Origin of the sequence: Bacillus sp. AFS041924 (genome assembly GCF_002577195.1) — a bacterium.
Classification (GTDB): Bacteria; Bacillota; Bacilli; order Bacillales; family Bacillaceae_G; genus Gottfriedia.
Genome location: NZ_NULG01000001.1, coordinates 1 through 55,171, shown reverse-complemented (window position 1 = coordinate 55,171; position 55,171 = coordinate 1). Strand labels below are relative to the sequence as shown.

Here is a 55,171-nt window from a genome sequence, read left to right as displayed (position 1 = left end):
GGGAAATGCGGGAAACTTGAGCCCGAGGAGGCTCAAGTCACGCCCCATGGAAAGCGAAGGAGGCCACTGAAAAAGTAAATTTTGATCAAAATTTACTTTTTAGAAAAAATCAATTCCCATAAAAAGCTTGATTTTTATAGCTAAAGTGGGAATGATGCTTTACTTTCCAATCTACTTTAGAGGTAAAAGTGGGGATGGGAATTTTTAGAAATCGAAATTTTTCATCATTCATGGTGTTTTTCAGTGGCCTCAAGCGAAGTACCTGGAATGGAAAATCAACATTCTTTTTTAACAGAGCCAAAAATTTAAAAATTTTATTAGATAGGACAAGCCCTTCTTTCATAATATATAAAGCTACGTATTTTCTATATATTGTTGGGGGGAAAAAGTTGTTTAAGCGCTGTATTATTTTTTTCTTAGTCATTCTTTTATTTTTGAGCACTTCTTTTGTTCAGTCATATGCAGAAACTAATTCAGATTCTCAATTTATCATTATTAACAAATCAATTAATAGATTAGCTTTTTATGAGAATGGTAAATTAGTAAAAGTGTTTAAAGTTGCCACCGGTAAGAGTCAGGAATTAACTCCTGAAGGGAAGTTTAAGATCGTCAATAAAATTGTGAATCGGCCTTACTATAAAGCGAATATCCCAGGTGGTGACCCTAGGAATCCTCTTGGTAATAGATGGTTAGGCTTGAATGCTAGAGGTACATGGGGTACAACCTATGCAATCCATGGGAATAATAATCCGAGTTCGATTGGAACTTATGCTAGTCACGGTTGTGTTCGTATGTATGATGAAGAAGTTGAATGGTTATTTGATCGTATTCAAAAAGGTGCCACTGTATTAATCACTTCATCAAATCAGTCGTTTCAAGATATCGCTGTCACTAATCATTTATTTGAAGAAGATTCAGGCAGTGTTGTAGTAACAAATCCAACTGATATTCCGACTAGTTTACAACTTGGAAGCGTCGGTTCAGAGGTTGAATGGCTGCAAGATACTTTAACAAAACTAGGTTACTCTACAAACGGAGTTGATGGCTATTTTGCTGAAGGTACAGATCAGGCTGTGAGGGCATTTCAACAAGATAACGGACTAGATATTGATGGTGTTGTTGGCGTAGGTACAAAGAAATTATTAATAGACAAACTTCAAGAAAGAACTCGGGAAATGCTCTCTGCTTATTTTTATACATTTACGCTTAAGAAAAATGTAAAAATAAATGGTGAGGATCGGTATGATAGTCATATAAATGGGGTTCAGAAATTAAATTATTAGTTCAAAAAAGCTGTTGAAAACTCAACAGCTTTTTTACATTATTACTTTGTTAAGTATAAGTACAATAATTTCATCGTATTTTCCATTGCACTATAATGAGTTCTTTCCATACCATGAGAAGCGTGTACACCTGGTCCTATTAGGGCTCCACGAATATCCTGTCCTCCGCGTAATGCGGCAACAGTATCAGAACCGTACATCGGATAAATATCTACTGCATAGCTAAGCTCATTTTCCTTCGCTAAATTTACTAAATCAGTTGTCATATTAAAATCATATGGACCACCTGAGTCTTTTGCACAAATAGAAACATCATATTCAGTACAGCTTAAGTCATCTCCAATACAACCCATATCAACTGAGATTAATTCAGTAATATCAGATGGTATATAAGAAGATCCATGTCCAACTTCTTCATACGTCGAAATAAAGAATTTAGTTGTATATGTAGGAACAATTTTTTCCCTTTTAAATAATTCAAGTAAACCAATTAAACAAGCTACACTTGCTTTATCATCAATAAATCTTGATTTGATAAATCCGCTTTCAGTAATTGTAGTTTTCGGGTCAAAGAAAATAAAATCTCCAGGGCTAATTCCAAGATTTAAAACATCCTCTTTTGATTTAACACATTCATCAATACGAACTTCCATGTTTTCTGGATCGCGTTTCTTTGTTTTACTATCTTCGAATACATGAATAGACGGACTTGTAGATAAAAATGTACCTGTAAAAATTTTTCCTTCACGAGTTCTAATTTGACAATATTCACTATCAAGAGTTGGTACAATTGGTCCACCAATAATTGTGAATTTCAAAGTACCTTTACTTGTAATAGATCGAACCATTGCCCCTAGTGTATCAACATGTGCAGATAACCCAACGACTTGTTCATTACTTTTACCAGGAATAGTGATCACGCCACAACCTTTATTCGTTGTTTCGAACTCATACCCTAAACTATTTGACCAAGACTGAATTAACTCCATAATTTCAAAACAAAAACCACTTGGACTATTAAATTCTAGTAATTGTTTAGCGGTTTGTAATACATATTCTTTGTCAATTTTAATATTCATAGATTTTCCCCTTCAATTTTGAAATTTTCATGAAATTCTCACCGTATTTATCATACATTTATTTGTGTTTGTTATCAATAATCCTGCCAAAAACATCGAGGATCCACTCTCTAATTAATTTTGTCCGTTCTTCGTCACGTTTGGAGTATTGCTATTTAATAGCTCTCATATAAATAGGGTATACCGTTTATAAAACGAGGTGGAAAGGTGTATTTTTTTAAGCCAATTACAGACGAGGTTCGTTCATTTCAGCTTAAATTCAATAAAAAAACTAAAACGATGAAATTCATTTTAGTATCTACTTTTTCATGTATCGCTGCTCTGTTTCAGGCTGCAGGTGGCTATTTACCAGGTATAGGTCTTTTTTTAAGTCCGCTTGCTACTGCACCTATTTTACTATGTTCCATGTTTTCCATTACAGATGGTGTAAAATCTTTTTTTCTAACAATCATATTGTTAATAATCCTACAACCAACTGAACTAATTGTATTTCCTTTTACAACTGGATTATTGGGACTTGCGATTGGTGCAGCTTTTTACTTTTTGAAGAAAAGATTATGTATTATTGTTACTGGTATGACTCTTTTAATATTAGGAATTATGATTCTATTGTTTATTTTTCACTTTCCAGTTTTAGGCCCAGCCTTTACTGATTCCTTGTCAATTTCTTCCATTGCAATTATTTTATTATCTTCGTTTTTTTATAGTTGGTTTTGGGTTGAAGTTGCTTTAATTATTTTTATTAGATTGGCACTTTTTATAAAGGTTCGTTCTTGAGTTAGGTTAGTCTTTTAGAAATAATACATCATTAGGGGAATAAATTTTGAAACTAGTAAAAATGGCACCCTTAATAGGAGCAACACATTATTGAAAAATTAAAAGACTCCTGGAGTTGATTTTTTATGCAATATGATTTTGATTGTTAGTGACCACTAAATAGTTGTCTGGTTCAGAATTAGATTGAAAAGTCATTCAAATAAAAGAAAAATTAAAAAGTTGGGATCATTTCATTAATTCCAACTTTTTATGTCTGTTATTTTTGGCTCTTTAGTATTGCCTGCTTCTCCATATATTTGCGCATCTTTTTCATGTTTTCTGGCGCATCCCATGGATCATCGACAATCATTTCAATAATACAGAGTCTTTGGGCACATTCACTTTCAGCTTTGCTTATAGCTTGTTCAAGTTCTCCAATGGTCCGAACAATAGAAGTAAACGCATTGCCCCCAAAGGCTTCTGCCAATTTTGTATAAGACCATCGAGGGATTTTGTTATATTTTTGATCTATTGTTTTGACATTTAAATATTTTTCGATTGTATAACCATCATTGTTTAATACGAAGATGATAGGTTTACATCCGTAATAAAGCATTGAACTAATTTCTTGAGCAGTTAGCTGGAGTGAGCCATCACCCGTGAACAGTAACACTCTACGTTCTTTTGCTGCGATACAGGCACCAAACGCCGATGGGGTTGCATATCCAATCGACCCCCAGCCTCCTTGTCCAATATAGGTAATATTACTCGGCAGTCTCACCTCCGCCATCCCATTGTAGAAAGTACCAATTTCAACAATCATAATATCGTCCTTTTTCAACATGCGTTGAAATAGTGGATAATACCCTGCCGCCCTAATTGGTTCATCACTATTATTTGGAGACTGATTGTAAGGGAATGACGCTTTTTCCATCAAACCGTTTCCCTTGAATCCCGCATGTTGAAGTTCACGAAGTATATCAGTAGCAAGAACGTTTGGATATACTGCCTCAGCAACTTTAACATAGTCTGGTTGAATATTGATCGTTACAAGAGAATTCAGTTTTGCGGTAAAATTAGCGGTATTTGTATCCGCCCATACCGTGCCGATTCCAATAATACAATCGGCATTTTCAACCGTATTTTGAACTTTAGGACATCCTAAAGAACCTAAGTACATTCCGATATAATTAGGATGGGTTTCATCAAATGCTCCTTTGCCGAACAGCATGGATGCAGCAGGTATATTCATAGCGTCTACTAACTTCAAAACCTCAGCCTGTAGCCCAAAGCGCATAGTTTTAGCATCTACAAGGATTATGGGTCGCTGTGCACCTTCTATCAGTTGTCTGGCATGATTCGTCGCAGCCTTAAGAGCTTTTTGATTGGACGTTTTTTGCTGTGGTACCGGCACTTCCCGATACATAATAGGCTTGGCCACTAAATCATCAGCCACAACAAGGTAAACAGGCTGTTTCTTTTCTTTTGCAATACGAATGGCAGTTGGAATTTCAATCATGGCATTTTCCGGTGTTAAAACCGCGGAGTATGCCGTTATCTGCTCATACATTTTACGAAAAACATTAAAATTCCCATTCATTAAAGTATGATGCATCAATTTGTGTTCTTTTTGATCTTTTTCTTTTGGCGATCCAACAATATGAATCACAGGAACATGCTCGCTATATGATCCCGCTATTGGATTGCATGCGTTTAGCTCCCCTACCCCAAAAGTTGTAATAAGTGCGGAAATCCCGTTAATTCTTGCATAGCCATCTGCAGCATAACCCGAGTTTAGTTCGTTCCGTCCTTCTATAAACTGGATTCCGTTAGTTTGCTCCAACGTATCAAGCAGTGAAAAATTATAGTCCCCTGCAACACCAAAAATTTCAGTTATCCCCTCTAACTTTAAGCAATCTAACAAATACTGACCAAGTGTTTTTTGAGCTTTTCCAGTATGAGTGACGGGACTTTCTATATTCATCTTCTTATCCATTACACACTCACTCCATATCCAAATAATGGGTTTACCAGATTCTATTACCCTTTATATTCGTACCCTATCATTGAATGGGCTATACGATGTTTGGATTAATACTCCATATTTTAGAAAAGCCACGTTTAAAGTAGATGTTGAGCTAAATGAATGTCGATAATGAAATGAGCGGATTCACCAATGAAACTACAGTTATGGAAGCAGATGGTAAACCAAGGTAGAAAAATGGAGTTAAATACTGAACTTTATACTGAATTGAATTAAATAGGGATAAAAATTGAGAGTAATTGAAAATTTATTTATTTATCGCAAATGAAGGAATGAACATGTGCAGCGGAGAATCTTCCTTTATGCATTTTTTTAGTGTAATGGTAAATAGGATGATTGACTTAGCTCAACTTGAATTACCCGTGCAACGGAATTGAAATGGATTCATCATAACTGAAGAAATCGAGGTGCTATTTATTTGTTCTTATTAAAGAAATACGGAAAGTGGCTGCTCAAAGCCAATAAAAGAAATGATCTATTCGAAACACTTACAATGTTGAGTGTACTACCAATTATGTTGCTATCACTCATCTATTTTAATCATCATCACTATTCAATATGGATTTTATTTGTCATATTGTTTTTAACAGTCAACTTAGCCAATGTAATTGATGATATTCTTATAAAAAAATTGAGCAAATGGAATCGTAAAATCCCTAAATGGGTAGATGTAACCATCTCGGTTATTTGGGCTATCTTGGTCGCTACTGTTTTTACTTTTAACTAATAGAAGATATGGCGATCGTTCAACTTGGAAACGTGTCGTAAGGATTCAGATGATGTACCATGGATGGAAGATTACTAAGCTTAATAACAAATTAGTTGGATAAGGATATGAATCTTGAACAGTAACATTATGAATAGAAGTTAAATAAAGAAATAAAAGGAGCGATTTTCATGGGAGTTGTAGTTCGAAAGTATAGAACTATTTTCTTTTTCCTGATAATATTTGTAAATTTAATTTACCTAACTTTAGACAATAAAAAAATAGAAACAATTACATCTATAGTAACTTTAGCGATTGCCATAATTCTATATACTTTAAAAATGAGATATGATCATAAGAAAAATAAAATCAAATAGTTAAATAAATTATATTTAGGTTTTTTATCTAATCGTAATACCTTTTCGAATAAAAAAAAAAGTCAATTGTACTTTATTCACTCCACTTAAAAAATAAACAACCACAGGACATCTGTGGTTGTTAGTATAGTAAATAAAATGTTCGTCAAAATCAATCAAAATTTATAAGGTTCATGGAACTATTTCGAAAATAGTACCTTGATTTAAATCAGTTACTTTCATTGAACCATAAACTCCTAAATATATTTTTGATTGATTTACATTCGTACCTAAACCTACATAATAGGCCGGTTGTGACCCAAAGTCATAATTGGTTTGAATGACACTGAAATCACTTTGTATTCCATCCGCTTTTACTTTCGTATAAGCTAAAACACCTTTAATCTGTTCATGTGATCCTTTTTGTACCAAATCGGTAAAAACAACACTACCAGTTAGACCAGGTATTTCATTTCCCATATAAGGTTGGACCCCAGTAAGTGCAGTTCCTTCAAATTTATTTGGTCTTGAATCTTTATGAAAGTAACTAGTTAATGGTTGAAGACGAGTAGCTGAAAGTGTTACTGATTCATTATAAAAAGCAATTGCTTTCTCATCCATATTTGTATTTTCGGAGCAACGTTTTATAGTTGAAGTAGGAAAATCCCCTTCCCAGCCTCTCCAGCCAAAGTTAATAAATCCATCTATTTCATCAGAATTAATCGTACCTTGAACTAGCTGAGTAACTGGTACTAGATTATATTGATCAAATGAAAAAACCGACTCGACCAAGTCTTGACCGACATTTCCAACATATTTTATTGTTTGATTAGTAAATCTTTGATATGAAATGCCTGTTATATTCCGAACCCCTTTAGCCATTACCATGAGTGTATCTTGAATAGTTGTTGGAAGCTCATTAAAACGCGAAACCACAGGGGGATTACTAATGTTTGTATTTTTTCCTACATCAATTTCAATTATTTTACCTGCGATTTCTAGATTATCCTGACTTAAGTCAAACGGATCATAACCCGATCCACCATCCCCAGTTGTTAAGACTAGATTACCTGTTTCAGGAGAAAAGTTTAATGTATTCAATCCATTATGATTCGAAAAAGGTCTCCTTAAGTTAAGTAATGTGCGTCGTTTTTGTGGCTGACCGTTAGATTGTAAACTCCATTCTTCAGCCGTATCAATATGATCAAATTTCCCTTCCCTATTTAGCCATTTTAAATTTAACGTTTTTGGATCACATGGATTAGGTTTAAAAGAATCTGACAGTGCACCTGGTCCTTGTGATCCAGCTATTGAATAATGGAGATAAAATAACCCATTATGATAAAAATTAGGATGGAACGCAAGCCCAAGCAAACCACGCTCATCATAACCACCTTGACCACCTAGTTTTAATACTAAATGGCGAATATCTAAAAAGGTTCTGATTTCTCCATTCCCTACGTAAAAGATTTCCCCCAACTGGGTTGCAATAAATAATCTCTCAATTGAATCACCTGGAAGAATTGTTGTTTTCATTACAGTTGGCAAATTAATCTTACTAACAATAGGTCGTAAACCAACCTTAACTTCAATCATCTAATTTCCACCTTCTTTTAACTGATATCTTGTTTAAAAATATGATTAGAACAGTTTTACTAGTACCAAAATTCAACTTTAAGAGTACGCCACACTATTAACGAATCTACTAGGTATATAGTTTCTTTGTGCCATTATTGTTAAAATATGGTCATGTTCATTGTGAATTAGAAAGGAATGAGTCATTTTGATAGCTGCAATCCTTATTTTCGTATTAGCCGGTTTGGCAGAAATAGGTGGTGGATACCTTATTTGGTTATGGCTAAGAGAAGGTCAATCAGCTTATTTGGGATTAATAGGGGGCATTATTTTAGCACTTTATGGCGTCATTGCAACATTTCAAATTTTCCCTACATTTGGTAGGGGTTATGCTGCATATGGTGGCGTATTTATCGTTCTTTCAATTTTATGGGGCTGGGGAATTGATAAAAAATCACCTGATTTATACGATTGGATTGGTGCAGCAATTTGTTTAGTCGGCGTGTCAGTCATATTATGGGCACCTCGGAATTAAATTGAGGCAGGAAAGTAAAATTTGAAATTGAAATACTTATTTAAGAAAATACAGCCATTATTGATAATAGTTTAGGGAGTGGTTCATTTTGTCATTAAAAGCAGGCGATATTATTACATTTTTAGCGAACCTTTACAGTAGAAGATGTTGAATTGTTTATGAAGGTTTCTTTTGATGCAGGTGCTCACCATATCAACCCTGATGAACAAGGAAGGCTCGTCATTCAGGGGTTGCTGACTGCGACTTTACCTACCAAAATTGGTGGGGATTACAATGTACTTGCACGTACGATGAATTTCGAATTCCTAAGGCCTGTTTATACGGGGGACACGATAATTTGTAAAGTAACGATTGAAAAATTCGAAAAGCAAGAGAATAGAACATCAATTTTAGCCTCATTCTTATGTACGAATCAGAATGAGAAACGAGTATTAAGAGGTAGTTTTGCAGGGGTAATATTATAAGTTTTGTTATTCTTATGAACTAAGAACCTTTTGACAAATATAAGTTTGAATGTGAAAAAGATCGAAAAGAATTTATATTTTACAATTATAATAGAGTAAAAAAAATGAAAGGATTCTCGACTCCCATGAGAAAAGCGAATATCAGCTTAGCTCCATAGATAGTGAGCATCCTATAGTAGAAATCAACATTCTTCATTTTAAGAAAAAAAACTATTAATTTTGATATAAAGACTGTAATGCTAGATGTTCTGAATCATTTTTTACATAAATATCATATTGAGTATTCTCATCAAACTGCCTACTTCTAAGATTGATTGGTAGTTTAGTTTTATACTCAATTCCATTCTTCTTTAATTTACCAATAATGATAAAATAGTTTTGATAACCAAACGCAGTATAAATTAACTTCCATTTTCGATTTAAATATAATTGAATGAAACTATAAAGTACTATAATGGTAATTACATAGATTGCTACATATAACATATTAGTCCCTCCAATTTAACTTTTTATTAACATATTTAATTGCTACTAGTTTTTATGTATAGATTTTAGGAATTTATTAATTTTATTGAAAACTAAAACACTCCAGTAAATTTTAATACTGGAGTGTTTTAGTTTTTAAAAGAAACCTAGTTTACTTGGAGAATAACTAACTAGCATATTCTTCGTATTTTGATAGTGATCCAACATCATTTTATGCGTTTCACGGCCAACGCCTGAATTTTTATAACCACCAAAAGCAGCATGTGCAGGATATGCATGATAGCAGTTTACCCAAACTCGCCCTGCTTCGATGTTTCGCCCAAATCGATAAGCAGTATCCATATCACGAGTCCAAACACCCGCTCCTAATCCATATAATGTATCATTCGCAATTTCCAATGCTTCTTCTTTTGTTTTAAAAGTTGTAACAGAAACAACAGGACCAAAAATTTCTTCTTGGAATACTCGCATTTTATTGTTCCCTTTAAAAATTGTAGGGTTTACATAAAATCCATCTTTTAATTCTCCATCAAGAACATTACGACTACCACCTACTAAAACTTCTGCACCTTCATTCTTTCCAATTTCAAAATAAGATAAAATCTTATTTAATTGCTCATGTGAAGCCTGAGAGCCGATCATTGTTTGAGGATCTAATGGATTTCCTTGTTTAATCGCTTTAACACGATTAACGGCTCTGTCCATAAATTCCTCATAAATTGATTCATGTATTAACGCTCTAGATGGACAAGTACATACTTCTCCTTGATTTAAGGCAAACATTGTAAAGCCTTCAAGTGCTTTATCAAAAAATTCTTCATTCTCAACTACATCTTCAAAGAATATATTTGGCGATTTACCACCTAACTCTAATGTAACAGGGATTAAATTTTTTGAAGCATATTCCATAATTAGGCGGCCAGTTGAAGTTTCACCAGTAAAGGCAATTTTTGCAATACGATTACTTGAAGCTAATGGCTTACCTGCTTCTAGTCCAAATCCATTTACAACGTTAACAACTCCAGCTGGCAATAAATCTTGAATTAATTCCATTAACACTAACACTGAAGTTGGCGTTTGTTCAGCCGGTTTTAAAACTACACAATTTCCCGCAGCCAAGGCAGGTGCAAGCTTCCATACAGCCATTAAAATTGGGAAGTTCCAAGGGATAATTTGACCAACAACACCTAATGGCTCCTTATAATGATAAGCAACTGTATCACCATCAAGTTCTCCGAGTGATCCTTCTTGTGACCTGATACAGCCTGCAAAATAACGGAAATGGTCGATTGCTAATGGAATATCAGCGGCTAACGTTTCGCGAACAGGTTTTCCATTTTCCCAAGTTTCACAAACAGCAAGATATTCTTTATTCGCTTCCATACGATCTGCAATCTTATGTAATAAATTTGATCTCTCGGTTACTGACATTCTTCCCCATTTATCTTTTGCACGATGTGCCGCGTCAAGAGCTAAATCGATATCTTCAGAAGTCGATCTTGCTACCTCGCAAAAGACTTGTCCAGTTACTGGCGAAACATTTCCAAAGTACTGTTCCCTTACCGGTCTTACCCATTCCCCACCAATAAAATTGTCATAGCGATTTTTAAACGTAATTAATGAACCAGATTTTCCAGGTGTTGCAAATACCATAATGATTCCCCCTTAATAGCTTGTCTATCTAAACTTATGAATTGGTAACGATAACTATGACTATTAATACATCTTTTATTTAATAGAAATATTTTGATTCAAAACTAATATTTAGGTAGAATGAGAGAAGTGTTAAAAATCTGTTAGAAAATGAGGGGTAACTGTGCGTAAAAACTTCGTAGATATTTTATATCTCCTTGTTGGATCTGCAATATTTGCAGTCGGTGTTAACTTCTTTGCGATACCGAATAAGTTAGCTGAAGGTGGCTTTACCGGTATTACAATGATTACTTATTATCTTTTTAACTGGTCACCTGATGTCGTATATTTTGTTTTAAATGCTTCATTGTTAATAGTTGGCTATAAATATTTAAAGAAGCAACTAATTTTGTATACAGTTATTTCAATCGTAGCTATTTCATTTTTCTTACGCATTACGGACGGTTATGGAGTACCTACAAGTGAGACATTATTAGGTACTATTTTTGCTGGTGTTTTAATTGGATTAGGATTAGGAATAGTCTTTCGAGCGGGTGGTACAACAGGCGGCTCAACTGTTCTTGCTCAAATGGTCCATCAATCCTTTGGCTGGAGTATTAGTAAATCATTACTAGCCTTTGATTTGATTGTCGTTTTAGGTGGCTATTTTGTAATCGGGTTTGAGAAAACCTTGTATACTATTATTTCCATTTATATTGGCATTAAAGTGTTGGATTATATAATGGAAGGATTAAATCCGAAAAAAGCAATTACGATTATTTCTGACCAAGCAAATGAAATTGCACAAATTGTATCAAATGAAATGAATCGAGGAGTAACAATCTACCCAGCAAAAGGTCATTTCTCTGGCTTAAGAAAAGAGTCATTATACATTATTGTTAGCAATAAAGAATTGTTTGAACTGAAAAAAATAATTCACACAATCGACCCAAAAGCTTTTGTCGTTATTCATGATGTAAATGATGTACTAAAAGCAGGATAATAAAAGCATGTAAAGTAAAAAAACAAATCACATTTAGTCATTTAACTAAAGTGATTTGTTTTTTACTTTACTTAATTTACACCTTTTGTTTTCCGTTTTTTTCTGATTTTAAAATTTCATTTATATGATCCAGCTCTTTTTGTAACATGACAATCTTTGTTATTTGAGCTTTCTTTTCTTCATCGATTTCGATTTCTTCCGCACTCAATGAAGCAATTTCTAGTTGTAATTTAATTCGTTCATTTAATAAGGATTGTTGATCGTTTGTAATGTTTTGTCTACCATTCCACTCCGCAAAAGAACCTTTGAATTCATAAAGGTTTCCATGCTCAATATGAATTACTCGATTTGAAACTTTTTTTAGTAAATATGGATCATGCGAAACGACAACAACAGCTCCAGGATAAGCGGCTAATGCTTCCTCAATTCGTTCTCTCGTGTGAATGTCTAAATAGTTTGTCGGCTCGTCAAGAACAAGAAGATTTGAGTCGGAAAAATATAACTTTACAAAAGCAACTCTACATTTTTCACCCATACTTAGCTGAGCAATATTTTTGTATACATCCTCTCTTCTAAAAAGGAAACATGCTAATATTGTCCTTGCTTCTGTCTCAGTCATATTTGGAAGAGATAAAATTTCATTTAAAATGGTAGAATCCTCATTTAAGGCTTCAAGCTCTTGCATAAAATAACCTATTTTTAATTGTGGGTTATGTCGTACGGATCCATTATTCGGAATCAATAATCCCGTTAATAAATTTAGAAATGTAGATTTTCCAGAACCATTTTTACCGATCACAGCTAATCGATCTTCTCGGTTTAAAATAAAATCAAGTTGGTTAAATACTGAGTTTTCATCATATGAGAAATCAACTTTATCAAAAGAAATCATTTGTTTAGCTGAAAACGATTCATTTTCAAAGCTTGCCGAAATTAACTTAGCTTCCTTAGGTTTTTCTACTTTTCTTTTCTCTAATCGTTCTAAATCCTTTTCCTTTGATTTAAATCTTAATGCATTTTTTGCAGCTTTCTTCTTTGCGAATGGATCACGTTCACTGGCTGCATTATGCGAGCTTGTAAACCATTGTTTATATTGATTGATCGTTTCGATTAACTTTTTCTTTTCCGCTTCTTGTTTCTCATATTGAGCTTGCTGGGTTTTTCGTTCATGTTCTTTTTGTAATTTGTACTCTGAATAACCACCATTATACTTAAATGTGCCAACTTCCGTTAATTCAACAGTAACAGTCGCAACATCATCAATGAATTGTCGTTCATGTGATATAAAAAGCACACTACCTTTAAAGTTTTTTAACCAATCAGTTAGCCATTGGATCGACTCTGTATCTAAATGATTTGTTGGTTCATCCAAAATTAATAGCTTTGGCTGTTTCATCATCACTTTTGCTAATTTGACTTTTGTTTTTTGTCCACCACTTAAATGACTGAACGAGATATTCCATAACTCTTGCGGTAATTGAAATTTCTTTAACACTTGATCTATTTTATTTTCCCAATCATACCCATCTAATTCTAAATACTTACTTAAATACTCATTATATTTAGCCAGATTTTCTTCCCTAGATAAATCAATTGAAAGCTTTTCTAAATTCTTCTTTAAAAAATAACGTTCTTGATCAAATGATTCGATTACTTCCCTTGTTGAAAATAATTCTTGGTCTTCTTCATCAGTTAGAAGCCAACCAATATCATCTTTTGAATATTGAATTTGCAATAAGCCTTTATTCAACGGAATATTTCCTAAAATTGCATTAATGAATGTTGATTTCCCAACTCCATTTTCACCAATTAAAGCAACTCGTTCGCCTTCTTTTAGTTCAAGATTTCCATTTTTAAAAATTGTCATTCCGTTTAATTCTATTTCAATGTTCGATGCTTTTATAATAAACATATACTTCACTCCATCCGATTTTAAAATATTCCCTGTTTAAATTCAAAAATCAATCGAATCTAATAACAGAGCAAATAAAAACACACAAGCAGTATCTGCCTGTGTGTAAATTGGATGTAATTTAATAAGCCTTGTATATACTAAAAATTATATACAAAAGTTTCATGTTACGAAGTTACGATTAAATAATCCATTTTTTTAAATTGAATGGATTTACTTAATATTCTTCATGGGCTCAAAAAATAGACATACTTATCCAAATTCTCTGATTTCAGGCAGAGTACTTTTTTGCTATAAAATTCTTTAGCTTAAAAAGTTATCGGATATTGTACATAGTGTCTAAATTTGATGCCTCCTTAAAAATATTAATTTAATCTTAGCTTACTTTTAGTATGATTTCAATCATTACTTTTATTCTTTCCAAATTAATGCCAATTCTTTACTTAATTTTTTTCTTAATTGGCGACTTTCTAAACGCTTAAATGCTAATTGCTGCAATTTAATTTCTTCTTCAGTTTCTGGTATTGCCTCTACTACTTTATGAGGCTTTCCATCTTTTAGTGCAACAAAAGTTACAAAACATGTTGCTGCTACCCTTTTTTCACCTGAAAGCAAATCTTCTGCTGTTGCTCGAACAAATACTTCCATTGAGCTTGAACCTGTTAAGATTACGAACGATTCATAATATATGCAGTCACTTTCACGAACTGGACAAAGAAACTCGACTGAATCCATCGATGCGGTTACACATTCCATTCTCGAATGCTTTGTTGCTGAAATAGAGGCAATTAAGTCCATCGCAGCAAGCATCTTTCCACCGAATAATGTACCATGGTTATTTAAATCAGTTGGAAATATTCTACTACTATCAAATACTCTGGATTCTTTTACATATCTACCATTCATCGATTTCACCCTGTCATTAAATAATTGAATAAAATTTTTCTCTAACTTTTTTCGCAGATTTTACCATATTTGATAAGGCATCTATTACCTCAGTTTCATTTCGTGTCTTTAAACCACAGTCTGGATTAACCCAAAATCTATTTGTATCACATACTTTTAAAGAGCTTAAAATATTTTCTTCCATTTCCTCAATTGAAGGCACCCTCGGACTGTGAATATCATACACACCTAATCCGATTCCAAAAGGATAAGGACTCTCAGATAAAAATGTAGAAAATCCTTGATGGCTTCTCGCATGTTCAATTGAAATAACATCAGCATCTAACTCAATAATTGCTTCCATAATATCGCTAAAATTGCTATAACACATATGTGTATGAATTTGCGTTTCATTTCGAACACTAGAAGTAGTTAAACGAAATGCTCTTGTAACCCAATTTAAATATTGATCCCAATCTCTTCTTTTCAGAGGTAACCCTTCTCTTATTGCAGGCTCATCAACTTGAATGATTGATATTCCAGCCGATTCAAGTGCTTTTACTTCTTTACGTAAAGCTAATGCTATTTCATTCGCAACTTCTTCTTTTGTAAGATCCTCTCGAACAAATGACCAATTTAATATCGTAACCGGGCCTGTTAACATACCTTTAACAGGTTTAGATGTTAAGCTTTGGGCATACTCAGTTTCGTTCACAGTAATTGGCTTTGTAAATTCAACCCTACGATAAATAATTGGCGGTTTAACACATCGAGAGCCATAAGATTGAACCCAGGCTTTTTTCGTAAAAGCAAATCCCTCTAATTTCTCACCAAAATATTCAACCATATCAGTTCGTTCATATTCACCGTGAACTAGTACATCCATATCAATGTTTTCTTGGATCTCAATCCATTGCTTAATTTTTAATTTAATCTGATCCATATATTCTGAATCGTCTATATTTCCTTTTCTCCATTGCTGTCTTATTTGTTTAATTTCCTTCGTTTGAGGAAAGCTTCCTATCGTCGTAGTAGGTAAAATTGGTAAGTTCAGCACTTTATTTTGCAATGGATATCGTAATTGAAACGGTACTTGTCTACTAAAATCGTCTTCATTTACGGATTCTAGCTCACTAATTGAATGATTTTTTTCGCTAAGCTGTTTTAAATTTACTAAACAATTATTTACATATTCAACTTCATTTTCAAATAAGTTCTCTTTATTTATTAATAAATTTTTTAGTAACACTAACTCTTCTAATTTCTCATCTGCAAACGATAAAGCCTCGAATAATGTTTCATTTAATGAATCTTCTTCAATTTTTGTAACCGGTACATGAAGTAAACTACTTGACGGTTGAATCCACCAATCTTTTGGTTTAATTAATGCTTTAAGTGAATTTAATAAATTAATTGATTCAGTTAAATCATTTCTCCAAATATTACGTCCATTAATAATACCTACACCTAATACTTTTTCATTTGGAAATCCATACTTATTAATTGACTGTAAATTTCCAACTTTACCGTGTACAAAATCAAGACCAATTCCTTCCACTGGGAAAGTTATTAGTTCTTTATATTGTTCAACTGACTCAAAGTAAGTTTGAAGCATAATTGATAAAGAAGGCACAGCTTTCGTAATTTCTTCATAAACCTCTTTTATAAAACTAATCTCTTCACTTGTTTCTTCAAGTACGAAACAAGGCTCATCTATTTGTACCCACTCAACACCTTCATTCTCAAGTTGTTTTAGCAATTGAATATAAACAGGTAAAAGCTTACTAATAATGTTTCGTTTTTCTTCTTTTTGATAACCTTTTGCTAACTGTACAAATGTATAGATTCCTAGAATGACAGGTTTAGTTTTTATACCTAGTTCAGTGAACGCCTCTTTATATGCTTCTAATGGTTTGTTGAATAATAATCTTGATGGCTTGTCCTTATTATATTCAGGAACGATATAGTGATAGTTTGTATTAAACCATTTTGTCATTTCACAAGCTACTACGTTCTTACTACCTCTAGCAAGTGCAAAATATGTTTCTAAACTTGGTCTTTCGTTACTATCTCCAAATCTACTAGGAATCCAACCAAACATCGTAGCAAAATCTAATACATGATCATAATACGTAAAATCATTTACAGGTATTAACTCTACTCCTAAATCATGCTGCTTTTGAATTGATCGTAATCTCAGTGATTTCATTTCTTTTTCAAATTCTTCTTGATTAATTTTCTTTTGCCAAAAGCTCTCTAAAGTTTTTTTCCATTCTCGATTTTCACCAATTCTCGGATATCCCAAATTACTTATGTGTACCAATTTATCCCTCTCCTTTTTTTAGTAAAATAAAAAAGCATTTTCATCTCATAAGAGACAAAAATGCCTTTAAGTTGGAAAACATAAATAATTAGAATACTTTAACTTAAGCTTTCTTTCCATAAGGCACCTCCCTATCTCTCGTAGGTCAAACAGCGTCGTTAGAATAGGCAGGTCTCCTGACTTAAGAATCTATGTAAATAAACGCCTTCCCTATATTTAATAAGTGGCATCTATTTATTTACTCCTCTATTACAGTGGCGGGACCGTGTTGGAATATTACACCAAACTTCCCTTTTAAGTAAATGAATTCAAATTATGAAATCTCATTTACACCTATTCCCTACTATTTAGTTTTCATCATTTTGTCACAAAATGCGAAAATAGTCAAAATATTTTTTTATTTATTTTGGTATGTAAATTTAATTAGTAATTTTGAGTTGAAAATATCATACAAATTTTTCTTCATTTTAACGTTGTTTCATCACTCTAAGCTAAAGATTTAACGATCGATTTGAGGTTAATCCACCGAATACTTGTAGAATTTTTTATCGACCTGTAACACTGGAAAACTTTCAGGCAAATCTGTAATTGCTACACTTTTAAATCCATTTTTTTCATAAAATCTATGGGCAGCTAAAAATTGCGGTGTTGTTCCGAGATAAACTGTTTTTATTGACTTTTCTTTTGCCCATTTAAGCGCATTTTTTAATAAAAGACTTGCCGTATTATATTTTGCACCACGGAATTCTTTATCTACAAACATCTTTCTTAATGCAAGTTCTTTATTCCCAATGTCTAAAAAACTAATTGTACCAACTACTTTATCCCCATAAAGAGCCACCCAAAAGTTTCCTTTACCACTCTGATAAAATTCCTCTATTTTAAACAAATCGGGTTGGTCATCTTTCGTTATCTGAATATTATATTCTTGTTGCTGAATTCCAAGAATTAATTGGACAACTTGTGATTGGTAATTATTCGAGTATTCTTTTACAAAAGGACTATTGTTCATAGGTTTACACCGCCTTAATAAATAGCTTCACTTTATTGAACTAAACTTTTTCTAATAAAACGAACCCAAGCTTTAATTATATAAGGAAAATAATTAAGTGGTTAATAATTTTACACCTTGCGCCTCCCCTATAAGAACTTATTGAATATGAATGTAATAAATTCCTCTATTTGAAGAAAAAAAGTCGATATCCGTTTTGGGCATCGACTTTAAAATTGGTCTAAATATACGGCTTTCTAAAAAATTCTTTATTTAATCGCTTTACTTACTTTTAGCTTTTTCCCTTTAATAGTCGCATTCTCCATCGCTTGTAAAACTAGTGATCCTTTTCCATTTAGAATATCAACATAAGACATCTGATCCTTGATAGTTATAATACCGATATCTTCTACTGTGACTCCAGGGATTTTTGCGATTGTTCCAACAAAATCAACAGCACGAATTTTCTTCTTTTTTCCGCCGCTAAAATGAAGCTTCATAATATCTTGATTGATTCGGGCAGTTTTATTATTTCTTACAATTCGCCTGCTATTTAGTTTTTCTTCAAAAGTAGCTCTACCATTAACCACGTCCTGATGTTTAGGAGCTTCTATAGTAGATAGTTCAAAACCAATGTATTTTTCAATTGCTTTAATATACTTTCCTTCAAAACTAGTCGAAAACGTAATTGCTTTTCCTTTATTTCCAGCACGGCCCGTTCTCCCTGTTCTATGGACATAGCTCTCTTTTTCCACAGGGACGTCATAGTTGATAACTAGCGTCACATTATCAATATCAATACCTCTGGCAGCTACATCGGTTGCAACCAGATAACGGAAGTTCCCCATTTTAAAACCTTCCATTACAGCAAATCGGTCCTCTTGCTCCAGTCCCCCATGGAGTCTCTCACAAGAATAATTAGCCTTTTCCAGTTCATTATACACAGCATCAACATGTTCCTTCGTTCGGCAGAAAATTAGGCAGCTGTCTGGATTTTCTACAACCGTGACGTCTTTAAGGAGTGAAATCTTTTCTTCTTCAATAACTTCAATTAAAAAATGTTCAATGCTTTCGGCCGTTACTCCGGTTGATTCAATCTCAATATGAATAGGATTTTTCATATATTCATGGCAAAGATTTTCAACATCTTTCGGTAAAGTAGCAGAAAAAACCATCGTTACTCGATTTAAAGGTAGCTGGTTAATAATTGATTCTACATCATCGATAAAACCTCTATTAAGCATCTCATCAGCTTCATCTATGATAAGATACTTTATTTGATCTTTAACTAGTGTTTCTCGTTCAAGATGGTCCATGACCCGTCCAGGTGTACCAACGACTACATGAGTTTTTTGTTCCAATTCTAGCTTTTGTTTAGTGAAAGGTTCTTTTCCATAAACGGCAACCGCTTTAATACGTTTAAATCTCCCAATATTCGTAATATCTTCACGTATTTGTGCAGCGAGCTCCCTAGTTGGAGTAAGAATTAAGGCTTGTGGTCTTTTTTCCTCCCACTCTATCATTTCGCAAACTGGAATACTAAATGAGGCAGTCTTCCCGCTTCCAGTTTGAGATTTTACAATCAGATCTTGATTTTCCATTGCTAATGGAATGACTTTACTCTGAACCTCAGTTGGCGTTTCATATTTTAATACAGCTAGTGCTCTTTTTATTTCCTCACTTACTTGATAGTCCGCAAAATTTTTTTTATTCATTTCTTAACCTCGTTTTTTTCTATTTATGTATAGATTTCTCTCCATGAAAAAACATATGCATTATTTGAATATGATTCATTTTACTTGAAAGCACAAGAAAAATCCGCTCTTTTTAAATTTTTTAAAAGTAACTGATAGAATTGGACTGCTTTAGCCTTACAAAAATCCAGGATTCAAATTTGTTAATGTGATTTAAATCTTTCTTACAAAAAGTTATACGTAATATTAATCTGCTCTATTTTGCCTAATCCCTAACAATTATTTTTTAAATAAAGTACTTACAAATTTGTTCTTATGTAACTAAAAGGTGCCTATAGAACATACAAGTTACTATCGCACTTAAAAGTACGTTCTTCTTTTCTTTATAAATTTATTCCATAATAGCAAATGTAGCCAATAGATTCCTTATGGGACATAAATTACTACAAACATTATTTAAATTAACCTCATGTTTTACATGAAGTTTATATATAGGAGGATTTACATGAAAGAGAATAACTTATTTCCAGGAAAACTAGGTTTTGGAACAGCTCCATTAGGAAATATGTTCCGTAACATACCAGATGAAGAAGCTATCGCAACTGTTGTAGCAGCTTGGGATAATGGCATTCGTTACTTTGATACAGCGCCTTTATACGGTGCAGGATTGGCTGAAATGCGCCTTGGAGAAGTATTATCAAGATACAATCGTGATGACTATGTTTTAAGTACAAAGGTTGGTCGTTTAATTCTTGATGAACTAGAAGACGTAACTGAACGTGACTTAGGTGAAAAAGGTGGAGTATTCGAATTTGGACGTAAGAATAAGCTAGTGAACGATTATAGTGCTGACGCTACTTTACGTTCAATCGAACAAAGTTTAAATCGTTTAAAAACTGATCGCTTAGACATTGTTTATGTTCATGATATTGCACAAGATTTTTATGGTGACGATTGGATTGCGCAGTTTGAAATTGCTCGCACTGGTGCTTTCCGTGTACTTTCACAATTACGAGACGAAGGTGTTATTAAATCTTGGGGCCTTGGTGTAAATAAAGTAGAACCGATCGAAATCGCATTAGAATTAGGTGAATACAAACCTGATGTTAGTTTATTAGCTGGTCGTTATACACTACTTGATCATGATCGTGCACTTCAACGATTAATGCCTGAGGCTGCTAAACAAAATGTTGATATTATTGTTGGTGGTCCATATAGCTCAGGTATTCTAGCTGGTGGAACTCACTTCGAATATCAAAAAGCATCACCTGATATTATCGCGAAAGTAGAGAAAATCAAAGGAATTGCAAGTCGACATGGTATTAGTGTGAAAGCAGCAGCTCTACAATTTTCACTAGCAAATCCATCAGTTGCATCAGTAATTCCGGGTGCAAGTAAACCGGAGCGAATTGCTGAAGACCAAGCCGCATTAAATGAAGTAATTCCAGCCGCATTTTGGCATGAAATGAGAGAACAAAAACTAGTAGCAGAAAATGCACCACTACCAATTGACATTAAATAATCATTTTAAAAAGGAGCGAAATAAATTGGTAAGCACAATAGTTACAATGGAAATTCCTGCAAGTCCTGAAAATGTATGGCAATTAATTGGCGGATTCAATTCGCTACCAGATTGGTTACCATATATCCCAAATAGTGAATTAAGTGAAGGTGGACGTGTTCGTAGTTTGGCAAATCCGGATGGAGATGTAATTATTGAACGCCTTGAAGCATTCAATCCTAATGATCGTTTTTATACGTACTCAATTATGCAAGCACCATTCCCAGTAACAAACTATCAATCAACTATACGCGTTCAAGAACATTCTGACAGTAATAAATCAATAGTTGTGTGGACTGGAAGTTTTACTCCTGTTGATGTAACTGATCAAGAAGTAATCAATCTATTCCATGGGATCTATCAAGATGGATTGGAAGCATTAAGAGATGCATTTTAAGCTTTTAACAGTTTAATATTTAAAAATGTCAAAGGGAATTCCGTTCCCTTTGATTTTTTTTGTCTTAAATTTGTTATCTTTGTTTATTGAAAATTAATAGCAATTTATAATACGCCACTGAAGTCGTAGTGATATAGTTCCTGACATTTTTGTCCAATTGATGTTTCTTTCTATGTGGTATACAACTTCTCATTAAAATGATGTTAGATGATGACAACTGGGATAAATAGAAAACCTTGTGTAATGGACATAATTCCAGTTCTAACAATTAGAGATTAAAAAAAATGAGGAAAAAAATAGTTCGAAATGAAAATACCTAAATAGTTTTAAGTTAACTTTCTAAAGAATAGAATGAATTTAAGATTTACTTATCCTAATTAAACACCTCTATAATATCTAAAATTCCAATGAGTTTTATCTTTTAGCTTTAAAAAACCACTTATAGAAGGAGATCTATTAGATGAGTCATTTCTTATTAAGTAGACTAGGTAATTGGAAAATACAAATTCATTGCTATGCTGGTATTAGAACCGTAGGGAATGAGAGAGAAGTACTTTTACTTGATGAAGAACATGAAAAAATTGCTCATTTTTCAATTGATACAAAGGGTGCCTTTTTAATACTCCAAATCCCTTGGGGTGGCTACGTAAAAATTAAAGAGGGTTACCAAACAATTGTTGTACATATTCCGTATGAAGAAGTTGCAGAGGAATAGAAAAATATAATTAAAAAGAGTGTGCAACTTGGATAACGGGTTCTCCTTTGGGAGAGAAAACTAGTAATAAAATCGTTAAATGACAGACCAATTAGCAACTTATTGGTCTGTATTTTTTATTGTAAAAAATAGCGATTTTATTTAAAAGAGTAATAGACATTGATTGTAGACTAGGCTTTTTAAATAAATGATATAATCTATCTTAGATAAATAATGGGTGGTGTTTGGGTTGATTAGCAACCTACTTGAAGGAGTAAAAATAGCTTATTTAAACCCTGAAGACGAAGAATATATCGCTTTGTATCCAAAAGGAGCCCATTTTGACCTAAAATAAAAAAGCATTGAGACATCTCAATGCTTTTTTCCTGTTATTTACTGTGTTAATTGTAATGCTAAAGATATTCAGCAATTAAAACTTACTTTCCCTCCGAAAAGAGAACCCGTTACAATTTGGCACACTCTTTAATTTATTTACGTAATGTTAAAAACTCTAATTGTCTTAATCGTACGGTGAAGAATGTAATCGGATCAAAGTAAGTACTTGGATTTAATTTCATATCTTCTAAAGTTTGATTATAGTTTGAAATTGCTAATCTTGTTTCATCAACAAATTCATGGATTTGCTCAAATGGAGCATGTAAGAACATCGATAAATCTCTTGGTAAAGTTTTTTCAAACATTTCAAATTGTAGGAAAAACTTCGTTGATAATTCTGATGTAACATCATCATAATTTACATTATCAACATATTTTTGATATTGAGCAACAAGCTTAGATTTATTTTGCGGTAATAGGCCTAATAAGATTCCTGAGCTCTTTAAAATAAATTGAGATGGGGATGAATTTAATAAAATATTCATGTCATCTAACTGTGTCATACTAGTCATTCGATCAGCATCACGGCGCCAGTCATCTAATACTTTAAAGTCACACTCAAGATTTAAATATTCATTTCCAATATACTCATTTAATGAATCACTCATTTCAGCTAAGTACCTCTGTGTACCTTCTAGTGAAGCACCTGATTCTTTAATCCAATTTTGAAGAGCTGCATTAAGTTTTGGTAAAGTATTCTCTCTTACATATTCACCAATTCGAAGATTCATTTCCTCATTTAGCGTTTCAAGAATAGTCCCGAAATCACTATCTTCTTTTATTAATTCTTTACATTCCTTCAATAAACCTGGAATACTAAGTTTCAAATCATATTTTAATTCGTCTTTTAATTCACGATACGTGCTTTTAATTGTATTTAAATGTTCCATCTCTTTATCTTTTAAAGAGTGTAATAGTCCATTTAATTTGTCATCAAGAACTTCATTCCATTCAACATTAGAACGCAGCTCATCTTCTCTCTCAACTCGTTTTTCTAATAGGAAATTTATTAATTTGCGAATTGCTAATAATAATTTCTCCGTTTGTTTAGAATTTGCTTGCGTTGAAAGTACGTTATTTTCAATAAACACTTCTAACTCTTTAAACTGATCTTGATTACTATAAATAGAAGAATAAGGTAAGACATACGCATTAGGGAAGTCTAAGCGAATTTTCGCTTGGATTTCACCACGAACTCGATCAATTTCTTCTTTGCTATAAATAGAATCCATTTTATTTAAAATAAAGTGAATTGGAAGAGTCGGTAATTCCTTTTGAATTTTAACTAATAATGAGCGCTCGTTTTCTGTATATGGAGCAGTAGCATTTAATACATAAACAAGTCGATCTGCTAGTTTTACAGATTGCAATAATGCCTTTGTATTAATTGGATTCCCATCAATCCCTGGTGTGTCAATGATTGAAAGGCGATGTTTTTGTAGAAATGAATTTGGTAATTGATAGTATACTAATTCATCACCTTTTAACAGATTATTTTCAACTGTTGTTAAATCATAAAAATCCGCAAATTCAGCAAGCTGAGTATTTCCTTCTTTTGAAAATACGATAATATTTGAGTCATTATTTTGTTCAAATAATACAGGCATTGTCGTAGATGAACCCATCACTTTCTCACCTAAAAGAGAGTTAACGAATGAAGATTTACCGTTACCAGATGTACCTGCAACTAACATTGTTGTATTTTCAAATTGAGTTAATTTGTTTGTCCACCATTCAAATCGATCTCCAACTTCTATCTCATTTAACGAAGACCATTGTAGGATGTTTTCAAATAATTCTTTACCGATATCAATGCAATCATGCGTTTTCATTAATCGATCGAATGCCATTTCTGCATCAGTAACAATTTGATAATCAATACGACCTGGGAATAAACGGTCCCATGCTAGAGTTGCTGTCGTTGCTAAAACCGCTCCTTTTATATCAGTAATTCGGAGCCAATTAGTTAAGAAGCTTGGCATCATTTCTTCAAGTTGAGCTACAAAATATTCACCTTCAACTAATTCTTCATAAGTCATTGAATAAATTGATGGCAAACGATTCCACTTAACACCAGTCTCAACATTGATTTGGAATAACATATCATTGAAGGTTTGTAGCCAATTTACATAAACTGATTGCTCACGGTAACTGTTCCAAAGTGCTTCTACCATTAATTCAAAGTGCTCAAGGTTTACTCTAGCCACTGATAGTAACGGTTGCACAAAATAACTTGGTGCCATTTCTCTTGTTACACCATTTATAATGTACTCTTTTAATACGATAAACCATTTTAAGTCTTCTGTACGAATTGACTCATCTGAAGCCAATGCTACAGCACTAATCCAATCATGATTCTTTTCATAAAAATTACGTGCGATTTTTGTTACATTAGGGTAATCTGGGTTATATTTTACTGCTTCTTTAATAATACGATCTGCTTCTTCGTATTTTGAAACATCGATATAAAGAGAGAATAATTTTAAGTAAATCTCAGACGTTAGCGTTCTACTATCTGTTTTAACTTCTTTATAAAGCTTCTCTGCTGTTTCATATGCACCAATCTCATAATAAGAATCCGCAATATTTTTCTTTGCCCAATCACTTAACTGATTCCCAACCTTTTCCCATTTGAAAACTGCAGATTCAAAATCTTTATTTTCAAAATAAACTTCACCTTGTGCAAATCGAATCGATGAAAGATCCATATCTTCATGGTCTTTTGATAAGTCAGCTAAAACTGCGATTGGATGGTTATTATTTTCATTTTCATTTAAATACGATTTATAAAATTCTTTTTTAATAAATTGTTGTTTCACTGTCATGTTATCACCTACTATGTATAATAAAAAACAAATTTAAGTCTAAAAATATGCCAAAAAGGAATGTGTTAATTTATGCAGCATTATTATTCTACCAAATTAGAGTAACTGAAATTATGACAATTAGATGTCATTTTCATAAGAATTTTGTTATATTTGTTACGTTCCATACAAAAGATAGGAAAAATAATATTTATTTGGAGGCTATATGCTTACTTACGAAGAAAAACTTGCGATTATCGAATCTTTTCCAGAATTAACCAAGAAATCCGTCTCACTTGGTCGTACAAATTTCCAATATGAGGAAAGTTTAAAGGAAAAAAAGAATGTTGTCTACCATTTACATCCTAATGGAAATGGCTTTGTATATGCTGAAGGAATCAAAGGGTATAAAACAAACGACAAAGGAATGGTAAATATAAGAGACTTTTCAGAAGATGAACTTCGCACAATCCTAACAAAGTCAATTGATAGTCTATCTGTCGAGCCAATTTTTGAAGAAGATGAAGAAGAAGTAGAAGAAATTTGGGTTAATGCTAATGGTCAAATCCTTAAACTAGTTTCAGAAATGGATATGTGGAATGTTTACGCAGGAGAAAACCTCGATGGTACATTCAATAGTTACGGTGAAGCTTGTGAATATTTAGATGAAGAAGGATTTCATGTTCAAGACTAAAATTGCAGGATAAGATTAAGAGCTTGGAAATTCCAAGCTCTTTTTTTGATTAATGTAATTCCGTTTTTGATTTACTACCTTTTTTTGAACGATAAACGTTACCTCTAGTGTTATCTCCACTAATAGGTTCTTGTCCATGAAGTTCTGGTGCGTTTTGATTTTTACTACCTTTGCTACCGTTTTTGCTTGTCATTATGCTTCCTCCTAATTCCTTTTATCATGAATAGATTCCCATTTTAAATAAGAGATTATTCAAGGAATTTTAGCACATAATAATTAAAAAGGAGGGGTTATTCATGGCAAAAGGACATACAAATAAAGGTCCACAGAAAAGTTCTGTCGATCAATTTGGGCACTCAGAGGAATCTGCTTATTCAAAAAGCAAAAAAATGGAAGAGTTTCATAAGAAAAATACAGAAAAAGAAAGTTAATCATTTTTTATATCTTTTATTTCTTTTAAATGGACTTGCATATTTTCCTTCAACAAGTCATTATAAAAGTAAGATGAAATTGGAGGAAAACTAAAATTTATGAGCGAAAATAATGATATTAAAAATGAACCAAAAAAAGTAAGTCTTCAAGAATTAATGAAACAAAAATTAGCAAGTAAAAAACAGCAAAATACAAACCAAAATAATGGATTAAACGCTGTAAAAGATATGACGAAAAAGAATCAAATTTCAAAAAAGCCAAACAACCAACGCAAACGTATGGGTGTTTAATTTTCGAACAAAAAACGACTGAAATTCAGTCGTTTTTTATTTTGAATAGTTAAATGTCTTCCAAAAGATTTTGATTGCTATTATTTTCTCCAAAAGTTAAGACTTCCTCAACTGGCTGATAAGATTCACCATAAAAATGTTTGTCCCTGTATGTATGAATCATATTATATGTTTTCTTCATGGCTTTATAAATCATTTCTTCACTTTCATTACTAGGGGACCAATACAAAATCTCCATCGGGTTTACTTCTTGAGTTGCAAGTGAGCGTCTATTATATCCAATCGACTTCGCATGCTCAAAACCTTCTCTTTTATAAAATCGAAGCCTTTTTTCAGTATCTGTATCATCATAATTAACTGGTTCCACTTCTAAAATAATCGGTTTCCCTTTCTTTTTTAGCTTTTCCAGTAGTTTATAACCAAGACCTTGTCCTCGAGCATCTTTTGAAACAAATAAGTAATCAATAAAAACGAAATCATCCAGTTCTGCATACATTAAAACATGATGTGGCCCTTCATCTTTATGATAAATTTCAGACCGCTCTTTCAATAAAGTTTCCATATGCTCCTTAGATTTCATTTCTTCAACTGGAAAATACTGATTCAGCTTTTCATACCAATGCATTGAAATTCTCCTTTTCTTACATGCTGTTTTAATGTAATGCCCTTTTAGACAATTTTCAAATTCTTCCTTCCTTGGAAGTATTTGAAGTTATTGTTTTTTTCATGCAAGAAAAGTTTTAAGATGTTCACCATGGCTGTATCATTTTTAGTTAATAAGTTATTTTCCATTTTCAAATTATTTACACCTGTTAAAATTTAAAACAATTTTGCAAAATCTAACTTTAGTTGAACGCTAACTTAAAATAATTAACTACTTACCCTTCATCTATTTTAGGTCTAGCACTTTAAGATTGGTTTATTTTTTATAGCCCAATCTTCTGCTAACATCCCATAAACATAATGATCTACATAATGATCATATATCCATTCAGCTTTCCTTATACAACCTTCTTTGATAAAACCCAACCTCTCAGGTATAGCACGGCTTTTAGTATTTTCTACGGCTGCACGAATTTCTACTCGATTTAACTTTAAATCTGTTAATGCATGATGAACAAATGCATGACATGCTTTTGTCATTATGCCAGACCCTTCAAATCCTTTTCCTAACCAGTAGCCAATACTAGTTGATTTGTTTATCCAATTAATACTATGAAAACCAATAACCCCAACAAGTTTAGAATTTGACCAAATTCCAGCTTGAAACCCATTATTTTCAGCAAATTGATTCATTGTTGATTTTATAAACTTCTCTGTATCTTCAAGTTTTTGATTGTATGCAATTAATGGTAACCATTCTTTTAAATGCTCCATTGAATTGATTGTTAATTCATATAACTCTTCTGCATCTTGTAAAGTTAGAATCTTTAAATGTAAGTTTTTTTCAATTTCATAACTAAACATAACTTACTCCCCCTTTATATTGAAAGAAAATAATAAATATATGTGCTTCTCACTCACTATTAATTTCAAATGCTTAATGATGAAAAGACGTAAGATAGTTTTCTCGATAATAAAAAGACAGCCTCAAACTGTCTTAGAGTGTTGAATTTTAAATGTTGATATGTATGAGACATTTCATTTTTAAATTAACGATGTGATGGCCACGATCCTTGCATTTTTCTAATTTGAATAATTTGACCCGTATGATAAGCTTCATGGAGTAATACATCCATTAGTTTCGCATCGAAAGAATCTCTATTTAGTTCTACTTCCGTAGCATTACTCAATAGCTTTCTTAAGCTTAAATGTGCATTTTCCAAACGTTCAACTACTTTTCCCCATTCGTTTTCATCATTAAACTGCTCAGTAAAATTAAAAGTTTCATCACCATCTAGATTATTTGACCATTTATTTCCTTCCATATTTACTACAAGCCTCTCCATGTAATAAAGGATGTGATTTACATTTTCCCAAATCGATTTAGTTGCTTCTCCTGTTGGTTTCCAGTTAGCTTGTTCGACTGTAATTCCCTCAATTGCATTTTTTAATGGAGCAAACCAACTTTCCTTCTCATACGTTTTATCTAATACGTTTAAAATCAAATCTTTTTGATTCAAAGTCTACCCCTCCTTAAACTTGAATACTCTAAGAAAATTACTCCTGTAGAATCTCCTCATGACGATTAACCATACTTTAAACAATTAGTACTAAATTTGATCTAAATTAAGATTTTTGATTCAAATTGTGATAACCACTGTTAATCTATTCAACGTTGAGACGCTCTTTCCTTTTCTTTTTACCATCCGCAAATGTGATTTTGAAGCATTCTTTTAGAAACGTTAACAATTCTATGTTAAATACGAAAAAGAGTCACAACCAGGACTCTTTTAGTAGCTTTAACTATTCGTTACAAAGTGAAGTACAAAAAAAACTATAAAAACGGCAGAAAGCACACTAATTTTTTGAATCTTTGTACGTTTATCAAACCATTCCCATCTTTGATTCTCATTTTTAACAGCCCCAAAATGAAACATCAAATAATCAATCGTACTCATTATTAAAGCCCCTAAGATTACCCAAAGTATATTCGACATACAATTGCTCCTTTAACTTATAGGATTAGTTTGTAAAATTTTCCAATTTCTACTTAATTATACAATATCGATTGTTATTTGTAATTTGGGGGAATTTCAACATTTTTAATAAAACACTTTGGCAGGCAAAATAATGACTCAGTCAATATTGAAAAATGAATTGAAGTAATCATGTAGGGTTTATGTAGGGTAAAAATGCATGATCTTGTTATTTTCTTACTCATAACAGGGGGGCATGAGTTAATTCTTAGGCTATTTCTGATTTTTTCTTACTCATAACGGGGGCATGAGTTAATAATTATGCTAATTCTTGATGTTTTCTTACTCATAACAGGTTCATGAGTTAGTAATTATGCTAATTCTTGTTATTTCCTTACTCATAACCGGCTCATGAGTTAATAATTATGCTAATTCTCGATGTTTTCTTACTCATAACCGCCTCATGAGTTTATAATTATGCTAATTCTCGATGTTTTCTTACTCATAACGGGGGCATGAGTTACTAATTAAGCTAATTCTTGTTTTTTTCTTACTCATAACAGGGGAAAATACTATCTTACTCATAAACTTTTTTCAAAATTCTGACGATAAATTATATCAATTTATCGTCAGAGCAATATCATTTTACAGTAGATACATAATCTTCATATCCTCTTCCAATATCTTTTACACCATGAGAATCTGAACCATACATCAATTGGATATTTAATGTATTTGCAATTTCAACTACATGTTTTGGTGGATAGGTTTCACCACAATACTCTTTAAATAGGCCTGCTGTATTATAATCTAAAATATAATTTTTTTCTTTTACTAGCTTTAATACTTCAATTTGTTTATTTATTATTTTTTCGGTATCTTCACAATTTAAAAATTGCATAAACTTATTACATAAAGTCATATGTCCGATTCGTGTTGGTTTAAACGGACCCATATCATCTAAAATTGATTGTTTCACAGTATCGTAATAGGCAAGCTGAAATGCTTCTGTACTTCCATAGTAGTTTACTAATCCATAAAGAGTATCTTCAGCTTTATAATCTATACAATGCCACCCACCAATTCCTTCCAAATAATGAACTGACAATAGTCCCGTATCACAATATTTACCGTATTCCTTTAAAAATTGTTTAAACCATTTTGAATCACTTGGTAAATAATCGTATTCAAATCCAATTTTTATTCGAATTCGGTCTTTGTATCGATCCCTTACTTTATACATTTGCTTAATATAATCGTCCACATCATTTTCAGACATTGAAAGTGAGGCAACTGCTTCATCTGGCTTTAAGGCATTTTGAAATGATGACGGTACTGGTGTATGCTCTGTAATATGGTATTCATCGAAACCAAGTTCAATAGCTTTCTCAATCATTAATTGTACGTCATCACCACTACCATGCGGACAATATTGTGTATGAGTGTGTCCATCTATCTTCAAGAATTTACTTTCTCCTTCCGATTGATTAAGCTATTGTTTATTTCTTCAAGCTTAATGCCCTTTTCTACCATTAAGACAATTGTGTGATAAACAAGATCACTAATTTCATAAATTAATTCTTCTGTTCCTTCATTTTTAGCTCCAATGATTACTTCGCTTGATTCTTCACCTATTTTTTTCAATATCTTATCAATTCCTTGATTGAATAAATATGTAGTATAAGAACCATCAATCGGATTATTTTTTCGATCAAGAATTGTTTCATAAAGATTTGGTAAATAGCTTGCAGTTTTCTTGCTAACAACACTTGTTTCAGCCATTAAAGGTAATTTTTCAGAAAAACAACTATAGCTTCCTGTATGGCAAGCAACACCTACTTGCTCAACTTGCAGTAAAATTGAATCTTGGTCACAATCGTATGAAATTGATTTTACATATTGAAGATTTCCCGATGTTTCTCCTTTTTTCCAAATTGATTTGCGACTTCTGCTATAAAATGTTGCAAATCCTGTTTCTATTGTGAGATTAATTGATTCATAATTCATATATGCTAGCATTAAGACTTCTTTCGTATTAACATCTTGAACAATTGCTGGTACTAATCCTTGTTCAATATATCGAATCTTTTCTTTATCAAAAAACATGTTTTCTCCTCCTATAGTCGCACTGGGATATTTTTTTCATTTAAATAGTCTTTTAGTTCACTAATTTTGATTTCTCCAAAATGGAATACTGAAGCGGCTAAAACGCCATCGACATTTGCATATTCAATAGCATCATAAAAGTGTTCTAGTTTACCAGCTCCACCAGATGCGATCACGGGAACATTCACTGCATTTGTAACCTTTTGAAGCAATCCGATATCAAACCCTCTTTTCATACCATCTTCATCAATACTATTTAAAACAAGCTCACCCGCTCCGAGTTCCACGCCCTTCTTTGCCCATTCAATCGCGTCCCACTCTGTTTCTTTACGCCCACCATTTATAAACACTTTATATTGGCCATTTGTATTTAACTTTGCATCAATTGAAAGTACAACACATTGTGATCCAAAACGTTCAGAAGCTTCTTTAATTAAATTCGGATTTACGATTGCGGCTGAATTGATGGATACTTTATCGGCTCCATTTCTTAAAAGTTTTGTAAAATCATCTATGGAACGTACTCCACCACCAACACTAAAAGGAATGCGCAATTCTTTCGCAACTTCGGACACGAATTGCATTGATATATCTCTTTCTTCATTTGAAGCTGTAATATCATAAAATACTAGCTCATCAGCCCCATTATCACTATAATATTTTCCTAGCTTCGTAGGTGAATCAACATCTTGAATACTAGAAAATTGTTTTCCTTTTACGACACGACCATTACGAACGTCTAAGCACGGTATAATTCTTCTTGCAAGCATTTAAGTGCCTCCTCTACAGTAAATTTGCCTTCATACAATGCTTTACCTGAGATCGCACCATATAAATTTAACCAGCGAAGTGATAGTAGATCATTGATAGAACTCACCCCACCTGAAGCGATAATATTTAAATTTGTTTCTTCAGCTAATCTTTTATACGCTTCAATATTAGGTCCACTTAACATGCCATCCTTTGCTATGTCAGTGTATACGACTGTTTTCACCCCTAATAGTTCTAACTGTTTACAAAATTCAAAGCTATCTTGATTAGTTGATTCTTCCCAACCATTTATAGCGACATAACTGTTTTTAGCATCTACACCTACGATGATTCGATCTCCGTATGTTAGAATAGCTTGTTCTAAAAGTTGTCTATCATTAATCGCAGCTGTTCCTAAAATTACTCGTTCAACTCCTAATTCTAACCAGAACGAAATTGATTCAAGTGACCTTATACCACCACCTAACTGAATGTTTAATTTCGTATTTTGAACAATTTCACTTATGATTGGAGCATTCTTCCGTTCGCCTGTTCTTGCACCATCTAAATCAACAATATGCAATACTTTTGCGCCTGCTTTTTCAAAATCTAACGCCATCTCAAGGGGTGAGCTCTTATAAACTACTTTCTTATTAAAATTGCCTTGCTCTAGACGAACACAATTACCATCCTTCAAATCAATTGCTGGATATAGATTCATATAAACACATCTCCTTAAAAGCTTTTAATAAATTTAGACCTGTTTCCGCACTTTTTTCAGGGTGAAATTGCATTCCGTAAATATTATCAGATTTTATAATTGCTGGAATCTTAACCCCATATTCGGAATAAGCTAAAAGTTCATTATTTGTTGAGCTCACATAAAATGAGTGTACAAAATAGACATATTCACCTTCATTTACATACTTTAAAAATGAGTCCTGTTTAGTAAAATTTAGTTTATTCCAGCCCATATGTGGAACTTTTACAATATCGGGAATTTGTTTTACCTGTCCTTGAATTAAGCCAAGACCATTTGTACCAGAGTTTTCTTCACTAAATTCATAAAGTAATTGCATCCCTAAGCAAATCCCTAAAATCGGTGTACCACTTTTTGCTTTAGACTTTATCATATCTACTAAACTAAGTGATTTTAATTCGTTCATTGCCGCTTCAAATGCTCCAACACCTGGTAGAATAATAGACTTAGCTTGCTTTATAACCTCAATGTCATTACTAATCACTACTGGAAAATCAATTTCTTCACATGCTCTTTTTAATGAATTTAAATTACCTACGCCATAATCAATAATAATATTCACTTTATAACATTCCTTTCGTGGAAGGTAACTTTGTCGAAGTTACTTCTACCGCTTGTTTAACCGCTCTGCCGAACGCTTTAAATAAAGCTTCAATTTTATGATGATCATTTTCTCCATATAAAACTTCCATATGACAATTCATTCTAGCTTCAGAGCTAAGTGACTTAAAAAATTCTTTAAAATTTTGTGTATCAATCGTTCCAATTCGCTCTCTTATTGTACGATCATTATAAACAAGATACGGTCTTCCACTAAAATCAACTACAACTCTTGCTAGTGTCTCATCCATTGGAATATAGTAAGAACCGTAGCGATTAATCCCAATTTTTTCGCCCAGTGCATTTAATAATGCTTTACCTAGTGCAATGCCAACATCTTCAGTTGTGTGATGATCATCAACTTCAAGATCACCTTCACAAAATACCTCTAAATTTATGCCGCTATGGAATGAAAATAAGGTTAACATATGATCTAAAAACCCAATGCCAGTCTGAATATTACTTTCTCCATCGCCATCTAAATTTAATGTCAAACTAATATTTGTTTCATTTGTTTGTCTTGTTATCACTGCAGTTCTCATTCTGACTCCCCCTCAAATCGAATACTAATTGCTTTTCCATGTCCGAATAATCCTTCTTCTTCTGCAATAACTTCAATATGTTTCCTTGCCTCACTTAAGGCTACTTTATTGTAATAAACGACTGATGTTTTCTTTTGAAAATCATTTACATTTAAAGGAGATGTAAATCTTGCAGTTCCGCAAGTTGGCAATGTATGGTTCGTGCCAGCAAAATAATCCCCTACAGGCTCAGGTGTATAATCTCCTAAGAAAATAGCACCAGCATTTTTAATTTTATGAACGATCGACTCCGGATTTTTTAGCATTACTTCCAAATGTTCAGGTGCTAACTTATTAACTAGCTCAATTCCTTCATCAATTGTTTTTACGACAATAATTGCTCCATAATTTTCAAATGAACTTTTAATAATTTCTTTTCTTGGTTGTTCTTCTAATAAATTAGGTATTTCTTGCTGTATTTTTAGTGCAAACTCTTCTGAATTCGTGATAACAATACTAGATGCCATTTCATCATGCTCAGCCTGTGCCATTAAATCGGCAGCAATAAATCTTGGATTAGCTGTTTCATCTGCTAAAATGACTACTTCAGTTGGACCTGCGATCATATCAATTCCAACGATTCCTGAAACACTTTTCTTAGCAAGAGCCACATAAATATTTCCGGGACCAACTATTTTATCTACTTTTTCAATTGTTTCGGTTCCATAAGCTAAAGCGCCAATTGCTTGTGCTCCACCAATTTTTAATACTTTTGTCACACCAGCTAATTTCGCTGCTATTAAAATTGACGGTTTAATTTTCCCCTCTTTATTCGGTGGAGTTACGATCACAATTTCATTCACTCCCGCTATTTTTGCAGGAATGACATTCATTAAAACGGTTGATGGGTAAGCTGCTTTACCAGCCGGTATATATACACCAACTTTTTCAATCGGATGAATTAATTGCTGGACATATGAATTTTTATCATTTATTTTATAGCCATCTTGAAGTTGCTTTTCGTGGTATCTTTCAATGTTTTTCTTTGCTTCAGTTAATGCATTTACTAATTTTTCATCAGTTTGATCTAGCGCTTCATTAAATTCATCTTCACTTACTTCAAAGCAATTTAGTTTGACTTCATCATAAATTAAAGAGTACCTCCGTACAGCATCATCACCATTTTCTTTTACATTTAATAAGATTTTTTCAACGCTTTTTGTGATTTCAGCAGTAGATAAATTTGTTCGATTTATTATCTTTTCAAGTTGATTGCTTTTTTGATTAATCGATAATATTTCCAGCATATATGTTCTTTCCCTTCTTAATTTTTTCTAAAAACTCTGTAATTCGAAAATAGTTAAATCGATAACTAACACGATTTGAAATAACTCTGGCACTAATCGGAATCATTTCTTCTAAGATGACTAATCCATTTGCCTTTAACGTGCTTCCCGTTTCAACTAAGTCAACAATAATATCGGACATTCCTACAATTGGTGCCAATTCAACTGAGCCATTCAAACAAATAAGTTCAATATTTTGCCTATTTTGAAAATACTTCGAAGTAATATTTGGATATTTCGTCGCGATTCTTAATGTTTCTTCTCCTCGATCAATTAATGTGCCTGGAAACCCAGCTGCTGCAAAGATACATTTCCCAAGTTCTAAATCCATTAACTCATATACATCTTTCTCTTGTTCTAACAGAATGTCTTTTCCAACAAAACCAAGATCGCATACGCCACGTTCAACATATGTAGCAACGTCTACGGGCTTAACTACTAAATATTTAATTTTATGTAAATCATCTTCAAAAATCAGTTTTCTTGTTTTAGAATCAATTACTTTTCTATAACCTGCTTGACTTAATATTTTAATAACTTCATCCTCTAGTCTTCCTTTTGCAACTGCAACTGTTAGCCAATTCATTATTCATCCCTCATTTGACATGTAATCCATGCATTTGTATCAATTGAAAACCCGATTGCATCAATTTCATTTTCCGAATCTTCAGACATAAGAAGATAGCGTCCTCCACTCAGAACCTCTTTATTTAACTGATCATAATACCCTTTAAAAACGATTCCGTTATAATAATCAAATTCATTGACGATTGATAAGTCGATAAGAACATTCGGACTAATTTCTTGATATTTAATTACATTTTCTACTGCACTCTGCATTTCATCATTTAACACTAAGCTTCTAAGTAAAGAATGAAGTTTTTCCCCTTTACCTTGTAAACTAAATAATTGTTCAAAAACATTTCTAGCTTGTAATGGTAGATTAATTGCCTGAATGAATCGTTCTAATTCATCTATGTTTTTTAAGTAGATTAACTTTTTCAAATTTGTTTTTTGCGCCTCAGTTAAATTACATTCTTTAAATAACCCTTCTATAAATCCTGTATGACCAATTTCTAAAATAAATGGAACTTTACTTAGTAAATCAATTGCCATAATAAGTACTTCTATTTCTGTTGCTTCACAAATTTGCCCTAAATTTTCAATACCAAATTGATTAATTTCTTCAATTTCTAATCCATTATTTCGATAGATTGTTGATTGATAAAATACTTTACATTTTTCATCCTTTAGCGCAATCGGATAAATTTCTTTCATCAATGCACTCGTTAAGTCTGGCCTTAACAATAAAATTTGCTGTAACCTTGTTAAAACTACAACTAAATCTTCTCTTGCTAACCTTGGGTTTCGACTAGAGAATGAATCATACTCTTCAAATAGCTGTGGATGAAAAGGAATATATCCCCGCTCTAATGCATAATCTTCCATTTTTCTTTTATATCGATAATTAATGAGTGACTGCTTTAATTTCACATCCAATCGAACTTTCCCCCTTCTAGAAAAACAAAAAGGCCATACAGGTTAAATGCCTGTATGGCCTTCTGGCACGACACAAGCACCTTCTTCGATACACGAATAGGGCTTGCATCTACGGTCAATTTTTGTCCATAGATTCAAACCCTGGGTGGATGATGATGTTGTAGCCCATTATTCGTGCGTGCAAAAAACATGTTCATGTCTCCTTTTTCGTTTTATTTTTATTCATCTTAATGAATTTGCAATAAGTTGTCAATGCCTTTTGAAAAATTAAAATTTTGTAAGGGTTTACATTGCAAAAATTTAATTTATTTAATCTATTAAACTAAACTAACTTTTTTCATACTTATTTCAAAATAAAGAATGAACGTACATTTATACCCTTGAACATCATAGTAAATTCAATTATCTTCTAATTAGATAGATGTTAAATTAGAAAATTGTGTCATCTGAATCTATTATTTTTCTGTTCTACTAATTAGATATAAATCAAATTAGCTAAAAAAAAATTTACAGTAAAACGCAATTTAATACTTACCAAGAAAGCATTTCATTTTGTTATATTACAACATCTGGTTTGCAATATTATTGACATATTGTTTAATTATTTTAGAAGTACCAAAATTTGCAACAAAGGTAAGTTCATAATAAATACCACTTTTTTCAAAAATAAGTGTATTTTCGATTAGATTGCCAACCCCTTGAGATTTACCAAGTTCATATGAAACTCCTAAAGTTGTATTCCCAGTATATGTACCACTAATTCCTTCTTTTAATTGAACAATTTCTTCAGGTTTATTAGACTCAACATCAGGATCAAGTTCTACAAGCTCCTCAGATTCATCAACACCAGGATCAAGTAGTTCTCCACCTTCATCAATCTCAACAGTAGATTCAGGTTCATGTTTATAATTATAAATTGACACATAAATTACAAAAAGCTTGGAATTGTCAATATTAGAAAAACTATAACGTACGCCCAAATTCCTACCATTATGATTATAATCATCAATTTCTATTGATTCACTAGGTTCAACTTTAAAAGGCAATTTTTTAGGAATCTTCAATTTAAAAGGAAGCGCATTTAAACCTTCTTCTAGCGAAGAGGCTTCATAAGTGATTGGAATCATCTTTCTTTGTTCTTTTGTAAGATTTGGTTGCTCAATCTTTTTTAATTTAGAAGTATCTAATGAATGATTCTTACGATTTTCACAACCAAAAGATATTAGGATTAAAGCCAAACTAAACAATAATACTTTTTTCATTTTCATGCTCCAGTAGAAAGTAAGTTATTTATTTTAAATTTTTGTATTATTTATTATATCATTTAATGTTCTATGGAGTTTAAACTGTATTAAAATATTACTCTTTTTTATTTTGAAATACTTCTTATACATTGTTAAAAGAGAAGCTACTGTATTAATAAATTTCTAAAGTTAATGCAACGAAACGCAGTGCGTTAGTTCAATCAGAATGTTAGCTTCAAATAATCCTGTAATTCCTTCTCAACTTCTTCTAATGATTCATCTAGTATACTTCCAATAATCTTGCTTCCAGGGAGGTTCTTGGTAATGGGCATACCTAAAAGTGTACGTTCACATTCCCATATTTTAATAATATGTAAATCAATTAGTTCCCCATTTTCTTCAATCATTACAATATTAACAGAGGAACTGTATCCAGGTTTAAAAGGGTCATTGCCATCAATAGCGAACTCACCCTCAAAATTTAAATTTTTCTTAGCTACTAGCGGTTTAAATTCTTTTAACAATTTTTCTAAATGTACTTTAACTTCTAACCCAGCTAAACTAGAACTCACTAAAATTAATGACTCCACCTCATTCCGATAAAAACTTCTTAACGTTAAAGATGGCTCTTCTATTTTATCGCATTAATTTTTTCTATAAAATAACAATTAGTTTAATAGAGTGATTCAACAATGCTCCCTTTAGTAGAGAATGAAAAACGATTCTTCTATATTGAAGAATCGTGCCATTAAGTTTCTATCCATTTTCAAATTATCACACTATCCCATGAGATTATATCAAGAAAAAGGGCGTATAAAATGATCAAGGTGTAAACAGCTTCCAGTGCCCTTCGGATAAAACTTCTACCGCTCCTTCAATTACTTTGATTGCGGTTTGATCGTCAATCGCATACGCAGGTCCCTGCATTTCGGCTGCCCATCTCTCTGCGGCAGCCATGGTATTTCCCGGTAGCATCTCGTGACCCAGGTGCGGAAAGATTGAGAAATCAACCAGTCCCAGTGTTTCGTCGCCACCCTCTGGAGGAGTCCAGCCAACGAAGTATTCCCCTATTTTAGGTGCCATCACCATACTTCCAGCACTCATTCCAACATAGACTGAGTTCAGTGACGGTAAAAGGTCTGCCAGACCGGATTGACGCATCCAGTGACACAAGTAAAGGGCGTCGCCGCCTGACACCAACAGTACATCTGTCTCCTGAACCAGTGGTATCCAGCGGTTTTCGTCGATGCTAGGCAAAGCTGTGAGCTCCAACACGCCGACTGACTTCCAACCGAGGCTGACCATGGGATTCTCTTCTTTCCCAGTGATGAACTGCCAGGCTTTGACGCCAGGGCCAACCCAAGGATGTCCATACATCGCAGTGGGGATGCACAGAGCATTGGATTCAGCTATTTGCTTGCCCAGCATGTCAACCAGCGCGTCGTGTATACTTTTGTTATTGATGCCTCCAGATGTAAGCAGAAATTTCATAAATTCACTCCTTGTCCTTGTTTGGTACTGTCAAATTTGTTCATACTTTTATAATAGCTTCATAGCTTTATGAATGATTAGAATACTTCAATTGAATCACTGTTATCCGATGTTCAGCTTATTTGTCTTTTAGAATAACAGGTAAAGCTCACTCTGTCTTATACTTTTCAATTCTACAAAACTTATATAAATCCTTGCTCATCTATTCTACCATTTACTTTAATAAAAAATACTGCAATTAAGGATTTTTTGATCTTCAACTAATGGATGGGTAGTTGCATAAGATCAATTAGTTAATATTAATTATCGATAAAAGTTCTTCTTGCGCAATTAGATAATCTTCACCTGATTCTTCATCCAATACATAGAAACGAATACTTCCATCATCATCTATAAGAGCAAGTGAAAGATCAATTACCAAACATTTGCAGTATAGATTTTCAGAATCATTTAGTTCATAACCTGACTTAAATTCAAAAATATACCTTTGATCTTCTTCAATAAACTATTCTTTATTTTCAATTGTTAGTTTCAATGTCATCTTACTCATTATTATGTTCTCCTCTGCTTTTAAGAAGATATTGGAACTTCATTGCTATACTTGAACTAACACATGAATTAGTTTTCTACATTTTATATTCATAGCTTTAATATCTTTTCCAATCTTACTCTTTTAATAAAATCATCTAACGCCTCTTCTTCATTACCATAATGGGCAATTGATGTTTCTACAATACTAGCTCTCTCATCAGTTGCACAAACAACCCACTTAGTATCCTCTTTATAAATTAGAACCACATTTGAACCGATATCTTTTTCATGAAACCAGTTATAATATTTTAATCCTTCTTCTAATAGGATTCGTTTTGCCTCATCTCTTGTCATATTAAAATTATCCTCCTTATTTTATTTGTTTTTAATAACTTCAATCCTTCTAAATAGTTCTACTGTTAAAGGAAGTTGTATTTGTTTATCCCTTTTTACCCGTACCCTTATAGTTTAAAAATTATATTCATATTTTAACATTCCTTATTGAACTAATCCGCCATATACTTTAATAAAAAAAAGAGCTGCAAGCAACTCGTGATCTATCTTCAACTAATTGGCTTTAGTTTAATAAGATTAATCTACAAATAGTTCTTTTTTCTCTTCTTTACTTAAACCACTAAAGAATTTCTTATGTACTCTCAATTCCTTTTCTTTTTTTGGAAAAATCCTTTCAAACCAAGTTGTTCCCATAGGAGTGTGTTCTGGTTGAGCATTAATCTTTTCTAAAAACCATTCATATTCTTTCAATTCATCATCATTAATTAGCGATTTATCTTTTTTTCTACTTGTATATTCTAGTTCTGCCAGCTCTCTAGCAGTAATAGCATTAGGAATTTTTTTTACTACTCCGATTTCAGATGGCATTCGCTTCTCGTTTATAGAAACAAAGTAATGAAAACCACTCGGCAATGTAAAAAGCCCTTTTTTTGTATCTTTTTTATTTGAAATATATAGCCAATCTCCTTTACTCGTAAAACAATTAAGTTCTTCATCATTAATTCCAATTAGCATTTTTTCATATTTTTTCATAATTCACCTCTATAAATGTTAGACTCATTATACCAAATTATTAGAAACGCTTATTCCACTAAACTACCATTTCGTATTATATGGTTAGCCAGAATTTTCTGGTTGACCTATTTTTTATAGGTAATATGATTACAGTAGCCAGGGTAAAACGTAACTGCCAGTGGGACCATGATCCAGTCGACTAAACTGTTCTCCCTCTACTTATAGAAACATGTTTAGTGACATAAAAAAATCGACTAAACAGCCGATCTTTTTATTCAACTTAAGCATGCTTTGGTTGAATAAGACTTACTAAAGTTTAACCCTATTAAAATGTTCAACTGTCGGAAATGGATCATAAAAATGATGTAATTGCTTTTTCCATTCTTGATACTCGTTAGATTGTCTAAATCCAACTGTATGGTCTTCTAATGTTTCCCATTGAACTAGTAGTAAATATTTCCCCTTTACTTCCATACAACGCTGTAATTCATGAGATATGTAGCCTTTCATTGAAGAAATTATTTCTGAAGCCCCACGAAATGCTTCTTCATAGTCCTCTTCCATACCTTCCTTAACTTGTAGCATAACGGCTTCCAAAATCATATAAAATCCCCTTTTCATAAGTTAATCTATATTACTTTTTTAAGCGCCCTTTTATTAATCTATACTTCCAATTTAAGCTCCGATTCAGGATTCGGAAAATTAATTATACCTTTTAATTCCTTATAGCATTTAAGTAGTTGTACGTAGAATTCATATATTTGACCTGTAGAAAACCACAGTTCGGCATCTTTCACATAATAATTCCCACTTTTTAGTTCAATCTTTACTTTAACATCATAGCCACCTAAAAAACTTGTTTCATTTGGATAGCCTATAACTTCATTTAGTTCAATTCGAATAAATCCTTGTTTACCTCCAAGAAGAAATTGATTCATTTTCTCATCTCTTTTCATAGATAACTTTAAATCAAACATAGCAGAATACGGGATATATTAACAGATTCTTATTGTACTAATCTGCCATTCGTTGAACATGCACTCTACATTTTCTATTTTAATGATTTTCAACAACATTAAACCACTAAAATTCATTAATTTTTTAATAATAAACGATAAATTATTATTGAATAAATTTAATTTTTTAATTATTATGATAATAAAGAAAACAAAAAGGGAGTTCTCAAATGAACACTAAAAATGATTCTGTCATCAATGGATATTTAAAAATAACTAAAATTCTTTATCGCCTTACTAAATATGCTACTTTTTTCTGCTACATTGGTACCGCGTTAGTTGCATTTTTTGTTACTTCAGTTTTTTTCAGTGATTTGAGTGAAAAGACAATTCTGACTTACACTCAGCTAGGGATTCATAAAAGCAATTATTCTGCATTTAATTACAAACTAATTATTTTCTCGATCTCTATTCAAGGTGTTTTTATTGGACTAACCAACTCATTACTTTTAAGCAATCTTAATCAAATTCTAAAAAATGTTATGGAACAAAAACCATTTATTTATAATAATGCTATTAGGATAAGAATAATGGGATGGCTTTTTGTAGTTCAAGCATTAATTGGATACATATATAATTTTATTGAAGATTTAGTTTTTTTAAAGAACCGGGTTAGTTTTGAATTATTTTATTCAGAAGTTCCTGTATTATTATTTGGGATCTGTCTTTTAATTTTATCAGGGGTTTTTAGATATGGATGCTATTTGCAAGAAGAATACGATTCAATATTATAAGCGAGGGTATGTATGAGTATTATTTTGCGATTAGATCGTGTACTAGCCGATCGTAAGATGCAACTTAATGAGTTAGCTGAAGCGGTTGATATAAGTATTGTAAATCTATCAAATATAAAAACAGGGAAAATTAAAGCAATACGTTTTTCTACATTAGAAGCAATTTGCAAGGTTTTGAAATGTCAACCTGGTGATATTATGGAATATGTAGAGTAATCAATAGACATAGGAAATAACTCCTATGTCTATTTACATTCTATTACGAAAAAGATGATTTCTTAAGCATCTATCCTGCCATTTACTTCAAAAAAAGCCGCATACTAGCAGCTTGTGATCCTCAACTATTGCATGCGTTTAGTTAGATAAGGAATTATTAGTCTTATCAAAAAATTAATTTGTAAAAGAAGATATAAATTTAAAGAAATTCGGTCTTTTTTCTTTACATTGAGGTAGTTACAAAGTATCGAAATTTTTGCTAATTTTAATAGAATTACTTAATTTCATTGTTAGTTTCTCAAAATCTTTTATTAATAAATTACTTATGAAAATATCAATTTCTTCCCCAGAATGCGTTGCTAAAATGAATTTATCACTAATTATAAAAGCTCTTTCAATATCTTCTACTTTTATTTCCTTTCTAGAACTAAATATACCTTGATGATGGATAGAGAGTATATTATTCTCATACCTCAAATAATCAATTGAATTAAGTTTAATAAAAAATAAGGCTTTTGGAATAAACAACAAAATAAAGATTATGATCGGTATTAATGGTATTAATAATAAAAAATACGTATGACTGAATACATCCCAAAATGAATATACGAAAATTAGTATGAGTAAAAAAAATATAAAAATACTTAGTAAAATACTATATCCAAACATCTTCGCTTTGGGAAGTTCTTTGTATTTCAGTTTCAAAACTCTACCCTCTTTCTCAGATTTTAAATCCTCTATTAATTGTATAATTCACTAGATTCATAACAAACTCATTGTTCAATTTAACTGCCAATTACTTAAATAAGAAAGATACTACCGAAAGAACTGAATTTTAATATTTCAGTCTAATTTACCTTTGCATAGATGCAAGTATCAGTTAGTTTTTTACCGTCAGCTGAAAGATCTTCATTACGTAAGATCCCTTCAAGCTCAAAGCCGAGTTTTTCAGGGATCGAACGACTTTTAGTGTTATTAGATTCACATCGTACTTCAATCCTTCTAAATTTAAGTAGATGAAAACCAAGGTTTGTTAACTCACTAACTGCTTCTGTCATATATCCATTGCCACTATATTGCGAGTTAATCCAGTATCCGATTTCACATTTAGAAATCTTCCAATTAATTGCGTGAAGACTAGCAGTCCCAATAAAATCATTAGTATCCTTAAGATAGATAAGATAGCGAAAGCTTTCTCTTTTCAAAAAATCTATATGGGCATTTCTCAGTAGAATTTCCGTTTCTTCAACAGTAGGAATTGACTGGAATAAAGACAACCATTGCTTTAACTCACTAATTGAATCTTTAATAGCTTGGTGTACTACATTCCCTTCACCAGCTTGAAGTGGTGCTCGAAGAAATAGTCTGTCAGTTTCTATTTGTAACGGAACATCTAATAAAATAGGATTCATTTAATTTCCCCTCTCGAATAATTAACCGTAATTCCACGTTTCTACTTCTATAATTTTTCCTTAATTGACATGATGATTGGAAGGTCAGGTGGACTAATTTCTGATGGAAGACTATTAAAATCAAAAAAGCGTAAATCTTGCACTTCGCTTTCTTCTTTCTTTAATACGCCTTTGTATTCCGTACATATATAAGTCGAAATGACATTATATACTTCGTCTCCATGAGGATACTTATAGTAGAATTCTTTTCCAGAAAAAATATTAAAAAACTCAAGTTTTAATGCGATTAAGCCTGTTTCTTCCTTCAATTCTCTTTTAGCCACTTCTTCTAAATTTTCTCCTAACTCTAGTGAACCACCGGGTAACCCCCATGTATTATTGTCTTTTCTTAATTGTAATAATACTCTCTTTTGTGAATCTAGTAGTATAACAGCTGCACCAGCCATAATGAGAGGTCGGCTACCTACAACTTTTCTTAAATCCATAATATATCCCATTAATTTCTCCTTAAAAACGATGATACTATTTAATTCTATTGATTTAGTCGGTTTCCTTCTAATTCTACTAAAACGCCATTTTAACTATTAAAATGACAAAAAATCGTCACTTTTACAAATGACGATTTTCTTAGTAATTAGATGGTTGAAGTATTTTTCGTTAATGCTGGCTTCAAATGTAAAATTAGACCTTCATTTTCAGCAGCCGTTCCGATTGTAATTCGAATTCCATTAGGGAATGAACGGATAATATATCCTTTTGATTCTAGCTCTTTAAAGATTTCTTGGCTATTTTCGATTGGTACAAAAATAAAGTTCGCTTGTGATGGATAGTATTCTATTCCATAACTATTGAAAAGCTCTTCATATTGCTCCATGCCTTTTTTATTTTGTTCAACACAGTTATTTATAAAGACTTGATCTTCAAGTGCAGCCATTGCCGCTACTTGAGATAACATTGAAGTATTAAAAGGTAGTCTAGCAATATTTAATTCTTGTATTAATTTGCTATTTGCAATTCCGTATCCAATTCGGAATGATGCTAAGCCGTATGCTTTTGAAAATGTTCTTAAAACAATTAGATTTTCAAATTTATTTAGTAAAGAGAGCGTATCAGGGAAATCTGATGCTGATACATATTCAACGTATGCTTCGTCAACGACTACAAAAGTAGTGCTTGGTACTTTTTCTAAAAACTCTACTAATTTACGACTACCAATATATGTACCTGTTGGGTTATTTGGATTACAAATCCAAACAATTTTAGTATTCGCATCTACTTCCAAAAGCATAGCATCTAAATCATGTACACCGTTAACTAAAGGAACAGCTCTTACTTCAGCTCCTTCTATAACTGCATGATGAGCATATTGTGAAAAAGTTTGAGAAGCTTGTACAATATTATGTTTATTCGTTAGCAATGAACGACTAATCATTTGAATAACTTCGTCGGCGCCACTTCCGAATATTAATTGATCCGGCTGTATATTTAAGAAATTTGCAAGTTTCTTACTAATTTCTTCTGTCGCTCCATCTGGATAAATCGCAAATTTACTTACTACGTTACGTAGCTCTTCAAAAACTTTAGGAGAACAACCGAATGGATTTTCATTTGATGCAAGTTTTACTACTTTGTCTAGACCATATTCACGCATGACTACTTCACTTGGTTTTCCTGGTGTATATGCCTGAAGCGTCAAAATTTGTGGTTTCACGTACATGCTAATTTCTCCTTTTATTCATATTTTTGTATAATGTTGTCAGTTTATCATATTAGTAAGCTGTTAATCTAGTATTATTTTTAAGAATATTTCAAATTGTCTAGTCCTAAATCCTCTTCTGTATGACGATTGAAAGGTACAATCACTACTAAACTTTTGATTGTCAAATTCAAATAAAAAGTAGAATCAAAAGACTCTACTTTTCAATCCAACTACCCATATAAGCTGGATCTTCATATTGATGTGCTTCTTTTACTACATAAAGTGGTCTAAATGTATCGATCATAACTGCTAATTCTAATGTTTCTTTCTTCCCAATGCTACCCTCAGTTTTACCTGGATGTGGTCCATGAGGAATACCTGATGGGTGTAAAGTAATAGACTCTTGTTCGATTCCTTTTCTACTCATGAAGTTTCCTTCAACATAGTAAAGGACTTCATCACTGTTTACATTACTGTGAACATATGGAGCTGGAATCGCTTCTGGGTGATAATCATACATTCTTGGAACAAATGAGCAAACTACAAAATTATGTCCTTCGAATGTTTGATGTACTGGTGGTGGCTGATGAATTCTTCCTGTAATCGGTTCGAAATCTTCAATATTAAATGCCCATGGATATAAATATCCATCCCATCCTACTACATCAAATGGATGATGTGTTAAAACATGTTTGTAAAGGTTTCCTCTTGCTCTAGTTAGAACAGTAAATTCACCTTTTTCATCGTATGTCTCTAGTGTTTCTGGACCTCTAAAATCGCGTTCACAAAACGGACTATGCTCAAGCATTTGTCCATATTCATTTCGATAACGTCTTGGAGTTGTTAATTGGCTATTCGATTCTACGATCAATAGCTTTGTATCGTCATTTGGAACTACTTTGTAGATCGTTCCAATAGGGATCATGATGTAATCCCCTTTACGGTAAGTAATTGTTCCAAACATTGTTTGGATTTGACCAGAACCGTAATGGACGAAGAACATTTCATCTCCTTCACCGTTTCGATAAAAATGACGACTTTCTTCTGTAACATTTGCAACTGCGATTAACAGATCCGAATTACCTAAAACGTATACTCTTCCCTCTAAAGCATCACCAGTACGCTCTACATTTTTTGTACGAATATGACGGTGTTGTAATGATGTCTGTTCTTCAAATTCAATTTGTAGTGATTTATAAAATGACGTTTCACTAACTGACGTAGGCATATGGTTATGATATAAAATTGATTGAGTACCTGAAAATCCTTTTGTACCCATTACTTGTTCTCTATATAATGACCCATCTTCTTTTCGAAATTGAGTATGTCTTTTTTTTGGTATCTTTCCTAAACTACGATAATACACGAGCTCCCCCTCACTTTCTGACAGTATTTTTTAATGTACCTAAGCCTGTAATGTTTAACTCAACTACGTCTCCATCTTCTAACCAGCGATGTTTTTCTTCACCAAGCTCTAAGATACATCCTGTTCCAACAGTTCCAGAGCCAATTACATCACCAGGATATAAAGTTACATTTTTTGAAGCATGTGAAATTAATTCTGGCATAGAATAATAAATTGAAGAAAAATTGCCACTAGATATGACTTTTCCATTAACTGCAGCTGTCATCTTTAAATCATAGCCTTTATCTGTTCTATATTGTTCAATTTCATCTTTTGTAACAATCCAAGGTCCTAAAGATGTTGCAAAATCCTTACCTTTTGAAGGACCTAAGCCTACCTTTACTTCATGTGCTTGAATATCTCTTGCACTCCAATCGTTCAGAATTGTATATCCAAGAATATAGTCATCTGCTTCTTCAACTGGAATATTCTTACCTTCTTTACCGATAATACAAGCAATTTCTAATTCGAAATCCATTTTTTTACAATTAGCAGGAATGCTTACAAAATCTTCAGGTCCAATAACCGCTCGATGATTTGTAAAGTAAAAAACTGGTACTTCATACCACTCAGGAATCATCTCGAGTCCTCTTCTGCCACGAGCGGTTTTTACATGCTCTTCAAAGGCATAAAAATCTCGGATACTTTGTGGTTTTGGTAATGGTGCTCGCAATTGAACAGAAGAAAGCGCAATACCTTCTCCTGTTAATTCTGCAATTTCATTTTTATATAATTCATAGTTTTCTAGAATCGTTAGTAAATCACCTGGAATTCGGCCATTACTAGCTTTATTTAGATCAATTACTTGGTCCTCAACTAATAAACCTGCACGCTCAATACCATCATATTGGAATGTTATAAATTTCATGCCTTCACCTTTTTCTTTCAATTGCAAAAGTATCAGAAATAGCACGTGTGTAAGAATGTCCAGCAAGGCGGCCAACAGGATTTAACTTTTCAGTATTGATTTTGCCATCTGCATATAATTCATCATTTATATGTACATTAACAACTTTACCAATTACTAAACTTCCAGCGCCTTTGTTCTCACCAAAATGTAATAGCTCATGAAGCTCACACTCTAGTCCTACTAAACTTTCTTTTACTCGAGGAACTTGTACAGTTGTCCCCTCAACTTTTGTAAGGCCAACTTGTTCAAATTCATCTACTCCATATGGAAAATCTGCAGCAGCATTATTTACTTGTTCGCAAATTTCTTCACTTACAATATTAATAATAAAGCGTTTCGTTAGTTCAATATTTTTTAATGTGTCTTTTTTCTCGCCGTCCGTACCTCGAATCATAGGTGCAAAGCACACTAACATCGGGTCAGCACAAATCGCTGTAAAGAAACTAAAAGGTGCAACATTCGCTACACCTTCTGAGTTAACAGTTGAAACAAATGCAATCGGACGAGGCAACACTGAACCAATTAACAGCTTATAAGCATCTTGCCATGGTAAAGTATCGGGTCTAATTTCCATTGTTACAACTCCTTATAGATTTCCTCGAAGTTCTTGCTCGCGCTCGATTGATTCGAATAAAGCTTTAAAGTTACCATCACCGAATCCTCTAGCACCTTTACGTTGAATAATTTCAATAAATAAAGTTGGACGGTCAACGATTGGACGAGTAAAGATTTGTAATAAATATCCTTCATCATCACGGTCAACTAAAATCTTTAATTCTCTTAATTTCTCAATATCTTCATCAATTTTTCCAACGCGCTCTGTTAACATATCATAATACGTATCTGGTGTTTTTAAGAATTCCACACCTAGAGCTCTAAGTTTAGTAACTGTATCAACGATATCTTCAGTTAATAAAGCAATATGCTGTACGCCTGGTCCATTGTTATAGTCTAAGTACTCTTGGATTTGTGATTTCCTTTTCCCTTCAGCTGGTTCATTAATTGGGAATTTAATTCTGCTTCCGTTTGTCATAACTTTTGACATTAATGCAGAATACTCAGTGCTAATATCGTCATCATCAAAGTGGATCATTGATTGGAAGCCCATTACATTTTCATAATAAGAAACCCATTCTTCCATTCTTTCAACGTTACCAACTACATGATCTAATGCGATTAATCCTGTTTCATTTACTGGAATTGTGAAAGCACGATCTTTATATCCTGGTAAGAAAGGACCATTGTAGTCGCCTTTTTCGATTAATGTGTGAATTGTATCACCATAAGTTCCGATGACAGCTTTTTTAATTGTACCGTATTCATCACTAACTTCAGTTGGAGGTAAGATTTTAATCGCTCCACGGCTTACAGCACCTTGATATGCAGTTTCAATATCATCAACGATTAAAGCGATATCTTTAACACCATCGCCATGTTTTTTAACAAAATCAGCAATTTTAGAATCTTCTTTTAAAGTTCCCGTAATAACTAGACGAATCGTACCATTTTTTAATACGTAAGAAACTTTATCACGTACTTTTGTTTCTAAACCAGAGTATGCTACAGGTGTAAATCCAAAAGTGTTTGCGAAGAAGTAAGCTGTTTGTTTCGCGTTACCTACATATAATTCTAAATGATGTACATCTTGTACTGGAAAAACATCATAACTAGTATTTTTTTGTTTTAATTCATCTTGTTTCATTTTAATTTCCCCCTATAAATGACGATTTTTGTAAAGAAAAGAAAAAAACTATGTAAGAGCGTTAAGTAAACGCTTACAAAACAAATAAACCGCATAAAAAAAATTCTTAACAAGGATGATAATTCGCCAAGAATATCATTATAGAAATATATGAGTCCCTAACGAACACACAACCTTTACTACTATATTAATGTAATCATCGCCTTATGAATCGATTTTACATTTCTATAGTAGTCTCTAAATACATTATTTCTACATTTCTTTTTAAATTCCTTCAACAAATTTTTAATTAAATAAATTTTTTGTCGTTTCTAAATTTTTTAATAATAATTTTAATTTGTTTTGTTTTTCATTAGATGTTTTCCGCCCCATGCACATAAAAGATCTAAAATCGGTTTCATTGATTTTCCATATTCATTTAATTCATATTCTACTTTTGGTGGAATTTGATCATAGGCAATACGATTAATCAGTCCATCTGTCTCTAATTCTCTTAATTGTTGAGTTAACATTTTCTGTGTTATTTTAGGCATTAATTTTCTTAGCTCATTCGTTCTTTTTTTACCAGTTTCTAAGTGACAAAGTATGATACATTTCCACTTTCCACCTATTACCTCAATTGCTGCTTCAATTGGCATATTATATTCTTTCATATATCCTCCATAAATACTAATTACTTTATTTATAATATTAGTTATTTTACTCAACTTTTATAAAACTCCAAAATCACGATAAAATTTAGATATTAGCACTATTGTCCTATCAATGATTTTGCAGTGCATCATAAATTGTTCATAAAATATAGCATACATATAATTTATCGTTCAAATTTTTAGCAGTTTTAAAGAATTCAAATCTAGAACTTACCGCTCAATTTTCGTTTCGTTTTATAGGCACTTTTTAGTACGTACTTTATTTTATGATCGTTATCATTCATACTTACAGTGATAATTTTGTTTAAAAAGGAGTGTGAACAAACTGTTTATCATTCATGGTAGTTCAAGAGAAAATGGTAATACAGAGCAGTTAACAAATCTAATTTCAAAAGATATTGTTAAGACGGAAGTGCAATTACGTCATAAAAATATTAAAGCGATTAACGACCAAAGACACGAGCCGACTGGTTTCCAACCAATTGATGATGATTATGAAGAAATTATGAAAGAAATGTTAGAACATGATACGATTATTTTTTCAACACCTTTATATTGGTATGGCATGAGTGGATACATGAAAAACTTTATTGATCGTTGGTCTCAAAGCCTTCGTAATAAAGACCTTCAATTCGCTGAAAAGATTAAAAACAAAAAAATGTACGTAATCATTGTTGGTGGAGATCAACCAAAAATTAAGGCTCTTCCATTAATTTTACAATTTAAACATATATTCGAATTTGTTGGCGCAACATTTGAAGGTTATATTATCGGCGAGGGAAATTCACCAGGAGCCATCTTAGAAGATAAATTAGCAATTCGACAAGCTGAGTTACTAAATAAATCATTAAAAAATAATATGTAATCATCGAAGGAGCAAGGCATTGATTTCATTTTTACAACATAACCCAACGAAATTATGGTTTGGGAAAAATCAAATTGAACAACTAGCAAATGAAGTACAAGATTATAATCGTATACTTGTCGTTTATGGTGGAGGAAGTATCAAAAGAAATGGTGTTTACGTTGATGTAATAAACCAACTAAGTAGTAAAACGGTTTTTGAACTTTCAGGCGTTGAACCAAACCCGAGACTTACAACAGTCGAAAAAGGTATTCAAATCTGTAGAGATGAAAAAATTGATTTTATTTTAGCTGTCGGTGGCGGAAGTGTAATAGATTGTGTTAAAGCGATTGCAATTGGCGTTCCATTTGCGGGAAATGTTTGGGATATCATTACAAGAAAATCCCAACCAACTAGTGCAACTCCTTTTGGTACTGTTTTGACTTTAGCCGCAACTGGTTCAGAAATGAACTGTACTTCCGTTATTTCTAATATGGAAGTGAATGAAAAAAGAGGATGGAGTAACCCTTTAGTTTATCCTAAATTTTCAATATTAGATCCTACTTATACATTTTCAGTCCCATTAGATCAAACAATTTATGGAATTGTTGATATCATGTCGCATGCATTAGAGCAATATTTTCATCGTGTTAGCAATACACCAATGATCGATCGTTTTATCGAAGGATTATTAATTACAGTAATCGAAGCCGGTGGAAAACTTGTAAAAGATTTAGAAAACTATGATTTACGTGAAACGATTATGTACGCTGGAACAACAGCTTTTAATGATACTTTATTAAACGGTACGGATGGTGGAGATTGGGCTTCACATCAAATCGAGCATGCAGTTTCTGCCATTTACGATATTCCACATGGTGGTGGCTTAGCAATCCTATTCCCTAATTGGTTACATCATTGCTTAGACTACGATCCAAGCAGAATTAAAATGCTTGCAACAAATGTCTTCGGAATTATAGAAGAAGACAAAACAACAAAACAAATAGCAGAAGAAGGAATCCAAGCATTAAGAAATTTCTGGAATTCAATCGGTGCACCAAACCGACTAGCAGATTATCAAATTGATGACTCCTGTTTAGACGAATTAGTAGAAAAATCCTTCGTAAAACCAGTAGTTGGTGGTTATAAAATTTTAGATAAGGATAGTGCAATAGATATTTTAGTACGATCTCTTTAATAATGAAAAGAACCTTGACGGAGCGCTAGGTTCTTTTTATTATGGTGGCAGTTTTTTTGTAAGATTGCTCTATATTTTTGGTAAGATTAGCTTGTTTTAGATTAATGCAATGTAATTTGAGGGCATATTTGCAGTTTATTTAAATTTTTTTGCACTTTCACTAACTTTATTTGCTATTTTGCTAATTTTATTTGCAGATTCCCAACTTTATTAATTGCAACTCCAGTGACTTTTTAGATCTTTATAATTCAGATTTAAACCTAATACAAAAAAAGAACCAATTAAAAGGTTCTTTCTGTGTTTAGAAATAAAAAACAGATAAAAGTGCTACGAATATTTAGTGAACATTATAGATGATAAAATTATTATTTTTGATGATCCATTAATGTTTTTAAATGTTAATATGTTTTGAACAATTTTTTAATTTCAACAAACTATACTAATTGCTTAGGTCTTTTTCATTAATTTAATTATTAAAAGGCGTTTTTTTATCGAATTTGAAGTTCAAACTGATTATTATCTTGTTATATTACTCTAAGTAAAGGATATTAAAATAGGTTTTATTGTAGACTTTTCTAATTGAATAAGTTGATTGGAACGGAAGGGTGATCGACTCCTATGGATATGCGGGAAGGCTGAGACCCCGCAGGCTGGCCGAGGAGGCTCAGGTCTCGCCCCATGGAAAGCGAGCATCCTGTAGTGGAAATCAACTACACAGGCTTCCTTTACGAAAATTTGATTATTAGTTGCCAAGATTTTTTTCATAAAAAAAGAACCTATTAAAAGGTCCTTCTCAACTAAAATTTCATTTCTACCCAATTTAGTTCATTAATATGATGTTCAACAACATTACAACACATATTCGGATTAATCGTATCTACATGTGAAATAGTAATAGAAGACATTGAAACTGAATATTTAACTGTATCGACAATGCTCATATTATTCATATAGCCATATCCAATACCTGCAACTAATGCATCACCCGCTCCTGTTACATTAACGACCGATACACCATCTGCTTGGATAATCCCTTCTTCTAACCCATCATTATAGTAAATTCCTTCTGCATCTAAACTAATGAAAACATTCGTTACACCTAATTCTCTAAAATATCTTCCAGCTTTTCGTACATCTTCAACTGAAGTAATTTCAAAACCACATAATACTTCTGCTTCATGTCGATTAGGTTTAATCGTATGAAAATATTGAATATAATCTCTTATTTTTAAAGCCTTAGAAGCAGATACTGGATCTAATATAAATTTTGTTTCATTATGGAAATTTGTTAACAAATAAACTAAAATACTTGGATTATCCGCATCTACGACCATATACTCAGCATTTTGAATAACATCTGCTTTAGAGTCTATAAACTCTTTTGTAAAATTGTTTGTAATATCTAAATCCACTACTGCAGAGACCATTTCCCCGCTTTCATTTAAAATAGCTAAATAGGTTGGAGTAGATTCACCTTTAATAATTAACGTATCTTCCATATCAATGTTCATATTTTTTGCATGATTTAACATGTTAATACCATTTATATCATCACCAATGACGGAAATAAATTTTGTATTTACGTTGATCTTTGCCATATTTTCTGCAATATTACGGCAAACACCACCAAACGATACTTTTACACTACCTGGATTTGAATCATATGGACGATAATTTTTTTTCGTAAATCCGATAATATCACATATAGAAACACCAAATACTAAAATATATGGATTTGGAGGAATTGTCATTTTGTCAGTCCTTTCAACTTAAAATGAAAGAAAAATAATTTGTTTCGATTAGTTAATTATATCAGCATAATATATTTTTAAAAGTATTTTTTTGTACTTATTTTCACAATTTCTTTTTTTATTATTATTGACTAAAAATATTTTTAAGTATAATATTTAATCTTACGTTTAAAAAAATATAT

56 protein-coding genes, 1 pseudogene and 1 riboswitch are annotated in these 55,171 nt (G+C 32.4%); of the genes and pseudogenes, 15 read left to right on the top strand and 42 right to left on the bottom strand.

All coding sequences use genetic code 11. The annotated features are described in order from the left end of the window. Positions 1-389 precede the first annotated feature (389 nt). Positions 390-1,283, top strand: a complete 894-nt coding sequence (locus COC46_RS00290) for a L,D-transpeptidase family protein (protein ID WP_255294766.1) — start codon at positions 390-392, stop codon at positions 1,281-1,283. Positions 1,284-1,324: 41 nt separating this feature from the next. Here the strand turns inward: COC46_RS00290 and COC46_RS00285 are convergent, their stop codons facing one another. Beyond that, entirely contained in the window at positions 1,325-2,362 is a 1,038-nt protein-coding gene (locus COC46_RS00285) for a M42 family metallopeptidase (RefSeq protein WP_098807786.1), read from the bottom strand. 207 nt (positions 2,363-2,569) lie between these two features. Here COC46_RS00285 and COC46_RS00280 point away from each other — a divergent pair, with 207 nt between their 5' ends. Next, positions 2,570-3,139, top strand: a complete 570-nt coding sequence (locus COC46_RS00280) for a hypothetical protein (RefSeq protein WP_098807785.1) — start codon at positions 2,570-2,572, stop codon at positions 3,137-3,139. A gap of 256 nt (positions 3,140-3,395) precedes the next feature. Here COC46_RS00280 and COC46_RS00275 read toward each other — a convergent pair whose 3' ends face one another. Together COC46_RS00275 and COC46_RS00260 are read right to left on the bottom strand one after the other, a co-directional pair. Further along, positions 3,396-5,114, bottom strand: coding sequence for an alpha-keto acid decarboxylase family protein (locus tag COC46_RS00275; protein WP_098807784.1), 1,719 nt, complete (start codon positions 5,112-5,114; stop codon positions 3,396-3,398). A gap of 1,302 nt (positions 5,115-6,416) precedes the next feature. After that, positions 6,417-7,820 (bottom strand): PQQ-dependent sugar dehydrogenase, encoded by a 1,404-nt coding sequence (locus tag COC46_RS00260; RefSeq protein WP_098807781.1) that lies wholly within the window; start codon positions 7,818-7,820, stop codon positions 6,417-6,419. 187 nt (positions 7,821-8,007) lie between these two features. On the opposite strand from COC46_RS00260, the gene COC46_RS00255 reads away from it, so the two are divergent. Continuing rightward, positions 8,008-8,334, top strand: coding sequence for a YnfA family protein (locus tag COC46_RS00255; protein ID WP_098807780.1), 327 nt, complete (start codon positions 8,008-8,010; stop codon positions 8,332-8,334). An 88-nt stretch (positions 8,335-8,422) separates the two neighbouring features. Then, positions 8,423-8,798 (top strand): annotated as a pseudogene (locus COC46_RS00250) (FAS1-like dehydratase domain-containing protein). 213 nt (positions 8,799-9,011) lie between these two features. On the opposite strand, the gene COC46_RS00245 reads toward COC46_RS00250, so the two are convergent. Then, positions 9,012-9,284: a hypothetical protein gene (locus tag COC46_RS00245; RefSeq protein ID WP_098807779.1), complete on the bottom strand. Its 273-nt coding sequence runs from the start codon at positions 9,282-9,284 to the stop codon at positions 9,012-9,014. Between the two features lie 135 nt (positions 9,285-9,419). Then, positions 9,420-10,937, bottom strand: a complete 1,518-nt coding sequence (exaC, locus tag COC46_RS00240) for an acetaldehyde dehydrogenase ExaC (RefSeq protein ID WP_098807778.1) — start codon at positions 10,935-10,937, stop codon at positions 9,420-9,422. A 163-nt stretch (positions 10,938-11,100) separates the two neighbouring features. Here exaC and COC46_RS00235 point away from each other — a divergent pair, with 163 nt between their 5' ends. Then, entirely contained in the window at positions 11,101-11,919 is an 819-nt protein-coding gene (locus COC46_RS00235) for a YitT family protein (protein ID WP_098807777.1), read from the top strand. Between the two features lie 76 nt (positions 11,920-11,995). On the opposite strand, the gene abc-f is transcribed toward COC46_RS00235, so the two are convergent. The 5 genes from abc-f to COC46_RS00210 form a co-directional block, all read right to left on the bottom strand. Continuing rightward, positions 11,996-13,831 (bottom strand): ribosomal protection-like ABC-F family protein, encoded by a 1,836-nt coding sequence (gene abc-f / locus COC46_RS00230; RefSeq protein ID WP_098807776.1) that lies wholly within the window; start codon positions 13,829-13,831, stop codon positions 11,996-11,998. Positions 13,832-14,242: 411 nt separating this feature from the next. Further along, positions 14,243-14,737, bottom strand: a complete 495-nt coding sequence (locus COC46_RS00225) for an acyl-CoA thioesterase (RefSeq protein WP_098807775.1) — start codon at positions 14,735-14,737, stop codon at positions 14,243-14,245. A gap of 16 nt (positions 14,738-14,753) precedes the next feature. Then, positions 14,754-17,039: a 5-methyltetrahydropteroyltriglutamate--homocysteine S-methyltransferase gene (gene metE, locus COC46_RS00220; protein WP_098807774.1), complete on the bottom strand. Its 2,286-nt coding sequence runs from the start codon at positions 17,037-17,039 to the stop codon at positions 14,754-14,756. A gap of 149 nt (positions 17,040-17,188) precedes the next feature. Beyond that, positions 17,189-17,391: riboswitch (cobalamin riboswitch) on the bottom strand. A gap of 165 nt (positions 17,392-17,556) precedes the next feature. After that, entirely contained in the window at positions 17,557-18,051 is a 495-nt protein-coding gene (locus COC46_RS00215) for a GNAT family N-acetyltransferase (RefSeq protein ID WP_098807773.1), read from the bottom strand. Between the two features lie 248 nt (positions 18,052-18,299). After that, positions 18,300-19,745 (bottom strand): DEAD/DEAH box helicase, encoded by a 1,446-nt coding sequence (locus COC46_RS00210; RefSeq protein ID WP_098807772.1) that lies wholly within the window; start codon positions 19,743-19,745, stop codon positions 18,300-18,302. Positions 19,746-20,229: 484 nt separating this feature from the next. Between COC46_RS00210 and COC46_RS00205 the strand changes: the two genes are divergently transcribed. The 3 genes from COC46_RS00205 to COC46_RS00195 all read left to right on the top strand — a co-directional run bounded on the left by COC46_RS00205 (position 20,230) and on the right by COC46_RS00195 (position 22,397). Further along, on the top strand, positions 20,230-21,246 hold the full coding sequence (locus tag COC46_RS00205; RefSeq protein WP_098807771.1) for an aldo/keto reductase: 1,017 nt from the start codon (positions 20,230-20,232) through the stop codon (positions 21,244-21,246). A 46-nt stretch (positions 21,247-21,292) separates the two neighbouring features. After that, positions 21,293-21,682, top strand: coding sequence for an SRPBCC family protein (locus tag COC46_RS00200; RefSeq protein WP_369700001.1), 390 nt, complete (start codon positions 21,293-21,295; stop codon positions 21,680-21,682). A gap of 460 nt (positions 21,683-22,142) precedes the next feature. Next, entirely contained in the window at positions 22,143-22,397 is a 255-nt protein-coding gene (locus COC46_RS00195) for a hypothetical protein (RefSeq protein WP_098807769.1), read from the top strand. Positions 22,398-22,864: 467 nt separating this feature from the next. Here COC46_RS00195 and COC46_RS00190 read toward each other — a convergent pair whose 3' ends face one another. Further along, a complete protein-coding gene (locus tag COC46_RS00190) occupies positions 22,865-25,597 on the bottom strand; it encodes a dynamin family protein (RefSeq protein WP_098807768.1) in 2,733 nt (910 codons plus the stop codon). A 205-nt stretch (positions 25,598-25,802) separates the two neighbouring features. Between COC46_RS00190 and COC46_RS00185 the strand changes: the two genes are divergently transcribed. Then, a complete protein-coding gene (locus tag COC46_RS00185) occupies positions 25,803-26,270 on the top strand; it encodes a hypothetical protein (RefSeq protein WP_098807767.1) in 468 nt (155 codons plus the stop codon). Positions 26,271-26,319: 49 nt separating this feature from the next. Here the strand turns inward: COC46_RS00185 and COC46_RS00180 are convergent, their stop codons facing one another. Next, on the bottom strand, positions 26,320-26,463 hold the full coding sequence (locus COC46_RS00180) for an imidazoleglycerol-phosphate dehydratase (protein WP_098807766.1): 144 nt from the start codon (positions 26,461-26,463) through the stop codon (positions 26,320-26,322). A gap of 103 nt (positions 26,464-26,566) precedes the next feature. Here COC46_RS00180 and COC46_RS22480 point away from each other — a divergent pair, with 103 nt between their 5' ends. Beyond that, complete coding sequence (locus COC46_RS22480; protein WP_255294764.1) at positions 26,567-26,701, top strand: hypothetical protein; 135 nt, start codon at positions 26,567-26,569, stop codon at positions 26,699-26,701. 99 nt (positions 26,702-26,800) lie between these two features. Next, positions 26,801-26,992, top strand: a complete 192-nt coding sequence (locus tag COC46_RS00175; protein WP_098807765.1) for a hypothetical protein — start codon at positions 26,801-26,803, stop codon at positions 26,990-26,992. Positions 26,993-27,041: 49 nt separating this feature from the next. Here COC46_RS00175 and COC46_RS00170 read toward each other — a convergent pair whose 3' ends face one another. The 20 genes from COC46_RS00170 to COC46_RS00075 form a co-directional block, all read right to left on the bottom strand. After that, on the bottom strand, positions 27,042-27,617 hold the full coding sequence (locus COC46_RS00170) for a GNAT family N-acetyltransferase (protein WP_098807764.1): 576 nt from the start codon (positions 27,615-27,617) through the stop codon (positions 27,042-27,044). Between the two features lie 275 nt (positions 27,618-27,892). Then, the gene (locus COC46_RS00165) at positions 27,893-28,459 is read right to left on the bottom strand and encodes a GNAT family N-acetyltransferase (RefSeq protein WP_098807763.1); all 567 of its coding nucleotides are present in this window, start codon (positions 28,457-28,459) and stop codon (positions 27,893-27,895) included. Between the two features lie 185 nt (positions 28,460-28,644). After that, positions 28,645-29,115: a DinB family protein gene (locus COC46_RS00160; RefSeq protein WP_098807762.1), complete on the bottom strand. Its 471-nt coding sequence runs from the start codon at positions 29,113-29,115 to the stop codon at positions 28,645-28,647. A 279-nt stretch (positions 29,116-29,394) separates the two neighbouring features. After that, positions 29,395-29,592 carry a hypothetical protein gene (locus COC46_RS00155; RefSeq protein ID WP_098807761.1) on the bottom strand — a complete coding sequence of 66 codons (198 nt, stop codon included), beginning with the start codon at positions 29,590-29,592 and terminating at the stop codon, positions 29,395-29,397. Between the two features lie 619 nt (positions 29,593-30,211). Further along, positions 30,212-31,033, bottom strand: coding sequence for a histidinol-phosphatase HisJ (hisJ, locus tag COC46_RS00150; RefSeq protein WP_098807760.1), 822 nt, complete (start codon positions 31,031-31,033; stop codon positions 30,212-30,214). Next, positions 31,030-31,677 carry a bifunctional phosphoribosyl-AMP cyclohydrolase/phosphoribosyl-ATP diphosphatase HisIE gene (gene hisIE, locus COC46_RS00145; protein ID WP_098807759.1) on the bottom strand — a complete coding sequence of 216 codons (648 nt, stop codon included), beginning with the start codon at positions 31,675-31,677 and terminating at the stop codon, positions 31,030-31,032. The genes hisJ and hisIE overlap by 4 nt, the downstream gene beginning before the upstream one ends. A gap of 11 nt (positions 31,678-31,688) precedes the next feature. Beyond that, positions 31,689-32,447: an imidazole glycerol phosphate synthase subunit HisF gene (gene hisF / locus COC46_RS00140; protein WP_098807758.1), complete on the bottom strand. Its 759-nt coding sequence runs from the start codon at positions 32,445-32,447 to the stop codon at positions 31,689-31,691. Next, the gene (hisA, locus tag COC46_RS00135) at positions 32,417-33,148 is read right to left on the bottom strand and encodes a 1-(5-phosphoribosyl)-5-[(5-phosphoribosylamino)methylideneamino]imidazole-4-carboxamide isomerase (protein ID WP_098807757.1); all 732 of its coding nucleotides are present in this window, start codon (positions 33,146-33,148) and stop codon (positions 32,417-32,419) included. Before hisA ends, hisF begins: the two co-directional genes overlap by 31 nt. Then, positions 33,126-33,749 (bottom strand): imidazole glycerol phosphate synthase subunit HisH, encoded by a 624-nt coding sequence (hisH, locus tag COC46_RS00130; RefSeq protein WP_098807756.1) that lies wholly within the window; start codon positions 33,747-33,749, stop codon positions 33,126-33,128. Before hisH ends, hisA begins: the two co-directional genes overlap by 23 nt. Position 33,750: 1 nt before the next feature. Then, positions 33,751-34,329 (bottom strand): imidazoleglycerol-phosphate dehydratase HisB, encoded by a 579-nt coding sequence (gene hisB / locus COC46_RS00125; RefSeq protein ID WP_098807755.1) that lies wholly within the window; start codon positions 34,327-34,329, stop codon positions 33,751-33,753. Further along, entirely contained in the window at positions 34,326-35,612 is a 1,287-nt protein-coding gene (gene hisD / locus COC46_RS00120; RefSeq protein ID WP_369700000.1) for a histidinol dehydrogenase, read from the bottom strand. Before hisD ends, hisB begins: the two co-directional genes overlap by 4 nt. Next, a complete protein-coding gene (gene hisG, locus COC46_RS00115) occupies positions 35,593-36,240 on the bottom strand; it encodes an ATP phosphoribosyltransferase (RefSeq protein ID WP_098807753.1) in 648 nt (215 codons plus the stop codon). The genes hisD and hisG overlap by 20 nt, the downstream gene beginning before the upstream one ends. Then, positions 36,240-37,148 carry an ATP phosphoribosyltransferase regulatory subunit gene (locus COC46_RS00110; protein ID WP_255294767.1) on the bottom strand — a complete coding sequence of 303 codons (909 nt, stop codon included), beginning with the start codon at positions 37,146-37,148 and terminating at the stop codon, positions 36,240-36,242. Before COC46_RS00110 ends, hisG begins: the two co-directional genes overlap by 1 nt. 566 nt (positions 37,149-37,714) lie before the next feature. Next, on the bottom strand, positions 37,715-38,416 hold the full coding sequence (locus COC46_RS00105; protein ID WP_098807751.1) for an adenine nucleotide alpha hydrolase family protein: 702 nt from the start codon (positions 38,414-38,416) through the stop codon (positions 37,715-37,717). Positions 38,417-38,619: 203 nt separating this feature from the next. Beyond that, on the bottom strand, positions 38,620-38,970 hold the full coding sequence (locus tag COC46_RS00100) for a hypothetical protein (RefSeq protein ID WP_098807750.1): 351 nt from the start codon (positions 38,968-38,970) through the stop codon (positions 38,620-38,622). 250 nt (positions 38,971-39,220) lie between these two features. Beyond that, entirely contained in the window at positions 39,221-39,889 is a 669-nt protein-coding gene (locus COC46_RS00095; protein WP_098807749.1) for a Type 1 glutamine amidotransferase-like domain-containing protein, read from the bottom strand. Positions 39,890-40,528: 639 nt separating this feature from the next. Further along, positions 40,529-40,774, bottom strand: coding sequence for a hypothetical protein (locus tag COC46_RS00090; protein ID WP_098807748.1), 246 nt, complete (start codon positions 40,772-40,774; stop codon positions 40,529-40,531). Between the two features lie 237 nt (positions 40,775-41,011). Beyond that, positions 41,012-41,467 carry a hypothetical protein gene (locus COC46_RS00085; protein ID WP_098807747.1) on the bottom strand — a complete coding sequence of 152 codons (456 nt, stop codon included), beginning with the start codon at positions 41,465-41,467 and terminating at the stop codon, positions 41,012-41,014. Positions 41,468-41,758: 291 nt separating this feature from the next. Continuing rightward, positions 41,759-42,052 (bottom strand): antibiotic biosynthesis monooxygenase family protein, encoded by a 294-nt coding sequence (locus COC46_RS00080; RefSeq protein WP_098807746.1) that lies wholly within the window; start codon positions 42,050-42,052, stop codon positions 41,759-41,761. Between the two features lie 59 nt (positions 42,053-42,111). Then, positions 42,112-42,387, bottom strand: coding sequence for a WapI family immunity protein (locus tag COC46_RS00075; protein ID WP_098807745.1), 276 nt, complete (start codon positions 42,385-42,387; stop codon positions 42,112-42,114). A gap of 248 nt (positions 42,388-42,635) precedes the next feature. On the opposite strand from COC46_RS00075, the gene COC46_RS00070 reads away from it, so the two are divergent. Continuing rightward, the gene (locus tag COC46_RS00070) at positions 42,636-43,199 is read left to right on the top strand and encodes a DUF2975 domain-containing protein (RefSeq protein WP_098807744.1); all 564 of its coding nucleotides are present in this window, start codon (positions 42,636-42,638) and stop codon (positions 43,197-43,199) included. A gap of 12 nt (positions 43,200-43,211) precedes the next feature. Continuing rightward, positions 43,212-43,415, top strand: coding sequence for a helix-turn-helix domain-containing protein (locus COC46_RS00065; RefSeq protein WP_098807743.1), 204 nt, complete (start codon positions 43,212-43,214; stop codon positions 43,413-43,415). A 237-nt stretch (positions 43,416-43,652) separates the two neighbouring features. Here COC46_RS00065 and COC46_RS00060 read toward each other — a convergent pair whose 3' ends face one another. The 9 genes from COC46_RS00060 to COC46_RS00020 all read right to left on the bottom strand — a co-directional run bounded on the left by COC46_RS00060 (position 43,653) and on the right by COC46_RS00020 (position 51,196). Then, on the bottom strand, positions 43,653-44,120 hold the full coding sequence (locus COC46_RS00060; RefSeq protein ID WP_098807742.1) for a hypothetical protein: 468 nt from the start codon (positions 44,118-44,120) through the stop codon (positions 43,653-43,655). Positions 44,121-44,263: 143 nt separating this feature from the next. Continuing rightward, on the bottom strand, positions 44,264-44,827 hold the full coding sequence (locus COC46_RS00055; protein ID WP_098807741.1) for a GNAT family N-acetyltransferase: 564 nt from the start codon (positions 44,825-44,827) through the stop codon (positions 44,264-44,266). 47 nt (positions 44,828-44,874) lie between these two features. After that, positions 44,875-45,324: an NUDIX hydrolase gene (locus COC46_RS00050; protein WP_098807740.1), complete on the bottom strand. Its 450-nt coding sequence runs from the start codon at positions 45,322-45,324 to the stop codon at positions 44,875-44,877. Between the two features lie 137 nt (positions 45,325-45,461). Then, on the bottom strand, positions 45,462-46,544 hold the full coding sequence (gene hisC / locus COC46_RS00045) for a histidinol-phosphate transaminase (protein WP_098807739.1): 1,083 nt from the start codon (positions 46,542-46,544) through the stop codon (positions 45,462-45,464). A gap of 196 nt (positions 46,545-46,740) precedes the next feature. Continuing rightward, a complete protein-coding gene (locus tag COC46_RS00040) occupies positions 46,741-47,892 on the bottom strand; it encodes a homogentisate 1,2-dioxygenase (protein ID WP_098807738.1) in 1,152 nt (383 codons plus the stop codon). Positions 47,893-47,902: 10 nt separating this feature from the next. Then, the gene (locus COC46_RS00035) at positions 47,903-48,799 is read right to left on the bottom strand and encodes a fumarylacetoacetate hydrolase family protein (RefSeq protein WP_098807737.1); all 897 of its coding nucleotides are present in this window, start codon (positions 48,797-48,799) and stop codon (positions 47,903-47,905) included. A 4-nt stretch (positions 48,800-48,803) separates the two neighbouring features. Continuing rightward, positions 48,804-49,415 carry a flavin reductase family protein gene (locus COC46_RS00030; RefSeq protein ID WP_098807736.1) on the bottom strand — a complete coding sequence of 204 codons (612 nt, stop codon included), beginning with the start codon at positions 49,413-49,415 and terminating at the stop codon, positions 48,804-48,806. 12 nt (positions 49,416-49,427) lie between these two features. After that, entirely contained in the window at positions 49,428-50,543 is a 1,116-nt protein-coding gene (gene hppD, locus COC46_RS00025) for a 4-hydroxyphenylpyruvate dioxygenase (protein ID WP_098807735.1), read from the bottom strand. A gap of 332 nt (positions 50,544-50,875) precedes the next feature. After that, positions 50,876-51,196 (bottom strand): winged helix-turn-helix transcriptional regulator, encoded by a 321-nt coding sequence (locus tag COC46_RS00020; protein ID WP_098807734.1) that lies wholly within the window; start codon positions 51,194-51,196, stop codon positions 50,876-50,878. A gap of 325 nt (positions 51,197-51,521) precedes the next feature. Here COC46_RS00020 and COC46_RS00015 point away from each other — a divergent pair, with 325 nt between their 5' ends. Both COC46_RS00015 and COC46_RS00010 read left to right on the top strand, forming a co-directional pair. Continuing rightward, on the top strand, positions 51,522-52,061 hold the full coding sequence (locus COC46_RS00015) for a flavodoxin family protein (RefSeq protein WP_098807787.1): 540 nt from the start codon (positions 51,522-51,524) through the stop codon (positions 52,059-52,061). Positions 52,062-52,080: 19 nt separating this feature from the next. Beyond that, positions 52,081-53,238: an iron-containing alcohol dehydrogenase gene (locus tag COC46_RS00010; RefSeq protein WP_098807733.1), complete on the top strand. Its 1,158-nt coding sequence runs from the start codon at positions 52,081-52,083 to the stop codon at positions 53,236-53,238. Positions 53,239-54,035: 797 nt separating this feature from the next. On the opposite strand, the gene COC46_RS00005 is transcribed toward COC46_RS00010, so the two are convergent. Continuing rightward, positions 54,036-54,989 carry a carbohydrate kinase family protein gene (locus tag COC46_RS00005; protein WP_098807732.1) on the bottom strand — a complete coding sequence of 318 codons (954 nt, stop codon included), beginning with the start codon at positions 54,987-54,989 and terminating at the stop codon, positions 54,036-54,038. Positions 54,990-55,171 lie beyond the last annotated feature (182 nt).

Bases quoted from the DNA above. Each gene is read 5' to 3' on its own strand.
- COC46_RS00285 (WP_098807786.1), bottom strand. From the start codon at position 2,362: ATGAATATTAAAATTGACAAAGAATATGTATTACAAACCGCTAAACAA.
- COC46_RS00275 (WP_098807784.1), bottom strand. From the start codon at position 5,114: ATGGATAAGAAGATGAATATAGAAAGTCCCGTCACTCATACTGGAAAA.
- COC46_RS00260 (WP_098807781.1), bottom strand. From the start codon at position 7,820: ATGATTGAAGTTAAGGTTGGTTTACGACCTATTGTTAGTAAGATTAAT.
- COC46_RS00245 (WP_098807779.1), bottom strand. From the start codon at position 9,284: ATGTTATATGTAGCAATCTATGTAATTACCATTATAGTACTTTATAGT.
- exaC (WP_098807778.1), bottom strand. From the start codon at position 10,937: ATGGTATTTGCAACACCTGGAAAATCTGGTTCATTAATTACGTTTAAA.
- abc-f (WP_098807776.1), bottom strand. From the start codon at position 13,831: ATGTTTATTATAAAAGCATCGAACATTGAAATAGAATTAAACGGAATG.
- COC46_RS00225 (WP_098807775.1), bottom strand. From the start codon at position 14,737: ATGAATGGTAGATATGTAAAAGAATCCAGAGTATTTGATAGTAGTAGA.
- COC46_RS00215 (WP_098807773.1), bottom strand. From the start codon at position 18,051: ATGAACAATAGTCCTTTTGTAAAAGAATACTCGAATAATTACCAATCA.
- COC46_RS00210 (WP_098807772.1), bottom strand. From the start codon at position 19,745: ATGAATAAAAAAAATTTTGCGGACTATCAAGTAAGTGAGGAAATAAAA.
- COC46_RS00205 (WP_098807771.1), top strand. From the start codon at position 20,230: ATGAAAGAGAATAACTTATTTCCAGGAAAACTAGGTTTTGGAACAGCT.
- COC46_RS00200 (WP_369700001.1), top strand. From the start codon at position 21,293: ATGGAAATTCCTGCAAGTCCTGAAAATGTATGGCAATTAATTGGCGGA.
- COC46_RS00195 (WP_098807769.1), top strand. From the start codon at position 22,143: ATGAGTCATTTCTTATTAAGTAGACTAGGTAATTGGAAAATACAAATT.
- COC46_RS00190 (WP_098807768.1), bottom strand. From the start codon at position 25,597: ATGACAGTGAAACAACAATTTATTAAAAAAGAATTTTATAAATCGTAT.
- COC46_RS00185 (WP_098807767.1), top strand. From the start codon at position 25,803: ATGCTTACTTACGAAGAAAAACTTGCGATTATCGAATCTTTTCCAGAA.
- COC46_RS00180 (WP_098807766.1), bottom strand. From the start codon at position 26,463: ATGACAAGCAAAAACGGTAGCAAAGGTAGTAAAAATCAAAACGCACCA.
- COC46_RS22480 (WP_255294764.1), top strand. From the start codon at position 26,567: ATGGCAAAAGGACATACAAATAAAGGTCCACAGAAAAGTTCTGTCGAT.
- COC46_RS00175 (WP_098807765.1), top strand. From the start codon at position 26,801: ATGAGCGAAAATAATGATATTAAAAATGAACCAAAAAAAGTAAGTCTT.
- COC46_RS00170 (WP_098807764.1), bottom strand. From the start codon at position 27,617: ATGCATTGGTATGAAAAGCTGAATCAGTATTTTCCAGTTGAAGAAATG.
- COC46_RS00165 (WP_098807763.1), bottom strand. From the start codon at position 28,459: ATGTTTAGTTATGAAATTGAAAAAAACTTACATTTAAAGATTCTAACT.
- COC46_RS00155 (WP_098807761.1), bottom strand. From the start codon at position 29,592: ATGTCGAATATACTTTGGGTAATCTTAGGGGCTTTAATAATGAGTACG.
- hisIE (WP_098807759.1), bottom strand. From the start codon at position 31,677: ATGTTTTTTGATAAAGAAAAGATTCGATATATTGAACAAGGATTAGTA.
- hisF (WP_098807758.1), bottom strand. From the start codon at position 32,447: ATGCTTGCAAGAAGAATTATACCGTGCTTAGACGTTCGTAATGGTCGT.
- hisA (WP_098807757.1), bottom strand. From the start codon at position 33,148: ATGAATCTATATCCAGCAATTGATTTGAAGGATGGTAATTGTGTTCGT.
- hisB (WP_098807755.1), bottom strand. From the start codon at position 34,329: ATGAGAACTGCAGTGATAACAAGACAAACAAATGAAACAAATATTAGT.
- hisG (WP_098807753.1), bottom strand. From the start codon at position 36,240: ATGAATTGGCTAACAGTTGCAGTTGCAAAAGGAAGACTAGAGGATGAA.
- COC46_RS00105 (WP_098807751.1), bottom strand. From the start codon at position 38,416: ATGAAAAAAGTATTATTGTTTAGTTTGGCTTTAATCCTAATATCTTTT.
- COC46_RS00095 (WP_098807749.1), bottom strand. From the start codon at position 39,889: ATGAAATTTCTGCTTACATCTGGAGGCATCAATAACAAAAGTATACAC.
- COC46_RS00090 (WP_098807748.1), bottom strand. From the start codon at position 40,774: ATGACAAGAGATGAGGCAAAACGAATCCTATTAGAAGAAGGATTAAAA.
- COC46_RS00085 (WP_098807747.1), bottom strand. From the start codon at position 41,467: ATGAAAAAATATGAAAAAATGCTAATTGGAATTAATGATGAAGAACTT.
- COC46_RS00080 (WP_098807746.1), bottom strand. From the start codon at position 42,052: ATGATTTTGGAAGCCGTTATGCTACAAGTTAAGGAAGGTATGGAAGAG.
- COC46_RS00075 (WP_098807745.1), bottom strand. From the start codon at position 42,387: ATGAATCAATTTCTTCTTGGAGGTAAACAAGGATTTATTCGAATTGAA.
- COC46_RS00070 (WP_098807744.1), top strand. From the start codon at position 42,636: ATGAACACTAAAAATGATTCTGTCATCAATGGATATTTAAAAATAACT.
- COC46_RS00065 (WP_098807743.1), top strand. From the start codon at position 43,212: ATGAGTATTATTTTGCGATTAGATCGTGTACTAGCCGATCGTAAGATG.
- COC46_RS00055 (WP_098807741.1), bottom strand. From the start codon at position 44,827: ATGAATCCTATTTTATTAGATGTTCCGTTACAAATAGAAACTGACAGA.
- COC46_RS00050 (WP_098807740.1), bottom strand. From the start codon at position 45,324: ATGGGATATATTATGGATTTAAGAAAAGTTGTAGGTAGCCGACCTCTC.
- hisC (WP_098807739.1), bottom strand. From the start codon at position 46,544: ATGTACGTGAAACCACAAATTTTGACGCTTCAGGCATATACACCAGGA.
- COC46_RS00035 (WP_098807737.1), bottom strand. From the start codon at position 48,799: ATGAAATTTATAACATTCCAATATGATGGTATTGAGCGTGCAGGTTTA.
- COC46_RS00030 (WP_098807736.1), bottom strand. From the start codon at position 49,415: ATGGAAATTAGACCCGATACTTTACCATGGCAAGATGCTTATAAGCTG.
- hppD (WP_098807735.1), bottom strand. From the start codon at position 50,543: ATGAAACAAGATGAATTAAAACAAAAAAATACTAGTTATGATGTTTTT.
- COC46_RS00020 (WP_098807734.1), bottom strand. From the start codon at position 51,196: ATGAAAGAATATAATATGCCAATTGAAGCAGCAATTGAGGTAATAGGT.
- COC46_RS00005 (WP_098807732.1), bottom strand. From the start codon at position 54,989: ATGACAATTCCTCCAAATCCATATATTTTAGTATTTGGTGTTTCTATA.